General features: G+C 37.6%; 36 protein-coding genes and 2 pseudogenes (2 of these 38 cut by a window edge). 36 read left to right on the forward strand and 2 right to left on the reverse strand.

Features of this window, described 5'->3' with window-relative positions:
- From HCX49_RS11900 to HCX49_RS11975, 16 genes and pseudogenes are all read left to right on the forward strand, one after another.
- On the forward strand, nt 1-429 hold the 3' portion of the coding sequence (locus tag HCX49_RS11900) for an MgtC/SapB family protein (RefSeq protein WP_021189984.1). Its footprint begins 327 nt before the window's first position; the window shows 429 of its 756 coding nt (coding positions 328-756); the start codon falls outside the window, past its left edge; its stop codon occupies nt 427-429.
- Between the two features lie 419 nt (nt 430-848).
- A complete protein-coding gene (locus HCX49_RS11905; RefSeq protein ID WP_168127159.1) occupies nt 849-1,664 on the forward strand; it encodes a GLPGLI family protein in 816 nt (271 codons plus the stop codon).
- A gap of 22 nt (nt 1,665-1,686) precedes the next feature.
- A complete protein-coding gene (locus HCX49_RS11910) occupies nt 1,687-4,335 on the forward strand; it encodes a hypothetical protein (RefSeq protein WP_168127160.1) in 2,649 nt (882 codons plus the stop codon).
- Nucleotides 4,336-4,387: 52 nt separating this feature from the next.
- Nucleotides 4,388-4,675, forward strand: a complete 288-nt coding sequence (locus tag HCX49_RS11915) for a hypothetical protein (protein WP_168127161.1) — start codon at nt 4,388-4,390, stop codon at nt 4,673-4,675.
- A 67-nt stretch (nt 4,676-4,742) separates the two neighbouring features.
- On the forward strand, nt 4,743-5,381 hold the full coding sequence (locus HCX49_RS11920) for a hypothetical protein (protein WP_168127162.1): 639 nt from the start codon (nt 4,743-4,745) through the stop codon (nt 5,379-5,381).
- Nucleotides 5,382-5,492: 111 nt separating this feature from the next.
- Nucleotides 5,493-6,101 carry a Crp/Fnr family transcriptional regulator gene (locus tag HCX49_RS11925; RefSeq protein ID WP_168127163.1) on the forward strand — a complete coding sequence of 203 codons (609 nt, stop codon included), beginning with the start codon at nt 5,493-5,495 and terminating at the stop codon, nt 6,099-6,101.
- Nucleotides 6,102-6,203: 102 nt separating this feature from the next.
- Entirely contained in the window at nt 6,204-6,914 is a 711-nt protein-coding gene (locus HCX49_RS11930; RefSeq protein ID WP_168127164.1) for a hypothetical protein, read from the forward strand.
- 75 nt (nt 6,915-6,989) lie between these two features.
- The gene (locus HCX49_RS11935; RefSeq protein WP_168127165.1) at nt 6,990-7,364 is read left to right on the forward strand and encodes a DUF3302 domain-containing protein; all 375 of its coding nucleotides are present in this window, start codon (nt 6,990-6,992) and stop codon (nt 7,362-7,364) included.
- Nucleotides 7,365-7,404: 40 nt separating this feature from the next.
- On the forward strand, nt 7,405-8,562 hold the full coding sequence (locus HCX49_RS11940) for an HlyD family secretion protein (protein WP_168127166.1): 1,158 nt from the start codon (nt 7,405-7,407) through the stop codon (nt 8,560-8,562).
- Nucleotide 8,563: 1 nt separating this feature from the next.
- Nucleotides 8,564-9,964 (forward strand): TolC family protein, encoded by a 1,401-nt coding sequence (locus HCX49_RS11945; protein ID WP_168127167.1) that lies wholly within the window; start codon nt 8,564-8,566, stop codon nt 9,962-9,964.
- A 480-nt stretch (nt 9,965-10,444) separates the two neighbouring features.
- On the forward strand, nt 10,445-10,612 hold the full coding sequence (locus HCX49_RS11950) for a hypothetical protein (protein WP_168127168.1): 168 nt from the start codon (nt 10,445-10,447) through the stop codon (nt 10,610-10,612).
- A 371-nt stretch (nt 10,613-10,983) separates the two neighbouring features.
- Nucleotides 10,984-11,643, forward strand: a complete 660-nt coding sequence (locus HCX49_RS11955) for a DUF6266 family protein (protein WP_168127169.1) — start codon at nt 10,984-10,986, stop codon at nt 11,641-11,643.
- A 194-nt stretch (nt 11,644-11,837) separates the two neighbouring features.
- Nucleotides 11,838-11,960: pseudogene (locus tag HCX49_RS11960) on the forward strand (IS982 family transposase); the annotation flags it as partial.
- A 772-nt stretch (nt 11,961-12,732) separates the two neighbouring features.
- Nucleotides 12,733-15,291 (forward strand): hypothetical protein, encoded by a 2,559-nt coding sequence (locus HCX49_RS11965; protein ID WP_168127170.1) that lies wholly within the window; start codon nt 12,733-12,735, stop codon nt 15,289-15,291.
- A gap of 25 nt (nt 15,292-15,316) precedes the next feature.
- Complete coding sequence (locus HCX49_RS11970; protein WP_168127171.1) at nt 15,317-16,165, forward strand: metallophosphoesterase family protein; 849 nt, start codon at nt 15,317-15,319, stop codon at nt 16,163-16,165.
- A 150-nt stretch (nt 16,166-16,315) separates the two neighbouring features.
- Nucleotides 16,316-18,697, forward strand: a complete 2,382-nt coding sequence (locus tag HCX49_RS11975) for a family 20 glycosylhydrolase (RefSeq protein WP_168127172.1) — start codon at nt 16,316-16,318, stop codon at nt 18,695-18,697.
- Nucleotides 18,698-18,874: 177 nt separating this feature from the next.
- Here the strand turns inward: HCX49_RS11975 and HCX49_RS11980 are convergent, their stop codons facing one another.
- Complete coding sequence (locus tag HCX49_RS11980) at nt 18,875-19,156, reverse strand: hypothetical protein (RefSeq protein ID WP_132845133.1); 282 nt, start codon at nt 19,154-19,156, stop codon at nt 18,875-18,877.
- 357 nt (nt 19,157-19,513) lie between these two features.
- On the opposite strand from HCX49_RS11980, the gene HCX49_RS11985 reads away from it, so the two are divergent.
- The 10 genes from HCX49_RS11985 to HCX49_RS12030 all read left to right on the forward strand — a co-directional run bounded on the left by HCX49_RS11985 (nt 19,514) and on the right by HCX49_RS12030 (nt 36,339).
- Nucleotides 19,514-20,356, forward strand: coding sequence for a sugar phosphate isomerase/epimerase family protein (locus HCX49_RS11985; RefSeq protein ID WP_168127173.1), 843 nt, complete (start codon nt 19,514-19,516; stop codon nt 20,354-20,356).
- 17 nt (nt 20,357-20,373) lie between these two features.
- A complete protein-coding gene (locus HCX49_RS11990; RefSeq protein WP_168127174.1) occupies nt 20,374-22,764 on the forward strand; it encodes a glycosyl hydrolase family 95 catalytic domain-containing protein in 2,391 nt (796 codons plus the stop codon).
- A 366-nt stretch (nt 22,765-23,130) separates the two neighbouring features.
- Entirely contained in the window at nt 23,131-23,676 is a 546-nt protein-coding gene (locus HCX49_RS11995; RefSeq protein ID WP_168127175.1) for an RNA polymerase sigma-70 factor, read from the forward strand.
- Between the two features lie 346 nt (nt 23,677-24,022).
- Nucleotides 24,023-26,512 (forward strand): hypothetical protein, encoded by a 2,490-nt coding sequence (locus HCX49_RS12000; RefSeq protein ID WP_168127176.1) that lies wholly within the window; start codon nt 24,023-24,025, stop codon nt 26,510-26,512.
- Nucleotides 26,513-26,679: 167 nt separating this feature from the next.
- Nucleotides 26,680-29,940 (forward strand): SusC/RagA family TonB-linked outer membrane protein, encoded by a 3,261-nt coding sequence (locus HCX49_RS12005; RefSeq protein WP_168127177.1) that lies wholly within the window; start codon nt 26,680-26,682, stop codon nt 29,938-29,940.
- 69 nt (nt 29,941-30,009) lie between these two features.
- Nucleotides 30,010-31,719, forward strand: coding sequence for a RagB/SusD family nutrient uptake outer membrane protein (locus HCX49_RS12010; protein WP_206368427.1), 1,710 nt, complete (start codon nt 30,010-30,012; stop codon nt 31,717-31,719).
- Nucleotides 31,720-32,258: 539 nt separating this feature from the next.
- Nucleotides 32,259-33,149, forward strand: a complete 891-nt coding sequence (locus tag HCX49_RS12015) for an aldo/keto reductase (protein ID WP_168127178.1) — start codon at nt 32,259-32,261, stop codon at nt 33,147-33,149.
- A 3-nt stretch (nt 33,150-33,152) separates the two neighbouring features.
- Nucleotides 33,153-34,325: an enolase C-terminal domain-like protein gene (locus HCX49_RS12020; RefSeq protein WP_168127179.1), complete on the forward strand. Its 1,173-nt coding sequence runs from the start codon at nt 33,153-33,155 to the stop codon at nt 34,323-34,325.
- Nucleotides 34,326-34,346: 21 nt separating this feature from the next.
- A complete protein-coding gene (locus HCX49_RS12025; protein ID WP_168127180.1) occupies nt 34,347-35,900 on the forward strand; it encodes an SLC5 family protein in 1,554 nt (517 codons plus the stop codon).
- Nucleotides 35,901-35,907: 7 nt separating this feature from the next.
- Entirely contained in the window at nt 35,908-36,339 is a 432-nt protein-coding gene (locus HCX49_RS12030; protein ID WP_168127181.1) for an L-rhamnose mutarotase, read from the forward strand.
- On the opposite strand, the gene HCX49_RS12035 is transcribed toward HCX49_RS12030, so the two are convergent.
- The gene (locus HCX49_RS12035) at nt 36,336-37,217 is read right to left on the reverse strand and encodes an AraC family transcriptional regulator (RefSeq protein WP_132845118.1); all 882 of its coding nucleotides are present in this window, start codon (nt 37,215-37,217) and stop codon (nt 36,336-36,338) included. The genes HCX49_RS12030 and HCX49_RS12035 overlap by 4 nt on opposite strands.
- Before the next feature lie 420 nt (nt 37,218-37,637).
- Here HCX49_RS12035 and HCX49_RS12040 point away from each other — a divergent pair, with 420 nt between their 5' ends.
- The 10 genes and pseudogenes from HCX49_RS12040 to HCX49_RS12085 all read left to right on the forward strand — a co-directional run.
- Entirely contained in the window at nt 37,638-40,838 is a 3,201-nt protein-coding gene (locus HCX49_RS12040; RefSeq protein ID WP_168127182.1) for a SusC/RagA family TonB-linked outer membrane protein, read from the forward strand.
- Nucleotides 40,839-40,850: 12 nt separating this feature from the next.
- On the forward strand, nt 40,851-42,641 hold the full coding sequence (locus tag HCX49_RS12045) for a RagB/SusD family nutrient uptake outer membrane protein (RefSeq protein WP_168127183.1): 1,791 nt from the start codon (nt 40,851-40,853) through the stop codon (nt 42,639-42,641).
- Between the two features lie 274 nt (nt 42,642-42,915).
- Nucleotides 42,916-45,891, forward strand: a complete 2,976-nt coding sequence (locus HCX49_RS12050) for a LamG-like jellyroll fold domain-containing protein (RefSeq protein ID WP_168127184.1) — start codon at nt 42,916-42,918, stop codon at nt 45,889-45,891.
- Between the two features lie 3 nt (nt 45,892-45,894).
- Nucleotides 45,895-48,129 carry a hypothetical protein gene (locus tag HCX49_RS12055; protein ID WP_168127185.1) on the forward strand — a complete coding sequence of 745 codons (2,235 nt, stop codon included), beginning with the start codon at nt 45,895-45,897 and terminating at the stop codon, nt 48,127-48,129.
- Nucleotides 48,130-48,153: 24 nt separating this feature from the next.
- On the forward strand, nt 48,154-50,445 hold the full coding sequence (locus HCX49_RS12060; protein WP_168127186.1) for a hypothetical protein: 2,292 nt from the start codon (nt 48,154-48,156) through the stop codon (nt 50,443-50,445).
- 26 nt (nt 50,446-50,471) lie between these two features.
- Nucleotides 50,472-52,391 carry a right-handed parallel beta-helix repeat-containing protein gene (locus HCX49_RS12065; protein ID WP_168127187.1) on the forward strand — a complete coding sequence of 640 codons (1,920 nt, stop codon included), beginning with the start codon at nt 50,472-50,474 and terminating at the stop codon, nt 52,389-52,391.
- A gap of 355 nt (nt 52,392-52,746) precedes the next feature.
- A pseudogene (locus tag HCX49_RS12070) lies at nt 52,747-54,033 on the forward strand (alpha-L-fucosidase).
- Nucleotides 54,034-54,697: 664 nt separating this feature from the next.
- The gene (locus HCX49_RS12075; RefSeq protein ID WP_168127188.1) at nt 54,698-56,173 is read left to right on the forward strand and encodes a xylulokinase; all 1,476 of its coding nucleotides are present in this window, start codon (nt 54,698-54,700) and stop codon (nt 56,171-56,173) included.
- Between the two features lie 11 nt (nt 56,174-56,184).
- A complete protein-coding gene (gene xylA / locus HCX49_RS12080; RefSeq protein WP_132845102.1) occupies nt 56,185-57,513 on the forward strand; it encodes a xylose isomerase in 1,329 nt (442 codons plus the stop codon).
- Nucleotides 57,514-57,551: 38 nt separating this feature from the next.
- Nucleotides 57,552-57,671 carry the start of a sodium/sugar symporter gene (locus HCX49_RS12085; RefSeq protein ID WP_132845100.1) on the forward strand. Its footprint extends 1,563 nt past the window's final position, so only the first 120 of its 1,683 coding nucleotides appear in the window; it begins with the start codon at nt 57,552-57,554; its stop codon lies off the right edge, out of view.

Raw genomic sequence — 57,671 nt, forward strand, 5'->3', positions numbered from 1 at the left:
TGTTCGGCCGCGGTCGGCACGTTATGTGGTATGGCCTTATATATCGAAGCTACTATTGTGACCGGCGCGATCCTGTTTACTCATATTGCAATGGGACCTTTTAGTGATTGGTTAGGAGCATTAAAATCGTATAAAAGCAGAAAAGTACAGGAAGCCTTTTATTTAATCAAAGTAACCTGTAAAGTTGAAGATGAAACGGATATCCGGAGTCATATTGTTGGTCAGATTGAGAATAGACATACATATTTGCTACGATCTGTCTTACGCAATGTATCTGTCGAGAATGCAAACACAGTCATATTAAATGTAAAACTTTCCACCGTTGGTAAAAGTGACGATAAGATTGAAGAACTGATTTTTGAATTGACCAAAGTAAAGCACGTTCAGGAAGCAAGTTGGTTTTATTTAGGTAATTCTATGGAGAATTAAATCAGTGGTTTACTTTTTCATCGCCATATGTTCTTTTTGTAAAGTGTAAAAGAGATGGATAGTCAGACAGGATTATCCATCTCTTTTACACTTTTCGAATAATCAAAAACCATCTTTTTTTATCCTGAATTAGGGAATTCCCAAAGATAGAAAATCCACTTTCTTAATCAGTTCGCCATTATCATAATAGTTTTAGCTTTATTTAGGCTAAAAGCAATTCCTTTTCTGTAATATCACTGAACCTTATTTATTTGCGCTGAAAATTACGCAATCGATTGATTTAATTTATTAGTTTAATATTTGAGACCATTTATTTATCTTTAAGTATAAACTTAAATTTTAATAACCACCAGTGGATCTTTCTGAATCAAATAAGAATAGTCAAGAATTAGTTTGACCATTCTGTAATATCATGCATTATGAAAATAATATTTTTTCCACTATTTTTTTTATTGTTTCAATTCACTGTTAAAGCTCAGGTCAAACCTGTGAAATTTGATACGAAGATACTTTATAAGTTTACCTATCAGAACGATAGTACCTCCAGTGCCTCGCGAAGAAGTGTTTTTACACAACTGACTATCGGTGAGCAAGAAAGTCATTTTCAGACCCTGTCAAAATTTAGAAGCGATTCAGCATTGGCGCTGCAAGAAGGTCGTAATATGTTTGTCTACACTTATGGTCGTATAGAGCCCAATAACTTTTTGATTGTAAAGCGGGGAGATGTTATTGCTACCTATGAACCTGTCAACGGGATCAAATTAGATTGGAATAATGAACTGTCCTATTACGAAGAAAAGAAGGGGGATCTACAATGGGAAATGCATCCGGACACTGCTCATATACATGATTTTGTTTGTCAAAAAGCAACAGCAGATTGGGGAGGGAGAAAATGGACAGCGTGGTTTACCATGGATATTCCTATTTCAGATGGACCTTACAAGTTTTGTGGACTTCCTGGTTTAGTGTTGTCCATATCAGATCAGGATAAGTTTTTTAAATTCGATATAGCTTACATAAGTAAAGTAAATAGCGTCTCCGTTACTTTCGATCAACTACGTCCAGATCTTGCTCTTCAAAAGACAACTAAAGAATCTTTTTATAAAGCGCGTAAAAACTTAAGAAACACGATGGCCGAATATGCGCTATTAACCGGTGCTAGATTATCTGACGCAAGTAAAGTCAATATCCGTGCAGAAATGAAAACAGATAATAACCACATCGAGCGGCATTAATTTAATGAGCAAAAAGATCCATATGAGAGATAAGCTCTTTTTTACAGTCATTTTTATATTGATTAGTGTTCATGCCTTTGCCCAAACTGTTATTACGGGGAAATTACTCGACGAAAATCAAAAACCGATCGCTAATGTTTCGGTATCCTATAAAAAGATCGGTTCTGCAGCGTTGTTGGGGTTTTCAAAAAGTGATGCAGGTGGAGCCTTCAAATTGACGATCAAAGTCACCGATGTAGATTCAGTACAGATGGATTTTAATCATCTTAGTTATTCCAAGCGTAGCGTACATGTTGTCAATGCTAGCGCTAACTATGCTTATATTTTAAAAGGAGAGGTCAGGAAAATCAAGGAGGTAAAGGTGGCTGATGTACCCGTTTACAATCGAAAAGATACAATCAATTATAATGTTGCTTCGTTTACTGGAAAGCAAGATCGTGTTATTGCCGATATCATCAAAAAGCTTCCAGGTATCGAGATGCGTGGTGGTCAGATCTTGTATCAAGGCGAACCCATCCAACAGTATCGTGTCAATGGCTTGGATATGATGGGTGGGCGTTACGGCCTTATCAATCAAAACCTTCCTGCAGATGCGGTTTTGAAAGTACAGATTCTTGAAAATCATCAACCGATTAAAATGTTGGATAAGTTGGTTTTTTCCAATCGCGCCACACTTAATCTGCAGCTTAAGAAATTCACCACTACAGGTACAGGGAAAATTGGTTTGGGTGCCACCCCAGCGCTTTGGGATGCCAATATAACGCCGATGTCGTTTGCAAAGACCTTTCAAACACTCAATTCGTTTCAGACAAACAATATTGGCGACGATGTGTCACATCAGTTAAAACCATTCTATTCAGGTACCGGGTATTTTTCAGCCCGATCTAGCTTTTCCGATGGTCCGACTTATCTTTCTATTCGCGATGTGGCCACTCCGGGTTTCGATCAGAAAAAATGGTTGGACAATCAAATTTTTCTAGTGAGTAGCAATATGATTCAAAAGTTGAAGTGTGGTCTCGAAGTAAAAGGCAATTTTTCTTACTTCCATGATAATCGAAAGCGTCAAGGAACAACTACGACACAGTACTTTACAAACAAGGAAGTGATTCAAAATCAAGAAGTCGTGGACAATAGTTATGGTGTTGATGAGTTAAATATTGGGGTAATGGTCGAGAAGAATGAATCCAACGTTTACTTCAGGAATAGTACCAATTATCGTAAGCAATGGAACAACAGTGTCGGAAATATCCTTTTTAATGAAGACACCCCTATACATCAGGACAAAAAATTTTCAGACGAAGCCTTTCTTAATTCTTTTTCACTTGGTCGTTTTATAGGTAAACAGTTGGTCAATATGACCTCCACGATAGAGTGGCACAGTACACCCCAACGTCTTTCAGTCAATCCAGGTCAATTTGAATCGTTGATCAATGACGGGAAGCCATATGATCGGATGGGGCAGATCGTCCGTTTTAAGAGCTTTAATTTTGAAAACGGCTTGAGTCTATCACGTAAGATCAAAAGATGGACATTCTCGCCCAGTGTTCATCTGAACTATAACAGCAGTAAGTTGAACAGTCATATCGAGATACAAGATCAGGAAGACGTTCGCAAATTGGACACCGGTTATTTCAATGATATGAATAGCGCACAGATGCAGTTGCGTATGGCGCTCCAAATTGGAAAAGAAGTGCGTAAGTTTAGATACAGTTTTAATCTGCCATTCAGTCAATATTACTATAATGTCAAACAGCAAGGGGTACAGCGCTTGAAAAATGAATTCCGGAGCAGTTGGAACCCATCTGCCTCGATGACCTATCTGCTTAACAGTAAAAACAGTCTCAGTACAAACCTGAGCGGAGGGAGAAACTTTGGTGGGCTTGGCAACTTCTATAATGGTTACATCATTAGTCAGTATCGGAGTATCCAAAAGTATGATGCACGCTTACTGAAAGATGAAAATCTTAATACTGGAATAAATTACGAGTATAAAAACACGTTGAAGGCCAATTTTGCCAATCTGGGTTATAATGTCAGGATGAGCTGGCGCGACTATATGTTTAGTACCGCATTGGATAGTCTGGGACGCAGCACCACCGGTATTAATAACCGAGATGCAGAGAGTCTGTCTCAGGGGATAAGAGGAGGACTTTCTAAGTTATTTATAAGCATCAAAACTGTTGCTAAAATGAACGGAAACCTAAGTTGGAGTACTTCAGATTATTTGCTCAATGAGCAGTTGGTCAAACAACATGTAAATAGTCAATCGTTAACTTTTGAGTTGATCAATTCGTCCTCATCCATGATTTCTGGAGATTATCGAGTTTCCATGGGGCGCACGCATAATAGATTGGCCGATGGGCTGAGCAATGAACTGTTGTATAACCATCATTTTTTCAACCTGGTATTTGTTCCCCATGATCGACATTTGATCACGTTGTCTAATTCTTTGTATGGGAATAATGTAAAGGCACAAAAGAGCCAATATTTTATGGATGCAACTTATCGGTTCCGGCTAACACGATGGCGTACAGATTTAGAGTTGACGGCATCCAATATTTTGAATAATAGGAATTATTTGCAACAGTTTTCTTCAGATTATGAGCTTATACAGAGTTATTTCGAACTCAGGCCAAGACAGTTTTTGATAGCAATGAGATTTAAAATTTAGTACTTTCTCTCTATGTCCGATGGTTTTAATAAGTGGCTTTTAATTATTCATTTTGGCAATAGATAATACCAAAACATGGAAATTGGAATGTTTAGAAATTAAAACAAGTTTAGCAAAAGAAGTAAATTTAAATAGGTATCTAAGAACTGGTATTCACAAAGTAAGTAAAGAAGCATTTCTGAAAGAACAAAGTAATGCCAAGAAGGCTTATGTTCAAAACCGAATGATTGAATTTCTTTCAAATTATAAGTCCCTTAATGATCATGAAATTAAAGAAAAGAAAAAGAATTTTCAAGCTAGCGTTGATTCAGATAACAACTGGATAGAGTTACATCCTTAAAGAGCGCGTAAAATAAACTGTATCAAGGAGGCAATTTTAGATTACAGCGTCGATTTATAACCAAATTATGAGAAACTATTTGTTGATTTTATTACTGCTGCCATTTCTGTTAAAGTCGCAGACTCTTTCTCAGATTTATGTACATACAGATCGTGGTGCCTATTTCCCCGGTGCTACGGTTTGGTTCAAAGCTTATGTCATGAATGAAGGACTATTGGATCCAGAAAGCCATAATCTTTACTTGAATATTGGGAATGCCGATGGTGTTATTCAGCAACGATCTGTTATGTTGCTCAAAAATGGTATGGCAGCGAGTCATCTAGTTATTCCCAGAGAAGGCATCGCAACTAACCTTTTCCTCAATGCCTATACCACAGAAATGGCTACCTACCGTGAACTATATTATATAAGGGCAATATCTCTGATTCAAGAGAGTACAACAGCTCCTCTCATAGCAGATATTCCTTTTAAAGACAGCGAGATTCAATTGGAAACTTATCCTATTGGCGGTAGCTACATTGTGGGAGTTGATAATGAGTTACTGGTCAAGTCCTATTTTAAAGGAGGAAAGGGTGTTTCCACGAAAGGACGAATTACAGATTCAACAGGGAGGTTTAGTATATGTCCAGTTTTAAGCTGTTTGATTTTTGGGGACACTTACAATTTTTTTATTCCCAACAAAAGACACATTGTACTATTTACATAATATGTAATGGTAAGAAGTTAAATATATTATCGGTTTGACTTTTTTTTTGTAAAATCCTAGCATCTCATTTTCCATAACTTTTTTTACATTTGAGCATATATTCAGACAACGATGGTAACACAATTGGAATTATTAAAACATTTGGAATATCTGCATCAACTGAATGATGAAGAACGCTTTGAAATGTCCAAAATATGTAAGCCTTTGTTTCTACCCAAAAAGACAAAACTTGTCGAGTCGGACGACATGTTTAATTATGTTTTTGTACTCACTACCGGCCTGTTGCGTTGGTACTTTTATTCCGAAGACGGTACAGAAAATAATGTTTTTTTTTCTTCCGAAGCAGATGAAGCCTCTATCATTGGAATTCCTGAATATTATGCCGATAAAAGAGAAACAAAATATACGATTGAAGCCGTTACAGATACGCAAATATTGATGTTTCCAAAAGATAAATTTGAAGAGTTGGCTTTTCAGCATAAAGGTATTTTTCAGTTTTATATCAAATCTTTAAAAACGATCATTAATATTCTACGCATTCGCACCGAGCAATTTTGTAGCGCATCTCCAAGCACCCGTTACGAAGATTTTCTAATAGCCCGATCATACATAACCAAGAATACAAATAGAAAGTATATTGCAAATTTTCTGGGTATTACCCCCAATTCTTTATCAAGATTATCAGCCCGCATACATAAAAAACGACCTCCAAAAAAATAACTTAAGAATACTTTTTCAACATTTATTCGTCATAGTTTTGTACAGTCAAAAGAGCTCTATAACAGCTGTTTGAACAAGAAGTGCAATTTAAAACGAAAAATAATGAACAAAAGATTTTTACGAACTACTGCATTAAGCTTATTTATGCTATTCGTATCAAATGCTACAAACGCTCAATCTCAAGATGCAGAAAAAATAGGTTTTTATCTTACTCAGGAAATGTCATTTTTAAATATGACATCAACTCAAGGCGAACTGGTTTTTCAGATAAACCAAATAGCTGCCGGTGATGTCGAAAAATTAGACCGAGAAAGTCACGCTCAAAATAATACTCAGGCTGAAAACCTTGCAGCATTTGTATCTATTCTAAAACAACGAAATCTTGCTCTACAAGAGATTCTATCACCGATACAATTCGAACTTTTCCTAGAAAACAAAATAGCAAGAACCGCGATATTCAGAACTGTTGTTATGGCCAAGATGCTCGATTTATCTCAAGACCAGCTAGCTCCGGTTTTAGATATCAATCAAACAGTTGTAGGAAATGTAAGAACCGAACTGGATACCTATTTTTTTTTAGATATCAATCAAACAGTTGTAGGAAATGTAAGAACCGAACTGGATACCTATTTTTCTATAGATAGCAATAGAGGTAGAAAGAAAGCTCAAAGAAAACTTCGTAAAGAATTAAAGAAAACAGATCAAGCATTTGACGAAGTCTTGAGCCCACTCCAAAAGACCATTTATCATGAAAAAGCCGATATCCTACGCAATGTCATTAGCGGAGAATACGGAATTAAAGATTCGTTTTAAATCATGCTATCATGAGTCCCGGTATCATCCTCAGTGATCATGCCGGGATTATTTATCATCAAAATTATTTTAGTTATGCAAAAATTAACAGCAACACTGTCTTTATTACTGTTTTGCAGTGTTTCTTATGCCTCTTCTGGCAGCGTAGAGGACACAATCGCAAACGTGGCATCGTGGCTTATCATAGTCGTTTTACCATTTGCAGGAATTTTTCTGTTTTGGAAGGTTCATATCTATCCTGAAAAAATAGCGGAAAAGAAAAATCATCCCCAATTAAGTGCTATAAAAAGCATGTGTTTGCTTTCATTGATATTTGGCGGACTTCTTTGGCCAGTAGCTTTAATATGGGCAAACTATGATCATAAGAAAGATAAAGCACCTTCTTCAGATTTAGAAGATGCAGATCCTTTTACAGGAAAACAAGAAATCCAGATTGAAGAAAACAAATAACTACCGGTAAAACACACAAAATCATCAATAATAAAAAATTATGTTAGAATTACTAATAGGTATATATGCAGGTATCTGCTGGCTTCTCATTAAAAAACTAAAACTAATCCCTTGGAATTTCAATACGCAGATTGTCGTGTTTTCCTTACCGATTTTCGGATCTATTGCACTTATTTTGAATCTTAACTACTTCTGTCCAATAACCTCGGATGTGAAAGTTGTCAACCGAAGTGTTGATATCACAACACAGACCTTAGGAAAAGTGAAAAAAGTATACGTAAAAACCAATCAGGAGGTTAAAAAAGGAGATACACTTTTTACGATCGATCCGGTGCCATACCAACAAGAAATAAAATCTTTGGAAGCCCAGCTCAGCAATATGAAGTCTACAGTTTCGTCCTACAATTCGGATATTGATGCATCTCGTAAAAGTATTTCCAGTCTGCAATCACAGTTAGAATTAAGTAATAAAAGAATAAAACAATATCAGGAACTCGTAAAAGAAGGAGCTGCCAATATATTTGATCTGGAGCAATCAATTTCTACATCACAAGATTTACAGTCGAGAATTAGTGCAGCGCAGTCACAAAAATCATCTTTAGAAACCAAGTCTAACTCAACTTATAATGGAGAGAACGCGTTGGTATCAGAACTGAAAGCCAAATTAGATCAAGCCAAATGGAATCTTTCCCAGACGGTTGTTCTAGCTCCAACTGACGGTTTGATTCCTAACGTTCAACTCAATGAAGGCGCCATGATGGCACCTTTTAAATCGGCCTTTGTACTTATACAAAAACAGCAATCTGTTATCGCATTCTTTTCTCAAAACGAATTGGAAGCTGTTAAAAATGGTAACGAAGTAGAACTTGCACTTAAAACAGCACCCGGAAGAGTGGTTAAAGCAAAATTAGAGTATGTAGTTGATGCCACTAGTCAAGGACTTATGAATAATGCAGGAGGAATGCTCGGTGGTAACGCAACAACAGCTGGAATTCCCGAAACAGCGAGACAATTGCCGGAAACCGATGGAAAACTTATTGCAAAATTTATGCTAGATGAAAACGAACCGCCTTTAACGATTGGTTCCAGAGGAACAGCAGTTATTTACTCCGAGCATATCAAACCTTTACATCTTATCCGCAAAGTAATGGTGCGTGTGGGTAGTAAAATCAATTATTTAATCCCAAAACTGCATTAATATGTTCAATAAGATAAGTATAGCAAGTGCGCTCTTATTAGGTTTGACATCCTGTATCGGTTACAAAGCGGCCAGCCCCGAAAAAATAGAACGGTTAAAAAATAACAGCGAGATAAAGGCAAATATGAAGATTTCCGATAAATGGATTCAGGAAAAACAGCAAGATCAACCTGATTTTCCTTACCAGTGGATGAGTGAACTGCTCAGTCCTGAATTGGAGGCAATGATCAAAGAAGGATTAGCACATAATGTTGATATCATCATTTCTAAAGAAAAACTGAACCAGGTTGAGTTATCCATGGATATTGCAGGCAGCAGCCTTTATCCTAGTGTTAATGCATTAGCAAATACCAGCAACAACCTCGTTAGTGGGAGCCATATCGGTAATCTGCAATTTAAAGCCAATTGGGAGCTTGATCTTTGGGGAAAAAATAAATCAGCAGAAATGGTAAGTGTAAGCCAATATTATTCAGCAGTATTTAAGAAAAAACTGCTAGAACAATCAGTCGCTGCTATGATCGCTAAAGCCTACTACCTGAATATCTCAGGGCAGTATCAGGAGCAGAAGATCAGTGATTATATTTCGAAAACCCAAGATCTGAAGAAGATATTTACCGTTCAAAATAAAGTAGGAACCGCCAATACGCTTGACTTATCAAATATCGAAAGCGAAATTATTCTTTTGAATTCTTATCTGGAAAAGGTTAAAAATGCCAATTCGCAGTCAAGAAGGAGTTTAGAAATGCTTTGCGGAAAATACCCAGAAGGTTTGATAAAAGTAAATTCAGATTTTTTTACTTTAAAACACGATATCCCAACAGATTTTCCATTAAGTCTATTGGAAAAGAGATCCGATATTATGGCGCAGCTGTTTCAAATCGAATCTAGCTTCTATGAAGTTCAGGAAGCCAAAGCTGCGAGATTGCCTTCCCTTAATATAAGTGCTGCTTTCGGAGCTGCAGAAACCAATGTTGGAGGCATCAGCAATTTATTTTCTAATCCCCTGATAAAAGTTGGAGGTGGGTTGACAACTCCCATTTTTAATGGAGGAAGACTCAAGAAAAATGTAGAAATAAAAACCTCTCAACAGCAGCAGGTAATAGAAGATTATTCAAAATCGGTGCTTTTGGCTTTCTCTGAAGTAGAATCTGCATTAGCAAATTTAAGTTCTATCGATAAGCAAAAAGTTTTTCAGCAACAACTTATTACTGCGTTAGAGAAGAATATCGCTTTAACAAAAAAACAGATACAAATCGGTAGTAGTAACAGTTTTGTTCTGATAAAAAAACAAAGAGAACTGATAAAGAAAGAAATGAACAACATAGATCTCGATCTCCAACAGCGCATGGAAAGAATTAATCTCTATATGGCTTTAGGAGCCAGCGGTCTAGAAAAATTTTAAAAGTTAAAAAAACTTTAAGTAGAATTTCGCAAATACAAAAAGCTCCAACTGGAGCTTTTTTTTTTACTTTAAAAACTATATCTGTCCTAATGATCTGTTCTACTCTTCTCAACCAAGTCTTAATTCAAAAACTTCTGTCAATTGCTCTGTAATAAATGTAAACACTTCTATTCCAAAATATTCAGTATCTGTTTCAGAAAGATCCTGAGGTAATTAAATCCACAGGAACGGATTATTGTATATGTTCATGATTGTGTCAGGTATTTTCCTGGCTGATTATGAATCAGAACTGTGAATCATTCGAACTGATGTGGAATAATTAGACAATAGTAACTATGAAAAATAAGGTGCCTTTGAAGGTAATTAAAAAATAACTATTATAACCCGTTGTGCATTATGATTTAGGGCTATAAATAAGATAAATAAGTTGTTCATTGCTCTGATAATCAGTAAACTGTTTTTACGACAGAACGATTTAGAATGAACAACCTATTAGCAAATTACGAAAGAATATTGGGAGTTTTAAGAGAAATATCAACAGAGCGGCAATTACCCATGCAGCGCAGGCGCCCTTCGCTGAGCGATCTTGAGGAGATCAGCCTGAGTTTTTGTCCTATCGGTATCGAAAAGATTTCATCCGGAATTTAATGAACATAAACTGGAAAACCATGGAAATAGACATCGTAACAAAGCAGGCTCATGCCTATTTCTTCCATTTCATCAGTTTTGCTAAGTGCAATGAGTTTCAGCCAGAATATTTTTGTTACACAACCGGAGGTTCCTCTCTTTAATTTTAGGTGCAGCAAACGAAGATCAGATGATTACCAAATTATAACTTTTAACATTATTTGTTCAGTGTTTGTTCAGTACTTGCTCAGTGATCACTCAGTGTAGACTGTATCAATATTGACTGATTACTGTATAAAAATTGATTAAAAATTGCTATTAATTAAAATCTGGTATTAGGATGTGTTCGTTTTAATGTTTATCTTAATTATCTATAAACTAATCAGGTAATTATGGCAATCATCAAAAATGGCGTTAATGGGACTGTTTCCGGGAAAGCAGGTTCTGTTGTGTTTGTCTTAACGAAAACAGGAAATTATGTGCGTTCTCTCCCTCGTGTTAAAAAACGGGCACCTACACCTGAGCAGCTGCTCAGTAGAACACGCTTCAAAATTGTGAGGTCGCATATTAGTATGTTAAATCCCATTATCAATATTGGTTATAATGCATACAGCTATCCTAAGCGGGCATATGATGTGGCGATGTCTTATAATTTGAACCAGGCACTTATTCAGAAAGAAGACGGTTTTGTAGTTGACTGGCAGAAATTTATGATTGCCAAAGGAAGCCCGAATCCCATCACTTCCTACACGATGGATTTCGATCAAGAAAATCAAGTGATTCGGGTTACCTGGGAATATGATGTCTATCTGGAGAAGAAGTTTAACACCAGGTCTTACGATTCCTTCTTAATCCTGTATAATGCAGAAGATAATGGGGCTGAATATCCACTTTTGATGAACGACTCGAAAGACAGTTTAATATCTTGCAAACAAAATGTTAAAATCCCGAAACATAAAAAGGAAGTGACGTATGAAGTGTTTATCTTTTTTGTAGAGAGCTATGGTGGTGGTAATACAGACAGTATGCACCTGGGCAATATAAAGGTTTGAGCGGTATCATGTGTCATTATTCCAGGGTGAATGTAAACTGGAGTTACGACCTTTGAAACAGATTTAATAAATTAAAGAAACCCGTTGTGCATTATGATTTAGGGCTATAAATAAGTTGTTCATTACTCTGATAATCAGTAAACTGTTTTTACGACAAAACGATTTAGAATGAACAACCTACTAGCAAATTACGAAAGAATATTGAAGGGTTCAAGACCAGGATTTTAACAAAGATTACCGCGATGACTGTCATTCATTACATCAACAAAAATATATTCAACAGAAATATCAATAATTTAAAAATTAGCACTATTTAAAATGCATAACGGGTTATTATAAATATTAGGTTAACTTTTTACTATCGTTGGGTGAGACTGGGGGAGTTGGTGCCGAGGCGTAAAGGAAAACGGCATTACTTTTACAAAGAGGATTTGTTACAGCAACTGGAAGAAGGAAGACGACGGGGAAGGATCTGATGTTTCCGTGAGCGGTAATGATCTGCAATGATAGACTCGTTACGAGCGATTATATCATTTGGAGTCAATTTTAAAGCTCATTTGTTCGAGAGCTGTTCGACTGTTGTTCGAGAGCTGTTCGGGACTTGCTCGTGACTTGTTCGGGTGCGCTTCGACTGCTGTTCGACAGGGCTTCGGGAAACTGCCGAAGCCCTGTCGAACAATTGCCGATAATTAACCAAAGTAATCTCGAACAAGTCTCCTAGTGTATGCGAGCATGTGTCAAACGCGTGTCGATGCCACTTGTTTATGGTCGGCTTGTTATGATGATCGCAGTTGATGATGAAGACACTCATTTGCGATCATTTACGTTCATTTATCGTTATGTCAAATTTTAGGACTTACTTTCGCTTTCGATGTATCCAATGGCTGTAAGATGGAGCATATTTGAAATTTTAGATCTGCCTGGGATGTTTTGATTCAGACCGATCCTGTTGAATAATATTTTTGAGATTGACTAGGGTTAAGTTTTCCTGAGTCGTCTTTTATTTGTTGTATTCTCTTTTATTTGAAATATGCTGTTTGCTTAGCTGTATCTGAAAGAAGAAATACCAAAACCTAGATAACGAATAATATGAATATACTGAAAAAAGATGCCTTCCTGAGGTTACCATTTGTATGTGGACTATTGCTGCTCGGTGGCAATAGTTTCGCACAGCAAGTGGTCCTGAAGAATGATAAAATACAGCGCACATTGACCTATGACGGGCAGGTATGGAGGACAACTTCTTTTATGGATATGGATCACAAAAGAAAACTGAAAGTAACGAGTGATGAAATCCATATTCTACCTATGGAAACTACGAAAGGCTATAGCATTGATGCGTTTATAGCCGTAAATAAACCTAAAGAATTCAACAAAGGAGATACCTCTTTTGTGGAGATCAGTTATCGTCCGAAAGATAAGTTTAAGCAAATTTTAGAAATTCCACTAGAATTGAAGATCACTTATTTTGTGGTGGCCGGCGAACGTTTTTCTAGAAAGAAGTTGCAATTATCGTATGCCCGAAAAGTAACGGTAGACCGTCTGGAGGTAGAGCGTATGTATATGCAGAAGAATGCTAGCGGAGGTGGACGCGGAGAGCCTGTGTTTATTGATAATGCGTGGTTTTTTGGTCTTGAATATCCTGCGGGGCATAGTAGACATACCGATGGTAATTTACCTGCAGCAGATGCGCGTCATTTTGAAAAAGTTGGTAATTACAGTTTCATCGATCTGGAAGGCCGGGATATCGAACCGGAGACAAAAAAAGGTGCCATGCGCTTAATGCATTTTCCGGGTTTTGCGAAACAAAATACGACGGGTGGCTTTAACATAGACAGTAAAATAGCAGCTACTGGGGTTGTAAAAGATGACCTTTCTATCCAACAATCTTTTATGGACTATCTATCGACGATGTGGAAGGCACCGAGTTCATTTTTACATTATAATAACTGGTTTGATGCAGCCGCCAAAGACCTAAGCGGTGACGGACTGCTCAACGTTTATAAAAGCTTTAAAAAAGCAATTGAACCCTATGGCGTGAAAATGGACGCTATGGTGGCCGATGATGGATGGCAGGACAGAAAATCGATCTGGGAGCCTTCGCCCCGCTACTTTCCGAACGGTATGGCCGATGTTAAATTATTGCGCGATAAATTGAAAAAAGAGGGTGTTGATTTCGGTTTGTGGCTATCCATATCGGGTTATACCAATAATATTGATTGGGGGAAAGCAGCAGGTTATGCCGAAGCGGTGCGTAATGAATATTTTTCACAGTATGGTCGCTATTACAGCTTGAGTGCCGATAAGTATAAAAATGAGGTCATGAAAAAGATCCCTGCAATTGCGAAAGAACTGGATTTGGTTTATTATAAACATGATTTCAACGACCTGTCGGATAAGAGTACCGGTAACAATCATCCGGGGACAGATAGGCATGGACATGAGGCTAATCTGGATGCACAGATCGACGTTTTACTGGCAACTCGTGCAGTTAAGCCTGATATTATACAGAATCTTACCAACTGGATCTGGTTTTCGCCTTACTGGTTGGTTTACTCCGATTACTTATGGTTACTGGCTGGTGATGATGGAATGAATGCAAATTGGCCTGAATTGTCCAAATGGGCAATGAAATCTACCGACCGCGATGCTTATTTTGCGCGCATGTGGGGAAACGCTGGCGACCGTCCCTTGGTGCCGATTTCCAAAATTATGACACATGGTATCGTGAAAACGGGAGATGCATCGGAACATGAAACATTGCAGGATTGGATGGACTATGCCTTGATGCATTATGGACGCGGTACCCTTTTGAAAGAGTGGTATATCTCGGCTGCTTCGATGACGGAAGACGAATGGAAGGTCTTGTGTCTGGTAGATAATTGGGCTAAGAAACATCGTAATGAACTCAATAAAACATTTTATGTAGGTGGTCGTCCTGATGAAGGGGCAGTGTATGGTTATATAGGCTGGGAGGGCGAACAAGGCGTGCTGACTGTCAGAAATCCCGCAGCTGAAACGCAGACAATTCGCATCCCTTTTAATGAAACGGTAGGTTTTTCACTAGCTAAAAATAAGGAATATCATGCGCAGGTGGTTTACCCTTATCATGATCAATATGCGAAAACCTTTACATCAGGTAAGGTGATGGAGATTGAGGTTCCGGGTTATTCAACGATGGCTTTGGAATTTAGAGAGGGAGCAGTTCCGTCGGTTAAGTCTGCGATTTCCAGGCCGGAGTTTAAAACGGAGAAGGGAGCGCAACAGATTACTACAAAATTGCAGGTACCTATAGATGTGAAGGGCAGAGCAGAATTGTTGATTATTGGTTGGCCTCACGACGTTCAGGTAAGTATCAATGGAGAAGTTCAGGTACCAACGAAGTCAGAAAAAGCAAATTTGAATGCCTTTGCCGGATATGCAAAAGCGGGTATGATTCTTCCGGATGCCAAAGATTGGAAAATGAACAGTTTCGATTTGATGCGGTACAAAGGTCAGGATATCGAGATTACATATAACCGTATCGATGAGTTTGAAAGTCATTTGCTACTCGAGCGTCAGGTTGAGGCAAAAGACTATAATACTGCTAATGATGTTTTATGGCCACTGTCAAATGATACTCGGAGACAGACCTTGAAACTTTACTAGTTTCAGAAACAAAATAATTAATATTATGAAATCAGTTTTTTTAACGATCGGATTGATCGTCTTTAGTTTTTTAGCGCAAGCTCAGGAAAAATTTTCCTTCGCATTTTTTACTGATCTGCACTTGAATACGAGTGAAGAAACCAAAAGTTTTGACGCTTTAGGGAAAGCTTTGGAACACGCAAAGTCTAAAAAAGTAGATTTTGTTCTATCTGGTGGTGATAATGTTGATGTCGACGCTTACAAAGCAGATCAGTTGCCGAAAGCGAAGAGTATGTTCCAGAAATACAAGGATCAGATCGATGCTTCTAAAATGAAGTATTACTACGCCATCGGTAACCACGATCGTTACTGGCACTACGATGGTAAGGATGGTGCCGGATTGTTTGAATCTGTCTTCGGTAAAAGCTACTACAGTTTTGAGCATAAAGGATGGCGCTTTATCGTGCTCAATTCGGCTCAAATTTGTAATGGTAAATATTGTGTCGATGACGAACAAAAAGCTTGGTTAGAAGGAGTGCTGGCAAGTACGCCGAAAAACCAACCGATCGTTGTAGTAGCACACGTTCCGTTCTTGTCGCTATACTATCCGGTATTGGAAGGAAAGTATACAGATGCAGATACGTTTAGTAATCAAAAAGCTGTTTTTGATCTTTTTGGTCAGCATAACCTGAAGTTAGTTTTGCAGGGACATCAGCACCTTTATGAGGAAATCAAAGTAAAAGGTGTACAGTTTATCACTGCAGGTGCTATCTGTGCGAGCTGGTGGGGTGGCCCATTTCATGGTACACAAGAAGGTTACCTAAAAGTGGATGTCAACGGTGATAAATTCAAATGGGACTATATTGATTACGGTTGGACCGTTAATGGTAAGTAAATAACAGGGAATGGATTATTAAGCCTCTCACGTCAAGTGAGGGGCTTTTTACTTATCTTGTTTTAAATACTTAAAATAAGGGAAATTCACCCTCTTTTAAATAAATTTTTGCACTTTAGTAACATCAAATCTAAAGAACATAAGATCATTATGAAATTGAAAAAAATCTATGCAATATTGGCATTCCAGCTTATTGCTGGAGGTCTTTTTGCACAGGAACAGCTCGATAGCCTTGCTGTTACAAAATTAAGTCCCCTCTTTTCTCAACCGACTCTGAAGAATAACAAGCTGGTTGTCCCGCAGATAAAAGGATATGAAGTCTCTCTGATCGGGTCGGATAATAAAGTGGTGATTGACCTAAATGGTCATATATCGCAACCTCTGATCGATAAAAAAGTTAATGTACTCTATAAGATCGTACGTAAATCGGATCGGGCTTTTGGTGAAATTCCGATGAAAGATATTGTCATCAAAGGTGTATATGGTGATAATGGAGTGGGGGAACAACCTTTCGTAATTCCTTCCTTGCGTGAGTGGTATGGTGTGGATGGCGTATTCCAATTGCGTCCTGAGTCAACGATCGTGCTGGAACAACAAAATGAAGAGTCGTCAAAAGTTGCACAGCTTTTAAAAGAGGATATCAAAAAGTTGATCGGACTGGATCTGCCTGTGCGAACTGGAGAACCAAAAGCGGGTGATATTTTTATTGGATCTAAAGGTGATAAGGCTTTGGGAAATGAAGGGTATTCGCTAAAAATTGATGATGTTTTCAGTATTCAGGCTCCAAATTATAACGGTAAGGTTTTCGGAACGAGAACATTACTTCAATTGCTTGCTCAAAATAAAAAACAACTGAGCATATCGAAAGGTTTCTCTCGTGATTATCCTACATACGAGGTGCGGGGATTTATGCTGGATGTTGGACGTAAATTTTTTACGATCGATTTCTTAAATGATTATGTGGAGATGATGTCTTATTACAAGATGTCAAATTTCCATATCCACCTTACGGATAACGCCTTCGATAAATATTTTAACTACGATTGGGATAGCACTTATGCAGGTTTTCGGTTAGAAAATGAACGCTATCCAAATCTTGCCTCTAAAGATGGACACTATACCAAAGCTGAATTTATTGCCTTACAGAAAAAGGCGCTTCGTTATGGGGTGACTATTATTCCAGAAATCGATGTGCCTGCCCATTCATTGGCAATTAGCCATGCTATTCCTGAAGTAGGGAGCCGTAAGTTTGGAATGGATCATCTTGATCTGGATAATCCAAAAAGTTATGAGGTGGTCAAAAATATTTTTGATGAATATACACAAGGTCCTAATCCGGTATTTATTGGTGAAGAGATACATATCGGAACGGATGAGTATGCAAAAAGTGAATCTGAGAAATTTAGAAAATTCACCGATTACGTGATTAAAGTGGTGCAGGATAATGGTAAGAAAGTACGTGCCTGGGGTGCTTTGACACATGCTCAAGGAACAACGCCTGTTCGGGTTAAGGATGTACGATTAAACATGTGGTACAATGGTTATGCCGATCCTATCGCGATGAAAAAATTGGGTTACCAACAGATCAGTACACCTGATGGTTGGTTGTATATCGTACCGGCTGCGGGTTATTATTACGACTACCTCAATACCGACCACCTGTATAATAATTGGGAACCGAGAATGATTGGTGATATCACCTTTGAAAAAGGTGATCCGATCGTTGATGGTGGTATGTTTGCCGTTTGGAATGATATCGCAGGAAATGGGATATCGGAAAAAGATGTGCATAACCGTGTGTTCCCAGCCATACAGGTACTTGCTGAGAAAATGTGGGGAGCAGCAGATCAACATACAAGTTTATTTACTTTCAATCAAAAGAAAAAATCAGTCATTGAAGCTCCAGGTCTAAATATGAGAGGTCATTATGCGGCTCTTGATCCTGTGATTGTTCACCTGAATTTTGATTCGCAAACGCGCAATCAAATGGATAACGAATGGAAAGAAGCTAACACCACGGGTACTCAATTTGAAAAAGGGATAAAAGATAATGGTCTTAAGTTTACGGGTGAAACAAGTAAATTGATTTTACCTATTGCTGAAATTGGTGAGCAGTATACGGTGTTTTTCTGGATCAAACCTGAGACAAATTTAGTTGGTGATCTGTTTGTATCGAAAAATGCAAAAGTTTTCAGTGATGGTAAAGGTCTTGGATATGCTCGTGACGGTTATCAATACTATTTTGATTATACTTTACCTATAAATGAGTGGAGTCAGCTAAGCATCACAGGTGATCATATCGGTACACAATTGTATGTGAACGGTAAATTGATCAAGGATATGAAACCTTTTGATGTGGTGATGCCTTATAAGGATAAGAATAATGGTAAAGAAATCAAGTATAAGAAAGTGCAGACCTTAGTTTTTCCGCTGTCCGAGATCAGCTTAAAAAATGCTATTTTAGATGAGCTAAAGGTTTATAATAAAAAATTGACCAGTCAAGAAATTGTGAGTGAATTTAGAACATACTAGCACTTTTTACAATCATTTCGAACTGCTCTTTATATCTTACATGCCTGCCATTTTGAAATGGTAGGCATGTTTGTTTTGAGTATAATCGTAAAAAAAGATATCATCCAATCTTTGGATGATATCTTTTAAAAACTTTATTTTAGGATATAAGACGAAAGGTAATAGTCCTGTCGGAAATTAATTTGAAACAGCGATGATGCTTTCAAATACTTTGTCCATAAAGAGTACAGTATCCATATTTTTTTCATACTTCCTATGTTCAAATAGAAGTTCAAAATTACCGTTATATTTCATTGCAACAAGTTCAAATTTGCGTAGTTCCAGCCAGGTTGGAATCTCCTCGATACTGGGTACTGCACAGGTGATGGTTTTAAAATTTCCTTGTTGCGTAATGCTATAATGAACATGGACCGGAGTAGAGGTCTTCTTCGGATAGCTGACCATAATGTTTTGTTTCATACTGAATATAAAAATGAAAAAATAGTTGATGCCGCTCACTACGAAGAGCAGGAATCGCTAAGTGCAGACGATCTGCCTAAAGCCAGAAAGATAGAAGGAGAGATGTCGTTATCAATGAACGAGGACGTAGCGTAATCTCAGTTTTTAATCACATTTATGTAAGATACTGAAATTAAGTTAAATAAGCAAATGTTAGGCAATTGTTGTATGAAGCGTTGAAACGCTATTATACCTTTTTGGAGCGTAAAATTATTGTGATTTATCGGTTATTTAGTGTTAAATTAATATCTTTAGAGCTAGGTCGACAGCAGGTATGACCACTATCAATTAAACCATTCGAGTAATACCGAGATTATTATGAACGCAAGAAGAGAATTTCTCCAAAAGGGATTTTTGGGAATATCTGGATTAGCCTTAGCCAGTACATTTCAATTGGAGGCACGGGCAACTACTTTAGTAAAAAAAGGAAAAGAAGATGGCTTCCATTTGGGAGTTGCAGGTTATAGTTTTGTCAATTTTAAGTTAGACGAGTCTTTAAGTATGATGAAGCGGATGGATATTAAATACCTATGCATCAAAGATTTTCATCTTCCTTTTAAGAGTACAGCAACCGAAATTAGTAATTTTCATGAAAAGCTAAAGCAATCTGGTGTTACGGGTTATGCTGTAGGTCCGATTTACACCACTTCGGTAAAAGCAATCGACGATGCTTTCGATTATGCTAAACGTGTAGGAGTTAATTTAATCATCGGTATTCCGAATAAAGAAGATTTGACCTATCTATCCAATAAGACAAAGGAAACAGGTATCCGTTTTGCGATTCATAATCATGGTCCTGAAGATAAATTGTATCCGAATGCTACGGTGATTTATAATCTGATCAAAGATTTAGATGCTAACCTGGGGATGTGTTTTGATATGGGACATGATACGCGGGATGGTCAGGACGCGATCAAAGATTTACAACAATATCACAAAAGAATATTTGATATACACCTCAAAAATGTCACTTCAGCAACTGCGGAAGGGACTACCTGTGAGCTTGGTCGTGGAGTCATTCATATTCCTTTATTTATAAAAGCATTGCGTAAGGTGAACTATAGTGGTAAGTGTAGCTTGGAACATGAAAAAGATATGGAGGATCCTTTGGCAGGTTTGGCCGAATCGACAGGATATTTTAGAGGTGTTTGTGCTGTTTGATCTTTAGAATAAATTATATGTTTTCAACTAAGTTAATCCCATATTTTACATCAGTGAAAGTATGGCTATCCTTCTTGCTTTTCTTTATGATTGTTGTGGATGTAAGGGCGCAACATCAGGATCATGTTTTATGGTATAAAGAACCTGCTAAAAACTGGAATGAAGCATTGCCTGTCGGAAATGGTCGATTGGGTGCTATGGTATTTGGCGATTATAATAAAGAGACGATACAGCTTAATGAGGAAAGTTTATGGGCAGGTACCAAACAAGATGCAAATGCGGATGCTGCTACAAAATTGCCAGAAATACAAGCGTTATTGATCGCTGGTGAAATTGAAAAAGCTGCTGCGCTATCCGAAAAATACCTAAAAAGCGACCCGTTAAGAATACGCTCTTACCAGTCTTTTGGAGAATTACAGATTGATTTTGCGAACGAACGGTATAAACCTGAACAGATTACTGATTATCGACGTGAATTGGATATTCAAAGTGGTATTACAACTGTCCACTATCAATTGAATGGGGTACAGTATAAAAGAGAAGTTTTTGTATCGGCTCCTGACAATGTGGTCGTCATCCGCTTGACGGCAGATAAACCGGGTAAACTTACTTTCCGTTTATCGTACGGTAGGGAGCAGGATGCTACTGCGATGCCACAGAGTGAAAAGGAACTGCGCATACAGGGACAGATTGCAGATCTGCCACATAAAGATGCGAGTGAACCAGGATTGCATATGAAGTTTGCAGGTTTGATGCGAGGCGTAAACAAAGGAGGTAGCCTAGTGGCGATAGCCAATTCATTTTTTGTGAAAGATGCCGATGAGGTATTGATCTATTTTACCGCTGCGACCGACTATAATTTCTCGATATTAAATTATGACCGTACGATCGATCCATTTTTACGTTGTCAGGAAATCATCGATAAGGTTAAAAATTTACCCTTTGACGAGGCTGAGAAACGTCATGTAATGGATCATCGTAATTTATTTGACCGTGTGGTTTTTAATATGGGTACCCCCTCTCTGTTGCCCACCAATGAGCGTCTAAAAATGGTGAAAGACGGTCAACTGGATTTGTCTCTGATTAGTCTATATTTTCAATATGGACGCTATCTATTGATGGGGTCATCCCGTGCGCCAGGTGTACTTCCTGCTAATCTGCAAGGTATCTGGAATAAGGATATGAATGCGCCATGGAGTTCTGATTTTCATACCAATATCAATATCCAGATGAATTATTGGCCAGCAGAGGTGTGTAATCTTTCTGAAACGGTCGTGCCTTTTTCAAACTTTATTTCGGCTTTACGTGAACCCGGTCGTGTCACCGCCCGGAAAACATACAATGCTTCGGGATGGACAATGAACCACCTCACGGATTTATTCGGACGTACCGCGATAACGGATGGTGTTGGATGGGGTACTTTTCCTATCGCAGCTTCATGGCTGGTACTACATCAATGGGATCATTATTTGTTTACAAAGGATAAAGAATACTTGAAGAAAGAGGCTTACCCGTCAATGCAGGAAGCAGCGCAGTTTATGTTGGACTATCTTGTCGAAGATAAAAACGGAAATTTGGTTACAGCTCCTTCGAATTCCCCTGAAAATCAATATCGCATGGCTGATGGAAAGCAGTTTATGTTAACGTATGGTGCCACCATGGATGTACAGATCATCAATGAATTATTTCAAGCATGTGTGGAAGCAGAAACAATTTTAGGTCAAAAATCTGATTTTTCTGATCGCTTGAAAGCTGCAATGAAAAAACTACCTCCGGTTAAAATTAGTCCACGCTATAACACGATTCAGGAATGGATAGAGGATTATGAAGAGGTTGAACCGGGTCACCGACATATTTCGCATCTTTTTGGTTTGTATCCAGGGAAATCAATTAATGCAAATGACCCTGAAATTTTTGAAGCTGCACGCAGAACGATAGCCCGTCGTCGTTTTTATAATGAGAATGAAGGCAACCGTATGGGAAGCTATACAGGATGGAGTCGAGCTTGGATGATCAATTTTTACGCACGTTTACTGGATGGGGATGAGGCTGGAAAAAATGTGCAGGAGCTCCTAGCTAAAACAACTTTGGATAATTTGTTTAATACGCATCCACCATTTCAGATTGATGGTAACTTTGGCGGAACTGCAGGTATAGCAGAGATGTTGATCCAAAGTCATAATGATGAGGTACATTTATTGCCAGCACTGCCACCGACTTGGGCAACTGGAGAAGTAAAAGGTTTGCGCGTACGTAATGGATTGGTTGTGGATATGAAGTGGGAAAATGGAGAGTTGATTGATGCTGCCATATATGCTAAAGAGACTAAAAAGGTAACAGTGCGTTATAAAAATAAAGTAAAAACAATGAAAGTAACTGCGAATAAACCGCTGATTGTTCAATTTTAATTTTAATTTATCAATAAACACAAAGGGCTCCAATGTAATGGAGCCCTTTGTGTTTATTGGTATTTACATGAATTATTTATATTCCTATTATAATATTTTTTACAGTTCAATCATACATTTTGTTTCTAGAACCTATTTAAGAATAGCTGACAATATCCTAGTTAAAGTTTAGTTCTCGAATAATAGTACTATTTGCAAAGAAAACATAGATATAGGTCAAATTAAGCGTGGTTGTATTTATATGAATTGCGAATCTTTACCATGTACGAATAGAAGATATATTACTGCGAAAACAACGATGTTGTTATAACCTAATAAAAAATACGATACGCAAAGTAAACTGTCTATTCTTTATTTCGGAATTGAATGATGGAGCAGGTACAGGTAAAACAAAATTTTAATGAATTGTTTAAGGAATATCATCAAAGATCATTTTTATTTGCACGATCTCTTGTTCATATCAATGAAGTAGCGGAAGACATTGCTTCCGAAGCGCTGATTGTGTTGTGGGAGCGAATGAATGTTGAAATTGTTCAATCTCCTAAGAGTTTTCTTTTTAGAGTTGTAAAAAACAAGGCTCTTGATTACCTCAAACATCAAAAAGTTCTGAAAAGATTTGTCGAATCTATTGATGAATGGAATGGAAAGCAGTTGCAACAGCATATGAATACTTTAGATAAAAGAGATGAAGAGGTTCTTTTTTCGAAAGAAATCAAAGAAATAGCTGCGAAGACTTTAGAGTGTTTACCAAAAAAAACCAGAGAAGTATTTGTACTAAGCCGACATCAGCATCTGTGCGGTAAGAAAATAGCAGAGGAGTTGGGTATTACCGTGAAAGGTGTGGAATATCACATTACAAAAGCTTTGAAAGTTATGACGGTCAATCTCAAAGATTATATAACCAAAGTCTAGTTTATCATTATTCTCGCCTACTACTTAAAGTGTTTCTTTGGATAAATTTTCATGGATATGAAATTTTGATTAAAATTTTACAATCTATTATGAAGTGAATTTTGTGTCATTACAATACTATAAAATTAGTTGTACATCCGATGTTTTGTGCAAAAAAACATTGATAAAAGTCAAAATAAGCGTAGCTGCTCAGGCAACATATTTTAATCTTTACAGTATAAATAAGCAATGTTGTTTCTCGTAAACGATTATTGTTTTTTTATTAACCATCTATGATCAGGACATAACAGACCAACTGTTATGATCGGATAAATAACCAAGTTTACTTACAAAGTATTATAAACCAATGAAAAACTATAAAATATGGATTAAATTGTCCCTACTATGTGGCCTATTTATACTTTCCTCTTTTCGAGTAGACATCAAGTTTCATATTGAGAGCGACTATTTGAAAATTACTATTGATGATAAAGGAAGTATTAAGAGTTTGTTTGATAAATCTAAAGAAATGGAGTATTTTTCTAATGGACAATCTTCCCCTATATTAAGTCTTTACAAGAAATCAACTTATATCCATCCTGAAAAAGCAGTCTATAATAAAACTGCCCAGACAATAAGTCTATACTATCCATCCAAGAATATTGCAATTGTTAAAATAATCAATAAAGGAAGATACCTCCGTTTGGAGTTACTTTCTTTAAGTTCTAGTAAAGATATTGAAGCTATAGTGTGGGGGCCATATCAAACAACAATAAACCAAATAGTAGGTGAAACAGTGGGAGTGGTGAGAGATAAGGAATTTGCTTTGGGTATACAAGCATTGAACATCAATACCATAGAAGGGATTCCTGAAAGTGGAGATAATGCTGGTGGAGGCATGTTTATTGACCCTCTACCAGGACAACAACTGCCCGAATCTTTAAAAGATCAAATAGGCAAAAGGGTTTCTATTGATGTCAATAAGGATGGTGATTTACCGGACTATGTACGGATGTATAGAGGTAGTATGGCTGTAAAGAAGCCACATGGTAGTGAACTCCGTCTGTTTTCTAGAAATAGAAATATACCTAGAATCATTGGTGCGGATGCATCTATTCAGTATGTTTCTGCAATCGATTCCGATTTTTTGGGTAGTGCTATTGCACTCTTTGGTTGTCCTGAGCCTGAGGTATTGAATGTGATTGAAGCAATCGAATTGGGTGAGGGCCTACCGCACCCTATGATTGATGGTGTTTGGACTAAAAGATCAAGAAGACCTTCGGAAGCTTATATGTTGTATGAAGGGAGTAATATGGACCACTGTTTAAATTACGCTAAACAAGCTAATTTCAGATTAGTTCATATTGGCGATATTTTTGAAAGTTGGGGACATTTCGGATTACGGACTAAACGTTTTCCAAATGGAGCTGGTGATATTAAAAAGTTTACTGCAAAAGCTAAAGATGCAGGTATATCGATTGGTATACATACCCTGACTACTTTTACTGGGGTAAACGATGCATATGTTTCTCCAGTTCCTAATGATAGTTTGGCAAAAACAGGTAGTTCTATTTTACTAAAGGATCTAGGTGAAGATGACCGGGAGCTATTTATAAAAGATCCTTTATGGTTTAACAATATGGGGACAACACATACCATTAAAATTGGGGATGAGTTGATTGCATACAAGTCTGTTTCGAAAGAAGAACCATGGCGGTTAGAAGGTTTGGTTAGAGGTCAGTTTAAAACGGTTAAGGCAAAACATAAGGTGGGGGATAAGGTCGATAAATTAGCAAATAATAGCTATAATGGATTTTTACCTGATATATATCTGCAACAGAAGTATGCCAAAAGATTAGCTGAAGTATGCAATGAGACCGGTATAGACCTGATGGATTTTGATGGATTTGAAGGTCTTGAGGCGACGGGGCATGGTACTTACGGTGAGAATAAATTTATATCCGAATGGTATAAGACGTTGGATCGTGATCGTTTGGTTTGCGGCTCAAATACGGCACATTATTTTTGGCATATCTATTCTTTTATGAACTGGGGAGAACCATGGTATAGTGGGTTAAGAGAAAGTCAGATCAATTATCGTATTGAAAATCAGCGTTATTTTCAACGGAATTATATGCCCGGCATGCTCGGTTGGTTTAAAATTGATCCAAGCTATCGTCCAGAAGAAATCGAATGGATACAGGCTCGAAGTGCTGCATTTGATGCAGGTTATCTCTTGCGAATTGACGAAAGTATTGAAAAAAGCGGTTTTAAAAATCATTTTTTTGAAGCTATCCGAGAATGGCAGAAGGCTAGAAATAGTCGGGCATTTAGCAATGCCCAGATTGAGATGTTTAAAGATCCTAAAAAGGAGTTTCACTTGAAGAAATTGACAGATTCTAGTTGGGAGCTTTATCCTGTTCGTTTATCAATGGGAAATGAACACAAATTTAGAGAAGTACAGACTGGCGAACCTGTTGCAAGTCATTTTAATATAGAAAATTCATTCGGCGCTCAACCTGTTCAATTCTATATCGAAGCGAATACAATTGAAGGAAATAAAACGGCAACAATAACCAATTTAAAGCTAGAAATAAATAAGTTTCAAGTGATTGAAATAGATGAATCAATTAAAGCAGGTGACAAGCTGATGTGTGATGGCCAGGTACTTTATTTATGTGATGCAACTTGGAACAAGCTGAAAGAGTTAAAAATAGGGAGTATGCCGCATTGGGATGAGGGTAAAAATGAAGTTGTGATTACAAGCGATTTTTCAGGTGAGCAGTCTCCTGTTTTAAAGTTTGACTTCAAGACTATAGGTAAACCTGAAGCTGTTAAGTCAATAATTGATCAATAACCTCTTTTTTTAATCGAATTATAATAAATTAATTTAACCTTAAATCGTTACCATAAAAGTGATCGCCTATGATAAAAACTGATTAAAAACTCTTTAGTAAGGGAATTGATAATATTCTTTTCCAAAGAAATTACTATCCAATGCTAACCATATTAACCTATGAAATTATGAATGAAAAATATAAACTCTACAAACCAAATTTAAATAATGGAATATTGACGATGAGTGTCATCGTTCTTGTTTCTGCGATACATACCCTACCCACCTTTGCTTCTGTAAAAGTGACAGGATCTAATTCAGTTTTTGTACTAAAAGACAATCTATTAGATTTAAGTAGTCAACAAGCAATAGTAACTGGGGTAGTTACCGATGAAAAAGGCAACGTTATTCAAGGAGCTTCAATTAAGGTTAAAGGTACAAAAAATGCTACTTTAACAAATAAGAATGGAACTTTTGAACTATCAAGTTTACCTGCAAATGCGGTATTACTGATCTCTTATGTCGGTAAAAATTCAAAAGAAATACCGGTCAATAATCAGTCTGTTATTAATATTGTTCTTACGGAAAGTGCCTCCGATTTGGAAGAAGTAGTCGTGGTGGGCTATGGTACACAAAAGAAAGTAAACCTAACAGGTGCAGTTTCCTCGGTGAGCACAGAACAAATTAAGAATATCCCAGCAGGAAATCTGTCTAATTTAATTGCAGGAAGAGCTCCCGGGGTAACAGCTGTTGGAACTTCGGGATTGGCAGGAGCTTCGTCATCGATTCGAATTCGTGGAAGTTTTGCAGAGCCTTTGTATGTTATTAATGGTATCATAAGTGGAAAGGCAGATTTTGATGCGCTAGATGCCAATGAGGTGGAAACGATCAATTTTCTTAAAGATGCTGCAACTGCATCTATTTATGGATCAAAGGCCGGTAATGGTGTTGTACTTGTTACAACAAAAAGAGGTGTGAGTCAAAAGCCAGTATTTGAGTATAAAACATCTTTCTCATCCTCATCGCCTACTAAACCTATTCAGGATTATAGTGCCGCAGAAGAAATAGAATTTTTGAATCAGGTTGCTGTTACAAAAGATCAAGAAAAACCTTATGGACCTGATATCGTAGATTATTTCAAGGATAAAAGTTATAATATTAACGACTATATCTGGCAGTCTCCAACAGTACAACAACATAATTTATCTGCAAGAGGTGGAAGTGAATCGATCCTTTACTATTTCTCGATGGGCTATCATACGGAAAAGGGATCCTATAAAAATTTAGGGTATGATCGTTATAATTTCCGATCTGATGTAAGCGCAAAGATTACAGATCGATTTAAAGTGAGTGTAAATTTGAGTGGAAATCAACGAAATTATGATCGATGGTATTGGCCATATGACGGTGAAGATGACTTTAACGTGGGAGATTTTTACCGAGCGACGTTTAACTGGACTCGTCTATACCCTTTTTATGTGGATGAAAATGGCAATCCAACTTCGGATACAAAGGCGTTTCCTGTGGTTCCAGGAGCTTGGCATCCAATTGAGTTAATGGAAAATAGTGGCAGTTATCGACATAAAAAAAATCGAAATTTGGATGGAATTGTCCGGCTTGATTTAGATCTTTCAGATTTTTTGAAAGGTTTGAGTACCAGCTTGCAAGGACATTATATGGCTTCAGATCGTAACTCAAAAGCTTTTGTGCTTCACAATAAAGCATATATCTTTCAGTCGGCAAGTACAACAAATAAATTTATCCCAGGTCCCATTGATCCGACAAAAGTAAATATTCACAATTTGAGTTCGACTTACCCGAATATCAATGAACAGGTCAATTTAGATAATTCGTATCAGCTCAACTGGAATTTAAAATATGAAAATACCTTTGGTAATCATTTTGTTTCAGCCTTAGGAGGCTATGAACAGGCGGGTGGCAATGGTAAATACTTGACAGGTCGTGCAGATGAATTGTTAACGACGAACATAGATCAAATTTATAATACCTCCTCCGATATTTTGAAACGATGGTTTGACGGTAATGAGTCTGAAAGTGCACGGGCTTCATGGATCGGACGCTTTAACTATACTTATTCTGACAAGTATATCGCTGAAGTTTCATTCCGTTATGATGGTAATTATAAATTCGCACCAGGTAAGCAGTGGGGATTTTTCCCTTCAGTATCAGCCGCTTGGCGAGTTTCGCAAGAGCAATTTATGAAGGATTTGCCTTGGTTAAGTGATTTGAAACTGCGGGCTTCTTATGGTTCATCTGGTAATGATGATTCAGGAAGCCAATCTGTAGCGCCTTTTCTTTGGACTCAGGCTTATACTAAAAGTTCTGGATTTGTATTTGGTTCATCCTTACGTGACGGTTTAACAGCAGGACCAATGCCCAATCCATCTATAACCTGGTCTACTTCTCGTATGTTTGATTTCGGCATTGATTATGGCTTTTTTGGTCAAAAATTAACAGGTGAAATAGACTTTTTCAAAAGAACGCAAAGCGATATTTTAGGAGCAAGACTTGCTTCTACTCCTTCTACTTTGGGGGCTAGTTTACCAGATGTAAATTATGCTGAACGCTCATGGAAAGGTCTTGATTTTTCCGTTAACTGGAAAAATAAATCGGGTAATGATTTTCAGTATTCTTTTTATGCTAATATGGGTTATGCTGTAGATCAATGGGACATAATTGATGAGGCAGCAGCGCTTAGAGATGGAACATATCAAGACAATTGGAGAAGTGCAATTGGTCAACCAGCAAATCGGGTTTATGGTTTAGTTTCAAAAGGAATTATCCGGACGCAAGAGCAACTGGACCAATTACCGGAAGGGTTTATACAATATGGGCGCTCTCCTAAATTAGGATACCTCTTGTTTGAAGATATTAGAGGGGCTAATTTCTCAGAAGGTCCTGATGGTAAAATCGACGATAATGATATGACCTATTTGTCGGATAATGGGTCTCCTCGTATTAACTATGGAATTGGCTTTAACTTTGAATGGAAGAGATTTAGCTTAAATGCACATTTTCAGGGAGTGGGTGCCTATGATCGAATGGTGAGTACTAGAAATGGTGGTGGTGTATTCCAAAATGACCGTCCTTATTTTGAGTTATGGGCAAACAATTATTGGACTCCTGAAAATCCAAATGCCGAGTATCCAAGAGTTTCTGGAGAGTTTCAAGTGGCCGATGTAGGAGGAGGACCATCTACATTTTGGATTAGAAATGGGGCATATATCCGGTTGAAAAATTTAGATCTTGCTTATGCATTACCAGATAATTGGTTTAAATCTATTGGTCTAAGTCGTGTTCAGTTTTATTTTAATGCAACAAATCTCTTCTACCTTACTGGACTAAAAGAGCATGATCCGGAACAAGAAACCTTGGATTCGTATCCACTGATGAAAACTTTTACTGGCGGATTGAATATTACTTTTTAAAGGAAATTAACGATGATAACTGTACGAAATAATAAAAGAAAATTTACAATTTTCTTCTCTATAATGACTATGATGGCTATCTTTTCAAGTTGTAGCAAAGTATTGAATGATGTAGATGACTTAAGTCGCTATCCTACTGAAGGAACTTTTGAAGATCTACTCACGGCAACAGCATATTTAAATAATTTATATGCCAGAAGCTTATCGGGTTGGCCTGTGAATAATGGGACTTACAGTGATGAGTCAAAAGGGATTATTGGAGATGGCGCAATTACGACTGATAATGGAACTATGAAATACTGGCCCTATGCTGCGGTAAGAAGTATCAATATCTTTTTGAAAGAGATGTCGAAAAGTACGATACCAGCTGCGCAGAAAGACCCTATGATTGGACAAGCCAAGTTTTTACGCGCATTCTTGTATTTCAAAATGGTTTATTACCATGGTGGTGTTCCTATCATTGAAATACCTCAGGAGTTGACTGATGACCTAAAAGTGAAAAGAAATTCCACTGCAGAGTGTTTTAATTTTATTATTAAGGATTTGGATGAAGCAGCGAAGGTGTTACCTGCGAAGTACGCAGATAACGATAGAGGACGAATTGATCAGGCAATTGTGAAATCATTTAAAGGGAGAGTTTTGCTGTATAAAGCTTCACCTCAATTTAATCCAACCAATCCTTATGGAAATGCTTATTGGCAGGATGCTTATACTGTCAATAGGGATGCGAAAGATTTTTTGGATCTGAATGGTTATGGCTTATTGGAAGATTTTAAAAAACTTTTTGAAACTAAAGGACATAAGGAAAATGTGTTTTCAGTAATTTATGTCAATCCAGCGAAAACGAATGGACGAGGAGAGGATGGTATCCGTCCACTTTCTGAATCAAAAAATGCGACAGGAAATGATGAGCCGATTTGGGCAATGGCAGAGGCTTTTCCAATGAAAGACGGAAAGAAACCTGGTGATCCAAGTTCTGCCTATAGCTATAATTTGCAGAATTATTGGAAAAATCGTGACCCTCGATTCGATGCAACGATGGTCTGGAACGGTGAACTTTATGAATTGAGTGGAATAAAAGGGCGCCGACAGTATACGATGGCTGGAATCGCAAAGTCTATGGATGCTTTTGGTTTCGTGATTCAAGGAGAGAATTTTAGTCGTACAGGTTTTTATACGAGAAAGGGCATCATGGAGGAGCTTCCATCTGCACAAGTGACTTTGAATGATGTCGATTGGCCAGAAATTAGGTATGCAGAGGTCTTGTTTAATTATGCTGAGGCGGCTAATGAAATAGGAAAACCAGCTGAAGCGTTAGCAGTTTTAAAAGCTATCCGTCATCGTGCTGGTATTGAGCCGGGCATAGATGGAATGTATGGCTTAAAAGTGGGGATGCGCCGTGAAGAAATGCGTACCGCATTACTGGATGAGAAGTATGTCGAATTCATGTTTGAAGGAAAGCGATTCTGGGATTTGAGACGACATCGTTTATTGCATAAATTGGATGGTATGCATAAGTATGGTCTCATGGCAACAGCCGTGAACGGACGCACCGTGGAAGAAATAACGGCTGATGATATTCTGAAAGCTAATCGCTTTGAATTGTTGCCGGAGCATTTTACGTATAAGGTAGTCGAATTGATTACAAATGGACCTAAGGCAATGGTTATGCCTGAAAGTTACTATTTTTTTCCTATCCAACTTTCGAATATTAATCAAAATCCAAACTTGGAGCAGAATAAAAATTGGGGAGGGAACTTTGACCCGACTTTACATTAATCGTTTTTTAGTAATAGTTTAACTTATTAAAGCCACTTGAATTCCGTTAGTCTTGAAGAGATTCGAGCTAACGGTTTTTTTTGATATTTGGTGAAATCTGCAAAGAAAATATTACAAAAAGTCAAGTTTCGGGTAGTTTTAAAATGCTAAATATTCCAATTTTAAACGGAATAAAAACAACACATAAGAATCATAGTGTTATTTTTAAATTTATGGACGAAGATCGATGAAAAAAAATCACCTGTTAAAAACATTATGATCGGTACAACTAAAATTATTTTGAACCTTTAAGCTATAATTTATATAAATTGAATGTATTAAAAACAGAAATTAGTTTTTGGTCTTAGGGAAGAAAACATATGTTTTGGATAAAATACCGCTGGTTTGGATGAATATTTAATTGGACTTTTATAAGTGAGATATGTTAAATGTTTTAAAATTAAATATGTAGGTGAAGTCCAGACAATATAAAAAGGGATGCAGAATTTAGAGTAAACAGTGAAATGCTTTAGTTATTTTTTGAAAAGTAAAATTTAGGAATGTACAATCTGGGAATAGATAAAATAATACTGGGAACTGCTGGTTTAGGTGGTGTATGGGGAAATGTAAAGGCAGAGGAATCGATCACTACAATTGAGTATGCCATGTCGCATGGTATAAGTGCAATAGATACTGCTCCGGCATATGGAGATGCTGAAGAATTTGTAGGCAAAGCACTTGTAAAATGGGAAGGTGAATTACCTAAGATTAGCACTAAAGTGGGACGGCTAAAAAGTTATAAGGCCGATCAGGCATCATATGATTATTCTGCAGATGGGATGAAAAGAAGTGTGGAAAATAGTTTAAAAACGTTAGGTATTTCGAATATTGATGTACTTTTTTTACATGATCCAGCGGCAATTCCTACTGAAAAAATCGAAAATGTTGTTTCGCGAATGCGATACTTTAAACAAAATGGCTTTGCAAAGAAAATAGGTATTGGGGGTAATTTACCTGTTGCATTTGCGCCATACCTTGAAGATGATGTATTTGATGTTATCATGGAATATAATAGGCTTAACGCTTGTTGCATTGATGCGCTTCGTACAACTATACGAAGTTGTGAAAATACCCATAAACACTATTATGCGGCTAGCCCACTAAATATGGGACTATTAGGCTGTAACTTTCAAGAATTTTTAAACTTCCCGCCAAGTTGGCTCGATATGAAGAGTATAGAAAAAGCCCAGAAGATAGATGCAATTGCGCAACGATATCAAATTCCCTTAGATGTATTGGCCTTACGCTTTATATGTACAATCCCTGCTTCATTTAAAATGGTGCTGGGGGCCGCAGATCATGAGCAACTTAAGAGTTCGATTCATGCGATTGAAGCCGGTATTTTGCCTGCAGCTATTTATAATGAAATCCTTCAAACCTTTAAAAAATAATAAATGAATGAAATTGATGATGAAATTTTTAATGTTCAAAAAATTAGCATTAGAGTTTTAGAACCAGTGGCTAACGTCACGCCCTTTCAGGATGCAACAATGGGTCCCTTCCCGTCTTTTGGCTTGTCCATTATCAGAATAGAAGATGAGGATGGCTATATTGGAGAGGCTCCGGTATATAATAGCTACACGAATATTTTAGAGACTTGCTTATTTCCAATTTTGTTTCACTGTAAAGGTGTTCCATACAAAGAGTTTTTTCCAAAATTATATTGGTCTATTCGAAATGAAGGATTTAAAGGTGCGGCTTCAGCCTTATTGGGGCAGGTCGATATGGCCTTGTACGATCTAGCTTCTAGACGTAAAAATATTCCCCTGTACCGCTATATTGGTGGCACTCGAAATACGGTCAAAATATATGGTAGTGGTGGCGGAACGAATTATACGCTGCAACAGTTGGAGGATGAGGTGCGTGTGTTTATGGAAGCTGGAGTGGATTGCTACAAGATGAAAATCGGAAAAGATTTTGGAACAAATATCAGTGAAGATATTGAGCGCGTAAAACATGTTCAACGTTTGGTGAACAATAGGATGAAGGTGGCAGTGGATGCTAATCAGATCTGGTCGTGTAAAGATGTGTTTAAATTTATTGACGCTATCGGCGAGCAATCTCTGTGTTGGATAGAAGAACCGATCCATTCTGCCGCGTACGATCAGATCGAAGAGCTTTGTAAGCAAACCTCATTGACTGTCGCTTATGGAGAATCGGAAAGGACTTCAAAAATTTTTCCTATGCTGGCTAATTGTGGAGTTGGCCACCTGCAACCGGTACCGACACAATTTGGAGGAATGAAAGAATGGATGGAGGTACGAGATTTATGTAAATCACGCAATTTACAGCTTTCTTCTGGAGGTTATTCTTTATATTCGACCTTCCTAATGACCACTGCCGATGATAATGGAATGATCGAATACCTCTATTCGCTGATGTATGGATTAGAAAAGTATTTTTTGATAAGCCCTTCTTTGAGCGGTGGACAGTTTCATTTACCTGAATCTGAAGGATTACCGGTACGGATAGATTGGGATTATTGTTATAAAGAAAATAAAGTAATACGGGAACAGGTATGGGAAAAGCATCAAGTCTCGAATTACAACCCATTAGTAACGATGTAATAAAATAAAAACAACCATATTGTGAGCTTATCATTCAATTATATTGATTATTTAGTTTTAGGATTATACGCGTTAATCTTATTATATGTTGGATTTCGTTTTAATAAAAAGGAAAAGAATCAGCAGGATATATTTTTGGGTGGACGCACACTGAAATGGTGGCAGATCGGTTTTTCTATTTTTGGTGCTAATGCTGGCCCTATGATGTTGATCGGTTTTGCAAGTATAGGTTTTACGCATGGTATTGTTGCCAGTAATTTTGAATTATTGGCCTGGGTATTTCTCATGTTGCTTGCGATGGTTTTTCTTCCTTATTATTTGAAAACGAAGATCACTACAATCCCTCAATTTTTACTGATACGTTTCGGTAAGCGATCCTATAATTTTTTAATAGTATATAGTTTGATTTCTATTCTGGTGGTGTGGTTAGGAAGTGCGCTTTATGCAGGAGGTTTGCTCATATCTGGAATATTCGGTATTTCGTTATTTACTGCGATCGCAGTGATCGCGGTGATTGCAACAAGCTTTACGGCAATTGGAGGGTTGAAAGCAGTGGTTCGGACAGGTGTATTTCAATCTGTTATCATTATCATCTCTTCTGTTATACTTACCTTTTTAGGGTTTCAGAAAATTGGCAGTGTTGATGCATTGGTCAGTCAAACGCCAGAATCTTATTGGAAACTTTTTCTGCCGGCATCAAATGCCGCGTATTCTTGGGTAGGAATTTTATTAGGTTATCCTGTCGTCGCAATTTACTATTGGTGTGCCGATCAGACCATTGTTCAGAAAGTCCTGGCGGCTAGAGATCTGAAAGAAGGACAATACGGTGCTATCTTTATTGGAACCCTAAAAGTGATTATGCCGATTATATTTATCCTGCCGGGTATCATGTGTTATGTTTTGTTTCGAGATACAGCGCCTGATAATGCTTATATCACAATGATCAAAGAACTGATGCCTCATGGTCTTCTTGGTTTAAGTATTGCCGCATTGATTGCTTCGTTGGTCGATACTGTATCATCAAGTCTTAATTCATTCTGTACTGTTTTTACGTTGGATGTTGTTCAGCAATTTAAGGTGCTTAATAGGGAACAGCAGGTCAGGATGGGCAAATGGGTTACGGTGGTCGCCGCAATTGTTGGGGTAGGTATTGCACTTTTATTTTCGTATTCCGGTAAGGGATTTTTCGATCTAACGCAAGGATTAGTGTCCATTCTTTCGCCTCCGCTAGCAGTGGTCTTTCTATGGGGCATCTTTTGGAAGCGTATTAATGGTAAAGCGGCTGAAATCGTACTCTACGGTGGAGGATTCATTTGCTTGGTGTTAGGTGCTTGTCATGTACTTAATTATCCTTATGAAGGATATTGGCCTCATTTTTTAATGCTTTCTTTTTATATTTTTGTAGCATTGAGTGTCGTTATTGTTGCTGTAACTTTATTAACAAAGTCTGAAGTTAAGACGGAGGTCCCTACATTATTGGACGTTAAAGATAAAATGGGCAGTTCTAGTTCTATTTGGTGGACATGGGCAGCTCTTGCAACGGTCATGATTGCGATATATATTTATTTTAATTGATATAGTTATGAAAAATTTTGGGATAAGTTTTGTTTTATTATGCAGTTCTATCTTATTTGTCATGTGCAAGCAACCTGAAAATAATCAGGATTCTACAACATTTGAAGAGAAAGTTTTTGTTGTGAATACGGTTGATAATGATGAAAAGCTACAGGAATATTTAACTTATCATAAGCAGGTATGGCCTGAAGTTGAGGCTGGATTTAAGAAAGCAGGCTATAATCGGATCACACTTTATCATTTTAAAGATCTCATTGTAATGGCGATATCTGTACCTGTGGGTGCTGATCTAGATGAAATGGGGAAAGTAGCTGAAGCCCATAATCCCAAATGCGCTTCATGGAATAAGTTAATGAATACCTATCAAAAGGGTGTCAATGGAACAGAAGAAGGGGAAAAGTGGGTAGAGGCTTTTCCCTTCTATGAATTTAACAATTAAAGTGTTTCAATCTCGGCGGTAATTTTGTATTTCTTGGCAAAATCTCGAGGTGAACTACCCTTGACATCTTTAAAATGCTTGTTGAAGTTGGAAATATTATTATAGCCACTTTTATAGCAGGTTTCCGTGATGTTGTAATTTCCTTCCATTAATAATTTGGCGGCATGCCCGATACGTATTTCCTTGATGAAATCAACTAATGTCCGGTTAGTCTGCATTTTGAAAAATCGACAAAAAGCAGAGGTGGACATTGGTACGACAGAAGCCACATCCTGAAGAGAAATATCTTCTTTAAAATGCTTAAATATATAGTCGAATACACGATTAATTCGATTGGCCTCAGTCGAAGTTTCGATAATATGAAATGAGGGTGATGATAGCGTTTTACATGTAGACGATAAAGCCAATTTGTCCAATAGTTGTAACATTAGAACTGCGCGTGTAAGTCCAGTGGCAGTCAACATTTGGTATAATATTTCCTTTGCATCAACCACAATTGTACCGGTGAACAATACACCTTTTGATGCATTTTCGAAAAGTTGGTTTAAATGCACGGCCTCCGGCTTTGTCAACAGATCTTTTCCGAGGAAATCGGGATAGAAATGTACAATAATAGCATCAGCAGGACGCTTGCTGTTTATCGTATTGTAATATTGCCAACAGTGAGGCAAATAACTCCCCAGAAGTACGAGTTCGTCTCCCTTAAAATCTTCAATATGATCACCTATAAAACGCTTTCCAGTGCAGTTTTCCAATAAGGCTATCTCAAAATTCACATGCGATTTTAAGGAAGTATATTTCTTGATTTCCAATTCTTCTGCACGGATCGTAAATGACTGATCTGGCGGAAAGGTGAAATTTTCGTAGATGTGTTGCATAATGTTAGTAATAAGTTCTGGTAGAAGAGCAGATATTATAACGGGTTATTTTTTAGTGCACCTAAAGATATATAAAAAATGCAACTAAATAAAGTTGTTCTGCTTAAATATAGTTGAGCGCAAAAATAACATTATAAAATAGCAAATTATTGGTGGTTATCCCTTTATATAATATTGAGATTTATTCCGATAAACAATCTGTGACCACAGGTTAGCATATCAAAAACCAAATTATGAATTATACTATTGGAAGACAGGCGTAAACTAAAGTCTATGCAATTCTTTACGTATAAATAATCTAATGAAAAATATAATTGCCTATGGATAAGAATATAGACGAATGAAAAAAAACAATGAAGGAATGCGACTCCTTCATTGCTCATTAATTTCCTAATTAACTAATCAAGAATATACTAAATTATGAAAAATGTCAAATTAATACACATTCTAAATTTTGGCAAAAAGACAAAGAATCTAACACTATTATGTGCGCTGGCTGCGATCAACAACTCGACCCATGCAGCAACAGAATTTGTTACTTTAAATACTGGTCAAATTGAGCTTGAAAACAAGAAAAATAATCAACAAGAAATAATTGTTTCCGGTAGGATCGTTGATGTAAATGGAAATCCTTTGAAAGGAGTTACTGTAGCTGAAAAAGGGAAACGAAACCAACAGAAAACACAAGAGGACGGTAAATATCAAATAAGAGTTTCCTCTTCAAGTTTTTTAGTTTATACCTACATCGGATATGAGACTCTTGAGCGTGCAGTTCAGGGTAAAAGTGTCCACGATGTCACAATGAAAGTGGGAATTAGTGATTTAGATGAGGTCGTGGTTATTGGCTATACTTCTCAAAAGAAATCATTATTGACAGGAGCGGTTTCTACAATGAAAGTCGATGAAACATTAAATACAATTCCTACAACCTCAGCGGGAAATTTATTGATTGGAAAACTGCCTGGTGTAAATGTTAGTACTGTAAATGCGATTCCTGGATCGCAACCAAGTATCAGTATTAGAACAGGATCATCTCTTAATAATCAAAACGTAACGTACGTGATTGATGGTGTGGTGAGAGGTGCAGGAGATTTTAACAATTTAAGCCCTAACGAGATTGATGATATTACCGTTTTGAAAGATGCCGCCTCAGCAGCTATATATGGTTCTAGGTCTGCTGGCGGTGTTATTTTAGTGACGACAAAAAAGGGAAGTTTAGGTAAACCGACTTTTAATTTTTCGACGGGATATAGTATCGATACACGTACTAAAAATATGGGTCTAACCAGCGCAGTACAAGCGGGGGAATTGTATTCGCGCATCAATGGATCAGCAGATCCTGCTGGTTGGGCATGGTCACAGGAAGAATTGGACCATTATAAAAATATCAATAATGGATGGGGCTACGATCAGTTGGCGGATGTCTGGCAAAATCCAACAACGCAAACCAATAATTTAAGTGTTAATGGTGGAAGTGAAAGGGTGCGTTATTTTGGGGCAGGGTCTTACGTAAAGCAAAAGGGATTTTTAGAACCGATGACTTACGATAAGTATAATGTGAGAATGAATGTGACAGCAGATATTACGAAAGATTTAGAAATTTTCACGGGATTTGCGTTGTACAATGACATGACAGGACGCATTGCTGATAATGCCGATCCTGCTGATACTTATGGTAAATTGAGGATATGGCAACCTGATCAACCCGTTTATACAAATAATGGACAGTTTATAGATTATGGATGGATCGGTAATGTAGGAGCTCGTGTTGCAGGCGCTAGTGGTTACGATAAGGAGAACCATTTGAAGCCACAATTGATTTTGAGTGGTACTTATAAAGCTCCTTTTTTAAAAGGTCTGAGTGCAAAGGCGATGTATAGTAGAAGTTGGGCTAATAATATGAGAAATCGCTTCTTTACAAATTACGATATGATGGTGATGAAGAGAAGCGGAACGAATAATCGTATTGTGTCTACTGATGATAATGATATTACAGGTGTGCGGAGATCAACATGGGTAGGTAAAGATTTTATTGAGCGTAAATCAACTTGGAGCGATGACAAACAGTTTAATATGCAATTGAACTATGCAAATGTTTTTAATGAAAAACATCGCGTAGCTGCAGCCTTAGTTACTGAATGGTATGAAGGTGCTGGTTCTGGTGTAACGGGGGGACGCGAAACCTTTCCAGTTTATAGAACGGATCAATTTTGGGCAGCGAGTGGTGCTAGGGCAGACACGTGGGGAGATGGAGATACGGATTGGGTGAGTGGACGAATGTCGTATATAGGTCAGTTTAATTATACTTATGCTGATAAGTATTTGTTTAACTTTTCTTTTCGTGAAGACGGTTCTATGAATTTTGCACCTGAACAACGTTGGGGCTTTTTTCCCGCTGGATCTGCTGGTTGGGTGATTTCTGAAGAAAACTTCTTTAATAAGTCCATTGTTCAGACTTTAAAATTGCGTGGATCCGTAGGCTTAACTGGTAACGATGCTGTAGGAGGTTGGCAATGGCAACAATCGTATCAATCGGGTAGTTCAGCATATTTTGGTACTAGCCCAGCGCGATCAGTAGGGTTAACTTATGGAAACGTAGTTAATCCAAATCTAACTTGGGAGAAAGCACTGAGTTACAATTTCGGAGTGGATATGAACTTGTTCAAAAATTGGAATGTATCTGCAGATTATTGGTTCCGTAATTCTTATGATATTTTAGGAAACCGTCAAAATACACTACCGTCAACTTATAGTTTATCAATGCCTGCTGAAAATTATGGCGAGATTGATGCACAGGGAATGGATTTGCAACTGGGGTACCGCGAAGGAGATGACAAAGTAAGTTATTTTGCAAACTTAACAATGTCCTACGGTTGGAATAAAGTAATTAAACAGGATTATGCAGAGAATGCGCAATGGATTGATATTCCTGTCGGTAAATCTAGAAGCAATATCACGGGTTGGGCGTTTGATCAGATTATCCGTACTCAGGAACAATTAGATGCTTTTAATCAAGCCAATCCTAAATATAAACATAATGGATTATCGCCTGAATTAGGAATGATGGTCTATAAAGATTTAAACGGACCTGATGGTGTTCCTGACGGAATTATAAACGATTGGGACCGGATTATGCTCCGGTCAAAAAATTTCCCTGTCATATTTGGTCTGAATCTAGGAATAAGTTGGAAAGGGTTTCATTTGGAAACGATGTTATCTGGACGTTTAGGGGAAAAGAAATGGATGTCAGATTTAGCAGGTGGGGTAGAATGGAACCGAATGTGGGATCAATGGTATGATGATAGCTGGACTTCAGAAAATCCAAATGCAACCTTGCCGAAACGTATTGGAGCAAATAATGCAAAGACATACCAAACGAATAGTGAATACTGGTTGAAAGACGCCAGTTTCATGCGCATGAAATATTTAACACTGAGTTATAATCTGCCAAAGAATGGAGCATTTTACAATAAAGTATTTGAGAATGTACGCTTGTTTGCTACAGGTACGAATCTATTTGTGTTGAGCAAATTTAATAAATATTATGATCCGGAGATCGGTAATGGGAATGCTTTTCCAGTGTTAAGGTCCTACAATTTTGGTATCGATGTTAAATTCTAAACCTAAGACGATATGAAACTTAAGAATATTATATATAGTACTGCTTTTGCATTGCTGTTAAGCAGCTGTAATTTAGATTATGAAAATACGGCTACAATTAGTCCAGAAAATGTATGGTCTGATAAAGTGATGATCAATGCTTTTATGACAGATATTTATGGAAGGATGTTGCCAGAGTGGCCAATAGCTGCTAATGTGACGGATGAAGGTATGAATGGTCCTACAGATATGGGAAACTTGGCTAGGGGATTGATCGACGTAGATAATCAAGGTCAAAAGTGGGATTATGCAAATATAGATCGTATTAATTTCTTTTTGAAACAATTGGAGACCGTGACGGTATTGTCCGATTCAGAAAAGAAAATGATGATCGGTCAAGCTAAATTTTGGAGAGCCTGGGATTATTGGGGTAAGGTATGGGCAACAGGAGGCGTTCCACTTATTTTGGATGTTCAAGATATTACAAATGTGCCTTCCTTATTTGTCTCTCGCAATACTACCTCAGAATGCGTTGCTCAAATATTAAAGGACTTGGACGAAGCAATCGCCGTATTACCTGATACTTGGACCGGTGCAGATTATGGGAAAATTGATAAAGGAGTTGCATTGGCTTTTAAGGGACGTCTATTGTTGCAGTATGCAAGCCCGCTATTCAATCCATCTAATGATAAGGTACGATGGGAACAAGCTTATTTAGCAAATAAAGTGGCTGTTGATTTTCTAAAGACAGTAGGAAAAGGATTGTTTAATGGCAAATTTGAAGATATTTGGTATAGCGAACGTAATAATGAAGTAATTATGGTCAATCAGTATTACTATCCTGATCATAGATTGGATCAAAAGAATATTCGTCCTGAGCCATTGACTAAAGATAATGCCAATTTTAATCAAGCTATTTTACCCTTATTAATGGCTTATCCTAAAAAGGATGGATCGAAACTTGTTTTGGATGAAAATCGTTTGAAAAACGATCCAGCATATAACGAACAGTTTATGACCGATTTTTATGTGGATCGAGATCCCCGCTTCTATGCTACCGTTTTTTCTCCGGGTACAGCTTATCCAGCAAGCGATGTTCTGTCAGGAGGAATGAAGTATTGGAATGCCTGGCGCAAAGTGACCGATCCGAAAGCAGAATCTGGGTTTAAGTATACCAGTCTGATATTTGATCAGTTAGGTAAGGGAGTAGGTGGTAGTGCTTCCGGATACTTTCAACTCAAAGGTATTGATAAGGCATTGACCATACCTACAGTATATGATGCACAGACAGATTGGGTTGAAATCCGCTTTGCAGAAGTGCTCATGAACTATGGTGAATGTGCCAATGAGGTTGGAAAAAGTGCAGAGGCATTACAGGTACTATATGACATACGTAAACGAGCGGGAATTGAGCTTGGATTAGGAAATTATGGTATTACAGCTACTGATCAAGCTGGCATACGCAAAGCCTATATGGATGAAAGGTTCATTGAATTTGCTTATGAAGGTAAACGTTGGACTGACATTCGTCGATGGAAAAGATATGATTTGTTGAATACCATTAAATTTCGTTCTGGACTTAATGCTGTAATTAAAAATGAACAAGATTTGAAAAATTTTGATTGGACTAAAGATATGTATGATCCATCAGTACGCAAGTTATTCCGTTTTGAATTTGTAGAATGCCTAGATGGTGATAAACAATATCAATTTAAATTGGATTTAAACCATTGGTTTTACCCGGTCCACAAGGATGTATTGAATCGGAATTCCAAAATACAACAAAACAAAGAATGGGGAGGAACATTTGATCCTCTACTTTAAGATTTTTTTAACTAAGATAAAATGGCGACTTATTCACAAAATAAGTCGCCGTTTTGTTTCATGAGAAGCCATCATTAGTTTTGATCATAAGCATAAGTGCAAAATAACATTATAATAGATCAAATTATTGGTGGTAATCCAGATAGAATATAGTGAAGTTTACAGTTGAATCGTTTGAGATGAAGTTTTTAGAGGAAAACCAGCGCTTTATTTCTTGATTTTAACCAGTAATAAAAATCCCAATGTTAATCTAATGGGTTGTTAGCAGTTGATTATGAAAAGAATACAGATACTTTTATTTTTTATTATCCTTCATCATGCCTTACAGGCAAAGGTGAAGCCTTTAGGGCATTTTAATTTTGGGAAAGTAGGAAATGTAACCTATGCAATTGGGCCTGAAAAGGTGAAATCAAGGCAAGGGAATTTTACGTTGACACGAATAGATAGGCCCTTGTTTTATGCTGATGCACCTGCTGAAAAAGCACAGCAGGGTGAAGGAGCCATTTTATTTAATGGTAAAACTGATGGTTATAGTATGTCATCTGGAATAGGAGTAGCTACAGAAAATTTTGTTTTTGAAGTCTGGGTAAAAGCAAAGGAAATAGATTCACAATCTGGTGAAATGAATATTGTCGCTTTGAACGGTACGACAAAAGAAGGTTATGGTTTTGCACAACGTGGGAAAAGCTGGGTGTTTATTTCAGCAGATAAAGGCACGACAAGTATTGGGAATGCAGTCAAAGGTCAATGGATTCATCTAGCGGCCACATTACGGAATGGAGTTGGTGAACTTTGGATGAATGGAAAAAAAACAGGAAGCTTTAATGCGACTAAAACAATAGCTCCTCATTTTTCAATTGCAATTTCTAATGAAGGAAAACAAGCTTTTATGGGAGAAGTCTATGAAGTAAGATGGAGTACTTTTGAGAAACAGGGGTTCGATGAAGAATCTGATTTTTTAATCAATTATAAAAAGAAAAAAGAACGGGATAGAAGCAGAGATCTCTCTAGATTGACATTAATGAAAAATATTCAAAAGCCTGGTCTAGGTAAGAGTGTGGTTAGTGAATTTGAAAATAAGAGCTACGGAATAGACTGGTTGATTGCTCCAGTAAAGCATGCTACAAATTTATATATAAAAGAAAATAAAGATAATAAAACTGCTCAATTTCAATTGAATAATGGTTTAGTGTCGCGTACGTTTTATGTAGCTGATAACTTAGCATGTATAGGTTACAAGAATTTATCCAATCAGGCAGAATATGTCCGAGCAGTAAAACCGGAAGCGAGAGTTATGCTCGATAGTATCTGGTATGAGGTGGGTGGGCTCAAGGGGCAACCTGAAAAGTCTTATCTGATGGAAAGTTGGTTGTATGAAATGGAAACGGATGATCAAGCTTTTGAATTAGTCTCCATTGAAACAGCAGCTCCGTTGGAACGATACCCATGGCAACAAAAATACAATGCTGTAGCTACTGATTGGCCGGTAAAAGGACTTCGTTTGATATTGACTTTCAAACCTACCGAGCGAATGGACATGGTTAAAAATATCGAAGTAAAAGTAAACTATGAGATTTATCAGGGACTTCCTGTTATCACCAAATGGGTTGAAGTTTTGAATAATAGTGATAATTTGATTCGGTTGAATCAAATTGAAACAGAAGTTCTGGCCGTAAACCAAGATCAAATTAATCGTATTCATGTCGAAAGTGACTTTTCTTTCGCATTGGTCAATGCGAACTTAAAAGGTAGTGCGCTGATGCACTATCAAGGGGATAAAATTGAAGCTTATCAAGCTGGAGAATCCACAACGAAATGGGTCGTGGATCAAGAGTATAATACCTGGGCTACACACAATCAAGCAGAGGATGGCTTTTTAGATTTTCCACATCGTAATCTTTTAGTCAGCCATTTACCGATGGGACCCGATGTGGATATTTCGAATAAAGAATCATTCAAATCCTACCTGACATTTGAATTGCTACAAGACGCAGACGATCGGGAAAGGAAAAGTTTGGCGCACCGTCGTATGTATAAAAAGTTGGCTCCTCAAACAACCGAATCGCTGATTACAGGTGGTATCACGTCGCATGATGAGAAGACGCTTAAAAATTTTATTGACCAGATGGGCGAATTGGGCATGGAAAGATTGGATATCCAGGCATGGCCGGGGATCAGTCATGATAATCTGGATGATAAATATGTAGCCTTATGGAAGGATATTGCCTCATATGCAAAAGGAAAAGGTATTGTGATGGGGGGATATGAGTTACAAGTAGCTTCTAGAGGACGTGGCGCGGAAGTAGATTGTGTTCATCCGGTTACTGGCAAACCAGGCAGTCTTTTTGGACAGAGTGTGTGTATAGCGAGCGCTTGGAAAGATACCTATTATAAAAAGATGTGGGATTTTTATGATAAAACAGGGTTAAAGTCTTATACGATTGATGGGCCATATCATGGCGATCCATGCGCTTCTACTGTACATCCGCATCATCATGGTCTCTATGATTCACAATGGGAACAGTGGAAAAGTCAGGTAGCAGTACTGCATGAAGCACAAAGAAGAAATATGTATGCTGCTATTCCAGATTGGTATTTTTTAAATGGTCAATCGGCAACAGGTATGGGGTATCGGGAAGCGAGTGCGAATTTGACTCCAGATCAGCAGATGCTGTTAGGAAGACAATATATTTATGACGGTACATGGCATAAACTGCCAACTATGGGGTGGATTGGGATGCAATTGGTTGGATTCTATTCCAATGATCCAAAAATTGGCTTAGAACCGCTAGCTCAAAATTTGGATCGCTATGAACGACAATTAATGCAATTTTTAGCAAGTGGCAGTCAATTTACCATTCGCGGTAATAGACTTTATGATACCCCTGAAACCAAAGCAATGGTATCAAAGAAGATTAACTGGTTTAAAAAACACCGTGAAATATTAACTTCTGAAATTATTCATGTCAGCCGTCCAAATGGTCGCGACCTCGACTGCATGCTACATGTTAATCCGTTTATTAATGAAAAGGGTATGGTGATTTTCTTTAACCCAACGGATAAAACGATCAAGAAGGAGTTAAGACTTCCGCTGTATTATACTGGTATTAAAGGAAAGGCCATGTTTACCAATGAAGAAGGTATCACGACGACAAAAGCTTTGGATGATAAAGCAGATATTGAGATGACCGTAGAGGTTAAACCGGGTGGTACAGCTTGGTATGTTATTGAAGATGCACAAAAGAAATAACCAATGAAAATAAGTGAAGTAGTAGCAATAGCCTGCGGATGTTTAATCTCCATATCTGTTTCTGGGCAAGATTGGTTGCCTGAGAAAAGAGATAGTCAAGTAAAATTACGTTTGCTGGACTGCCAGTATGATAAAGCAAAATTAGTAAAGAGCCAAGTGATCGGATCAAATTCGGATAACTGGGAGGTTAAGCAGACAGTAGAAACCATAAAAGATGGTGAGGAATCGATCTATCGGTTTACTTTTAAAGCTAAAAGAACAATGGACAATGTTGGTGTTGCGGTAGCTTTTGATGAATACGATTGGAACAGCGACAATTTTGTGATGATACCAGCAGTGGTTTATAACGGAAATAGACAACGCATTGTTAATCGGGAATATGCAACAGGATTGGATAAGTCGGATTATTTTAGAAAAGATCTGGCATTGACATCTAATCCGATTCCACAGCTTTCTCCTGAATTTGGGGCTAAATCCCGCATCGAAGTTAATGTGAGCAACACAGCAACGCCTATGATCGCTTATTTGAACAGAAATATAGGAAAGGGGACTTTCTTATTTACAGATCAAGGTATAAATTGGAAAGGGGAAGTGAAAGATCATGCCTTGATTATTGAAGAGAGTTTAGATCGTCGTGTGGCTAGCTTCATTATCAGTGCACCTGGAGTAAGGGAAAAGAAACCTGAATTTATTGGTTTTAGTGAAAGTCCGGATCGAGGGGTGTCTGTCACCGCTGGTGAGGAAATTACGATTCGAGTGACAAAGATTAATTTTCAAAGCCAAGATGTTGCGACATTATATAATCGTTTTATGCGTGAAAGAAAGGCACATGTGACAGCGGAAAAACCAAGAAATCTGATGCCGATGAGTGAGGTACTCCTCAAGATGGCGAAAAATATCGATGAGCGTTATTACGTTGGTGATGGTGTTGCTTTTTATTGTCCAGAAAATGCAAATTGGATGTCCTATGGATGGGTCGGTGGTTTGATGAATACCTATCCCATGTTAGCACAAGGTGATAAAGAACATTTGGAAAAAGTGAAGAATACATTTGATTTTGCTCTTCCCCAAGGTAAAGGTAAAAGCGGATATTACTATGATGTCCTTGGTGCCGACGGAAAAGTCATAAACCGCGATGCAGCGAAGTGGATTCCTGGAATCGGATTGACCCGAAAAAATGCAGATATCTTGTACTGGATGATCAAACAGTTTATGTTGCTGGAGAAACAGGGGAGATCCAATGCGATTTCAGATGAATGGAAAATGAATATTCGACAGCTTGCTGATGCTTTTGTAAAAACCTGGAAAGAAGAGGGGACATGGGGTAATTATTTTGCTATTGAATCGGGAAAGGTAGCTGCATATAACACAACGGGGGGTGCTATGGCAGTAGGTGGCCTAGCACTTGCTTCGTTGTATTTTAATGTTCCAGAATATTTGGAAGTAGCTCACTTGGCAGCCAAGGACTATTACGATGGTTTTGCTTTGGTCGGTTTTACTTCTGGTGCTTGTGGAGATATCCTTCAAAATGCTGATTCAGAAACTGCTATTGCACTGACGACATCTTTAATGACGATGTATGAAGTGACAGGTGAAGAGAAATATCTGGATCAGACAAAACAATTGGCAGATTACACAGCATCATGGACGGTTTCATTTCCGTATCGTCTTCCAAAAAATACAGCATTAGCAAAGTTAGGAGCAAATTTAACTGGAGCTATTTGGGCCAGTACACAGAATAAGCATGGTGCTCCGGGATTTTGTACCCAATCTGGTGATGTGCTTTTTAAACTGTACCGTAAAACACAAGATACGCTATATGCAGATTTTATACGAGATGTTATTCATGCCCATGCAGAGGGAATACAGCCCAATGGAAAGATTACAGAACGGTTGACTTACTGTGACGCGGATAGTCGTGGTTCACGTGGGGATGGAGGTCAAACAGGTTGGAATGAGACAAATGGAGCCTTAATGGCTTTGGAAATACCTGGAATATATATACGTAAAGATCTAGGAACGGTTTATACATTTGATCATGTTGTTGTTAAGGAGATCAAGAAAACGAAAGTTGGTATGACATTGACAATTTTTAATCCAACGACATTCGATGCAACAGTAACGCTATTAACAGAAGATAAGCAACAGGCTTCGACACCTTTGGGTGAAAATGCTTTTTTGGATTGGAAGAATAGGGTAACCATTAAAGCAGGCAAGTCTGCGACAGTAAAAATTTAGTAAATTCAACTTATAAAATAATTGATGATGTACGTAAATAAGAATTTTTTGAAATGTTGTAGTTTGTTTCTGCTTTTGGTGGGAATCGGAAATACTTTGCAGGCACAAACTGTTTTGCAGACTGCATATTTTAAGATTGCGATAGATGGAAAGGGGTATATAACCAGTATGCAGAACATAACAAAACGGCCTTTCAGAGAGTTTAGTCCTGCGGACAAACCTTCACCTTTGATGACTCTTTATAATGCAAAAAAAAGAGTTTATTCTTATCCCGAAAAAGCGGTCTATTCGAAAAGTGAAAAAATTATTACAGTAGCCTATTCGAATGGATCTTCTGCTAGGATTCGTATTGAACCGCATGCAAAATATTTTAAAATGAAGTTGCTGTCTTTGACAAATTCACAAGATATTGAAGCGATTCAATGGGGTTCATACCATACAAATATCACGAACCTGATGGGAGAGATTATTGGTGTGAGCCGAGATACCAGTGTTTCGGTAAATTACGCCATTGGTATGCTTGCCCTTAATGATAATACCATTGGCGGTACTGCTGACATTCAGGGTGATGCTGCTCCATTTCAATACATCATTCATTCACCAGATTATAAGCGGTTTCCGTTGCCTGCCCATTTGCATGAAGGACAGGTTTTTACCCTTGGGGGGGATGGTGTTAATGATGTTGCATTTTATGGACATAAAGAACCTTACTACCGAATTTTATATGGAAATGCTGCTGAGGTAGATAAAAATGGTCGGATTTCGATTACCTATCAATCTAGAGATAGAAGAAGTCCACGTGAAGTTTATTTTTCATTGATCCCGAATATGGCGATCAATACTCCTAATCACCTACAGGTACAACCTTTACCTGGTGTAGATTATATCGGATCTTCCATTGCTTTTTGGGGAAGTCCAGATAGCACAGCATTAATGGATGTTGTTCAGAATATTGTCAAAGCCGAAGGTTTGCCTTATCCAACTGTAAACGGTAAATGGATAAAAGATCCTGCGGCCTATGTACCAGATGTGCTGACTGAAGGAGGACAATATGATCATATGATTGACTACACGCATAAATTGGGTTTTAAAGCAATTAGTTTATATGATCAGGGCTTCGTTAGGCCGGATCGTGGAAATTTGGGCTACTTAGATGGACGAAATTTTGAAAAGAAACCTTTGAAATTGGCGAGTGGAAATCTATCTCATAAAGAATTTTCTGATTTGGCGAAGAAGTATAATATCGTGATCGGAAGAACTCCTATTACTAATTCTTTAGCCCCTGGAACGAAAGATGCTAGCCCCATTCCTAGCGATAGCATATGGTACCAACAGAAACGTTTATTAGCGAAGAATATTGATGCAGTCGATACGCTGCTATATGTCAACGATCCGACGCATTTGCAGGAAATTGGAAGTTGGGAAGGCCATTCAAAGAGCTTGAACATTATTAAAATTGGTAAAGAGCTTATTCATTATCTAGGTGTGTCGGATAAGGCTCCATATCGATTGTTGAATGTTAAGAGAGGATATTGGGATACAAAAGCGACTTCACATCAGGCGCTTGATACACTTTATAAACTGCAGGTAACGATTAACTATGGGTATGACGGACTGATTCCGAATATGCAATTGCAGGATAAGATTGCCGAGTATTATGCTGATTTAGCCAATATTAATGGATTGGGGTATTATGATTTTGATGGTCAAGAGTTTTTATTTAACAACGGGCATGGGTATTATTCTACCAAAAGGTTTTTCCGAAAAATGTTTGAGAAAGCTAAGGTGCACGGTATAGCTGATATCCGTTTTACTGGTGCTACCCTTTCGGAAGGCTCTTGGCACTATCAAAGTATCTGGAATGTAGGTGGGGGTAAGAATCTGTATGATGCTGAGACACGAGAATGGGGCAGTGCCACAAGTCAGGGTAAAGATCTAAGAGATGTTTCTTATGCTAATTATTTTCCTGTGGGAATGGGAGGTAACTTTCCGATTACAGAAAAATCAAAAGTAGAAGAGTATGAACATATTCAGGCAATGGCTGTTGGTACTGGTGCCACATATAGCCTCAAATTAAATCAGAAAAATGTAGAAAGTTGCCCGCAGAAAGATCAGATTTTTAAAGTGATCCGTACTTGGGAAAATGCGCGTGCTGCAAATGCTTTTCCAAGATGGGTAAAACAACATCTTGTCGATCCGACCCAGAGTTTTAGATTGGAAGAGTTGGATACAAATAACTGGAATCTATATCGTGTCAACCACAAAACTTCAGGGAGACAATTAATAGCAAAGTTGACTAGGGCTACGGGATATTAAGATATCTAAATTTTAAAACAAAAAAATTGAAATATAAATACTTGATCGTACTGTTGCTATTCGGATTGAATGGCACAGCACAAACAGGAATACAAGTAAAAGAGTATCACGTTGCGCAATCGGGTAATGATGCGAACAATGGAAATAATACAAAGCCTTTTAAGACGATAATGGCCGCAGCTCAAAAGGCGATGCCCGGCGATATCATTACGATACATGAAGGGATTTATAGGGAGCAGATAACTCCACCTCGTGGAGGAAATTCCAATCAGGAGCGAATCGTTTATAGAGCGGCTTCTGGAGAAAAAGTTATTATTAAAGGCTCTGAAATTGTAAAAGGATGGAAACTAATCGGGAATGATACGTGGGAAGTAAAGGTGTCAAATAGGATATTTGGGAAATTTAACCCTTTTCGGGATCAAATTAAAGGCGATTGGTTCTGGCCAACGCCTAAAGAACGTAAATATCATACAGGTGCTGTGTATCTCAATGGACACTGGTTGATGGAAGCTGCTGAAAAACAAGAGGTCTTGAAAGGGGTAGATGACAAAAATCCTTTGTGGTGGGCTGAGGTTGATTCATTGACGACGACCATTTGGGCGCAGTTTAAAGATATTGATCCAAATCAGGAAACAATTGAAGTTAATGTACGTCAAACGTTATTCTATCCGGATAAGCCATTTGTGAATTATATTACGGTAAGTGGCTTAATTATGGAACATGCGGCGACAAATTGGGCCCCACCAACTGCAGAGCAAATTGGATTAATTGGAACGCACTGGAGTAAAGGTTGGATTATTGAAAATAATGATATCCGCTATTCTAAATGTGTAGGTATTACTTTAGGTAAGTATGGTGATGAATACGATAATAATATGACTGAATCTGCTGAGGGCTATGTAGGGACAATAAAGAGGGCTTTAAATTTTGGTTGGAATAAGAGTACAATAGGTGAACATGTGGTTCGGAATAATACCATTGCGCATTGTGAACAAGCAGGAATTGTAGGAAGCATGGGGTGTTCTTTCAGTAGAATAGAAAATAATGTCATTCATGATATTCATATAAAACGCTTATTTACGGGAGCCGAGATGGCGGGTATCAAATTTCATGGTGCTGTTGATACGAAGATTTCTGGCAATCGAATCTATAGAACTGATAAAGCGATTTGGTTGGATTGGATGGCGCAAGGGGCTCAGGTAGCGGGCAACCTAATGTATGAAAATGATCTCGATGTGTTTTTAGAGGTTACGCATGGCCCCATGTTACTCGCAAATAATATCATGCTTTCGAATAAAAGTTTATTGATGAATGCTCAGGGAGCAGCGTTTGTTCATAATTTATTTGCCGGAGGTATGGATGTGATCAATTACGATAGTCGTTTGACACCTTATCAAAAACCACACGTTACGGATCTAGAAGCATTGGAGGATAATCCAGGTGGTGATGTGCAATTTTTGAATAATCTCTTCGTCCAAGGCGCAGATGTAAGTCAATATAGTAAAGCATTTTTGCCTGTTTTATTGAATGGAAATGTATATACAAAAGGTTCTGTTCTTGTAACTCCTGATTCAAAGAATGAAAAACTCGGTGAAATGAATACAGAAGGTAAAAACAAGATGAAAGGTTATAAGATCAGGAATGCGGTGGAAAAGAATGCTTTAATGGATACCAGTTTTGTTGTTGGAGCAAAATTGAGCAAAGTTGAGAATCAGATATTTCTTGAATTGACTCTTAATGATAAATGGTTAAATCAAAAGCGTAATATGGTTACCTCGCAAAATCTAAATAAGACGGTGATTTCGAATCTACCATTCGAAAATCCGGATGGTACGCATATTCGAATGGATCTTGATTATTTGGGAATGAAACGAAATAGAGCCAACCCTGCTCCGGGACCTTTTGAAATCAAAAAAAATGGAAAATCTCTAATTAAAGTTTGGTAGTATGTGTTTGATAAATTGGATGCTTACAAAAGTTGGCGGGATTTAATTCTATTTTTTACTCAATGATTATCTAAAATAGAACAATAAATTTCTAGGAATCGGTTATTGCGTTCGTCATAGTAACACCTATATTTTTTATTTCGAACGAATTTAGGTTGATGTAAGAATTTTGTCATGAATACTGATGTTATAAAACAGCTCCTATTGAATACGTTTTGATAAGGAAGATTTTATCTAAAGAATCTATACTGTAACTTTTTTTAAGTAGACAAGTAGTTCGCTTTTTTAATAAAAAAGAAATGTATTTTTAAATCATTATAAATCAACCGTAAAAATTATTTATTTAACAATTATTATGAAGAGGTATCTTTTAGGATTACTATTGGCAGTAGCCACTTTACCTACTATGGCTCAAAAAGGTTATGTGCCAACTAAAGAAAATTTAGAAAACCGTAAAATTTTTCAAGATAATAAATTCGGTGTATTTATTCATTGGGGGATTTATAGCATGCTGGCTGATGGGGAGTGGGCAATGCTGCAAAAGAATATTCCCTTTGATGAATACAGTAAATTGGCTTGAGGTTTTGATCCGTCTAAGTTTGATGCAGAGCAATGGGTTGCTGATTTAAAAGCTGGTGGTGCCAAATACATTTGTATCACCTCTCGTCATCATGATGGTTTTTCTATGTTTGATACCAAATACTCGGATTACAATATTGTAAAAGGATCACCTTTCAAACGAGATGTCTTAAAAGAATTGGCGGATGCCTGTCACAAGCATGGAATGAAATTGCATTTTTATTATTCACTACTGGACTGGGGAAGAACGGACTATAATGTAGATGGTAAACTGGCTTCAAAGTCTTATGGTTCCGATTATAAAACTTATCATCAATTCATGCTGAATCAATTGAAGGAGCTGCTGACAAATTATGGTGATGTCGGAGCGATTTGGTTTGATGGAGCTTGGGATAAAGGCAAGACTTTTGATTGGAAATTTGATGAAATTTATGCGTTGATCCATTCGATACAACCGGGATGTCTTGTGATTAATAATCACCATTGGGCGGCATTAGAGGGAGAAGATGCGCAAGCTTTTGAACGCGATCTTCCTGGGCAAAACGCGGCTGGCTATTCGCATGGAGTAGAAATCTCGCAACTGCCCCTAGAGACCTGTGAAACGATGAATACATCATGGGGGTATAAAATCACCGATAATAATTATAAATCGGATAAAACTTTGATCCAATATTTAATAAAAGCTGCAGGTAATAATGCAAACCTTTTGATGAATGTAGGACCTCGACCTGATGGAACTTTGCCTGATGTGGCAGTGTTGCGCTTTGGAGCTATGGGACAGTGGTTAAAACTGTATGGTGAAACTATATATGGCACCCGAGGCGGAAGTATTGGACAGCACAAATGGGGAGTGACAACACAAAAAGGCAATAAATTATATGTACATATATTGGATCTGCAAGATAAAGCTCTTTTTATTCCTTTGACCGATAAAAAGGTAAAATCAGCCAAAGTATTTATCAATAAAAAAACAGTAGAATTCGTGCAACGAAAAGAAGGCGTATTAGTATTGCTTGATACAGTGCCCGATGATGTAGATTATGTATTAGAACTCGATTTTTAGCAATCTGTAATTGAAGCAGAGTATATATAAATGCCCATTACGGTTTCTAAAAATAGCAAAACGTAATGGGCGCTCTTATATGTCCATAATGGTTTGGGACCAAATCGCGTTTCATTAACATCTCTGAGGATGAATGCATGTTGTACACTTTTTAAATCCGATAGCTGATTCTATGATTTTTTTTAGACTTGAAACAATAGCATATAGACGTACCGTGATTAAAAGAGGCTAAAATAGCATTACAATAAGTTAAAATACTGCTAATAAAGGACGTCCGATTTGTTGAGATTTATATTTTGACAGGAAGGTGAATAAAAGCGATTAATAATATAACCAATACTATTCGAGTAGTGATCAGTAAATTTTGACCGGTTTGTTCGTTTCTTAAACTTTAAATTATGACAACGTTGGAAGAAATGTAGTATGACTGTGGATAGTAAAGAATGGTGGGGGAAAAGAAAATCATATTTCTTTCATTAGCTTTATTTATAAAATTGAATTAAGGTAAGTCAATACCAAATAATTCGATACAGGCAACCTATATGTAAAGGCTTGCAGGTAAGTGTTCAAAATACAAAAATAAGGTTATATTATTCGGTGGGATTTGATGTCAATATTCCACGAAAGATTCGCATTGGTTTGTAATTAAATAAATAAGATTGACATGTTATTATTAGGAATAGATCTAGGTACATCTTCGATCAAAGTTTCTGTTATTGATGCAGCTACAAATAATAAAATTATTTCCTGCCAATTTCCTGAAACAGAAGCAGAAATTATATCCCTACAGGGTGGTTGGGCAGAGCAGGACCCTAATCTGTGGTGGACAAATACACAATTGGCCATTAAAAAAGCAAATGCATCTGGATTATATGACCCGTTGGATATTAAGGCTATCGGTATCGCTTATCAGATGCATGGGTTAGTAGTGGTAGATAAAGAGCAACGCGCCCTACGTAATGCCATTATCTGGTGCGACAGTCGTGCTGTAAATATTGGTCAAAATGCATTTTCTGCATTAGAAGGAAAGGGATTTTTGAATAGTCATCTCAATTCACCAGGTAATTTTACAGCTTCAAAATTAGCATGGGTGAAAGAACATGAACCAAATGTTTATGAAAAAATAGACAAGTTTATGCTACCTGGAGATTATCTGAGCATGCGCTTAACTGGTGAAATCAATACAAATGTAAGTTCGATATCAGAAGGGATTCTATGGGATTTTGAACAACAGCAAATTTCAGATACGTTACTAACTTTTTACGGTATTGATCGCGAATTGGTGCCTAAAGTACAACCCGTATTTTCAGATTATGGATCGCTTCGTTCGGATGTAGCAACTGAGTTGGGATTATCATCGCAAGCGGTTGTTTGTTATAAGTCCGGTGATCAACCCAACAATGCATTATCCTTGAATGTTTTTGAGCCGGGAGAAGTTGCTGCCACTGCAGGTACCTCTGGTGTTATCTATGCCGTTACGGATCAAAGGGTACATGATCCCCAATCTCGAGTAAATACTTTTGCACATGTTAATTATGCACCTGGTATGGAACGTTTGGGAGTGCTTTTGTGTATCAATGGAACGGGAATACAAAATAGCTGGATCAGTCAGGTAACAGGTAACGGAAATGATTATGAAAGTATGAATGCGAAAGCTTCACGTATACCAATTGGATCTGAAGGGGTAAATATTCTGCCTTTTGGAAATGGTGCCGAGCGGATGTTGAATAACAAAACGATCGGGGCACATATCCAAAACTTAGATTTCCTCAGACATGGCACAGTTCATCTTTGGAGGGCATCACAAGAGGGAATTGCATTTTCCTTTCGCTATGGATTGGATCTCTTAAGGGAAAACGGAATCACACCGCAGGTAATTAAAGCCGGTCATGCCAATATGTTTTTGAGTCCTGTTTTTCAAGAAGCATTCGCAGGGGTAACAAACACACCCGTAGAGCTATATGATAATGATGGTAGTGTTGGAGCTGCTTTAGGGGCCGGTTTGGGTATAGGCATATTTGCGGATCGACAAGAAGCTTTTAAGGGGCTTCGAAAATACAAAACAATCGAACCAGAACATACTTCGCAATATGAGGAAGTATACGGTAAATGGAAACAATTATTAGAAGACAAACTATAAATTAAGATAAGATGAAAATTTTGACAGGAAATCATGTGTTCTTTAAGCATGTAGAACAAGTTCAATTTGAAGGTGTAAATTCTGACAATCCTTTGGCTTTCCGTTGGTATGATCCAACACGAGTTGTCGCAGGAAGAACCATGGCAGAGCATTTTAAATTTGCCTGTGCCTATTGGCATTCTTTTAATGGTAATGGGGCAGATCCATTTGGTGGTCAAACGCATTTTTTTCCATGGGATAAGAAAGCAACAATCATGGAGCGTGCAAAAGATAAAATGGATGCTGCTTTTGAATTTATGACGAAAATGCAGTTGCCATATTACTGTTTTCATGATGTTGATTTAGTGGATTATACCGATGATATTCATGAAAATGAACGCCATCTTGATGAGATTGTTGCTTATGCAAAAGAGAAACAGCAACAGAGTGGTGTGAAATTGCTATGGGGAACAGCAAATTTATTCAGTCACCATCGCTACATGAATGGAGCATCTACCAATCCTGATTTTCATGTTTTGTCCCATGCAGGTGCTCAGGTTAAAGCGGCAATTGATGCAACGATTGCATTAGGCGGTGAGAATTATGTATTCTGGGGTGGCCGTGAAGGGTATATGTCCTTGCTTAATACAAATATGAAAAGAGAGAAAGAGCATTTAGCGAAATTTCTACATATGTCAAAAGATTATGCACGTAAAAATGGATTTAAAGGTACGTTTTTCATTGAGCCAAAGCCATGTGAACCAACAAAACACCAATATGACTACGATGCCGCAACAGTGATTGGATTTCTTCGTGAATTTGATCTAATGGATGACTTTAAACTTAATCTTGAAGTTAATCATGCCACATTAGCGGGGCATACATTCCAACATGAACTACAGGTTGCTGCTGATGCTGGTTTATTGGGATCAATTGATGCAAACCGTGGTGATTATCAAAATGGATGGGATACGGATCAATTTCCAACCGACTTAACCGAATTGACAGAATCACTGATGATTATTCTTGAAGCAGGAGGATTACAAGGTGGAGGTGTCAATTTTGATGCTAAAGTGAGACGTAATTCTACAGATCCTTTGGATTTATTCTATGCACATATTGGTGGTATGGACAATTTTGCACGCGCATTGGTTACTGCAGATAATTTACTTCAAAATTCCCCTTATAGAGAATTGAGAAAAGAGCGTTATAGCAGTTTTGATACAGGTGCTGGAGCAGATTTTGAGCAAGGTAAACTGTCTCTTGAAGATCTTCGTGCTCATGCTATCAATGAGGGAGAACCTAAGTTGATCAGTGGTCAACAGGAGTTTATGGAGAATTTGATCAACCGTTATATTTAAGATATTATTCATTTTATTATAAACCTACTTCTAATTGTATGAATAATATCTTGGCGACCAAAGATTATTTGGTTTTTTTCATCTACTTTATCATCGTATCGGGGTACGGTATTTGGGTCTATCGGCAAAAGAAGACCAAACTCAATGGTACCGATTCT

It is taken from the genome of Sphingobacterium sp. B16(2022), from assembly GCF_012030425.1.
Classification (GTDB): Bacteria; Bacteroidota; Bacteroidia; order Sphingobacteriales; family Sphingobacteriaceae; genus Sphingobacterium; species Sphingobacterium anhuiense.

Coding starts and splice junctions, on each gene's coding strand:
- HCX49_RS12020 (WP_168127179.1), top strand. CDS start 33,153: ATGAATGAAATTGATGATGAAATTTTTAATGTTCAAAAAATTAGCATT.
- HCX49_RS12010 (WP_206368427.1), top strand. CDS start 30,010: ATGATGGCTATCTTTTCAAGTTGTAGCAAAGTATTGAATGATGTAGAT.
- HCX49_RS11910 (WP_168127160.1), top strand. CDS start 1,687: ATGAGAGATAAGCTCTTTTTTACAGTCATTTTTATATTGATTAGTGTT.
- HCX49_RS12040 (WP_168127182.1), top strand. CDS start 37,638: ATGAAAAATGTCAAATTAATACACATTCTAAATTTTGGCAAAAAGACA.
- HCX49_RS12055 (WP_168127185.1), top strand. CDS start 45,895: ATGAAAATAAGTGAAGTAGTAGCAATAGCCTGCGGATGTTTAATCTCC.
- HCX49_RS12030 (WP_168127181.1), top strand. CDS start 35,908: ATGAAAAATTTTGGGATAAGTTTTGTTTTATTATGCAGTTCTATCTTA.
- HCX49_RS12015 (WP_168127178.1), top strand. CDS start 32,259: ATGTACAATCTGGGAATAGATAAAATAATACTGGGAACTGCTGGTTTA.
- HCX49_RS11965 (WP_168127170.1), top strand. CDS start 12,733: ATGAATATACTGAAAAAAGATGCCTTCCTGAGGTTACCATTTGTATGT.
- HCX49_RS12035 (WP_132845118.1), bottom strand. CDS start 37,217: ATGCAACACATCTACGAAAATTTCACCTTTCCGCCAGATCAGTCATTT.
- HCX49_RS12045 (WP_168127183.1), top strand. CDS start 40,851: ATGAAACTTAAGAATATTATATATAGTACTGCTTTTGCATTGCTGTTA.
- HCX49_RS12005 (WP_168127177.1), top strand. CDS start 26,680: ATGAATGAAAAATATAAACTCTACAAACCAAATTTAAATAATGGAATA.
- HCX49_RS11905 (WP_168127159.1), top strand. CDS start 849: ATGAAAATAATATTTTTTCCACTATTTTTTTTATTGTTTCAATTCACT.
- HCX49_RS11975 (WP_168127172.1), top strand. CDS start 16,316: ATGAAATTGAAAAAAATCTATGCAATATTGGCATTCCAGCTTATTGCT.
- HCX49_RS11930 (WP_168127164.1), top strand. CDS start 6,204: ATGAACAAAAGATTTTTACGAACTACTGCATTAAGCTTATTTATGCTA.
- HCX49_RS11925 (WP_168127163.1), top strand. CDS start 5,493: ATGGTAACACAATTGGAATTATTAAAACATTTGGAATATCTGCATCAA.
- HCX49_RS11935 (WP_168127165.1), top strand. CDS start 6,990: ATGCAAAAATTAACAGCAACACTGTCTTTATTACTGTTTTGCAGTGTT.
- HCX49_RS12000 (WP_168127176.1), top strand. CDS start 24,023: ATGAAAAACTATAAAATATGGATTAAATTGTCCCTACTATGTGGCCTA.
- HCX49_RS12075 (WP_168127188.1), top strand. CDS start 54,698: ATGTTATTATTAGGAATAGATCTAGGTACATCTTCGATCAAAGTTTCT.
- xylA (WP_132845102.1), top strand. CDS start 56,185: ATGAAAATTTTGACAGGAAATCATGTGTTCTTTAAGCATGTAGAACAA.
- HCX49_RS11980 (WP_132845133.1), bottom strand. CDS start 19,156: ATGAAACAAAACATTATGGTCAGCTATCCGAAGAAGACCTCTACTCCG.
- HCX49_RS11955 (WP_168127169.1), top strand. CDS start 10,984: ATGGCAATCATCAAAAATGGCGTTAATGGGACTGTTTCCGGGAAAGCA.
- HCX49_RS12060 (WP_168127186.1), top strand. CDS start 48,154: ATGATGTACGTAAATAAGAATTTTTTGAAATGTTGTAGTTTGTTTCTG.
- HCX49_RS11945 (WP_168127167.1), top strand. CDS start 8,564: ATGTTCAATAAGATAAGTATAGCAAGTGCGCTCTTATTAGGTTTGACA.
- HCX49_RS12050 (WP_168127184.1), top strand. CDS start 42,916: ATGAAAAGAATACAGATACTTTTATTTTTTATTATCCTTCATCATGCC.
- HCX49_RS11990 (WP_168127174.1), top strand. CDS start 20,374: ATGTTTTCAACTAAGTTAATCCCATATTTTACATCAGTGAAAGTATGG.
- HCX49_RS11985 (WP_168127173.1), top strand. CDS start 19,514: ATGAACGCAAGAAGAGAATTTCTCCAAAAGGGATTTTTGGGAATATCT.
- HCX49_RS11995 (WP_168127175.1), top strand. CDS start 23,131: ATGATGGAGCAGGTACAGGTAAAACAAAATTTTAATGAATTGTTTAAG.
- HCX49_RS11920 (WP_168127162.1), top strand. CDS start 4,743: ATGAGAAACTATTTGTTGATTTTATTACTGCTGCCATTTCTGTTAAAG.
- HCX49_RS11970 (WP_168127171.1), top strand. CDS start 15,317: ATGAAATCAGTTTTTTTAACGATCGGATTGATCGTCTTTAGTTTTTTA.
- HCX49_RS11950 (WP_168127168.1), top strand. CDS start 10,445: ATGAACAACCTATTAGCAAATTACGAAAGAATATTGGGAGTTTTAAGA.
- HCX49_RS11940 (WP_168127166.1), top strand. CDS start 7,405: ATGTTAGAATTACTAATAGGTATATATGCAGGTATCTGCTGGCTTCTC.